General features: G+C 39.6%; 31 protein-coding genes, 1 tRNA gene and 1 pseudogene (2 of these 33 cut by a window edge). 15 read left to right on the forward strand and 18 right to left on the reverse strand.

Features of this window, described 5'->3' with window-relative positions; genetic code table 11:
• The 12 genes and pseudogenes from H6G28_RS05885 to H6G28_RS05940 all read right to left on the reverse strand — a co-directional run.
• Positions 1 to 2,381, reverse strand: the 5' portion of a protein-coding gene (locus tag H6G28_RS05885; protein WP_190669602.1) for a type I polyketide synthase. Its footprint begins 2,134 nt before the window's first position; 2,381 of the gene's 4,515 nt are visible here — the first part of the coding sequence; its start codon is at positions 2,379 to 2,381; its stop codon lies beyond the left edge, outside the window.
• 151 nt (positions 2,382 to 2,532) lie between these two features.
• The gene (locus H6G28_RS05890) at positions 2,533 to 6,009 is read right to left on the reverse strand and encodes a non-ribosomal peptide synthetase (RefSeq protein WP_190669604.1); all 3,477 of its coding nucleotides are present in this window, start codon (positions 6,007 to 6,009) and stop codon (positions 2,533 to 2,535) included.
• A pseudogene (locus tag H6G28_RS05895) lies at positions 6,009 to 8,759 on the reverse strand (non-ribosomal peptide synthetase); the annotation flags it as partial. The pseudogene H6G28_RS05895 and the gene H6G28_RS05890, both read right to left, overlap by 1 nt.
• A 37-nt stretch (positions 8,760 to 8,796) precedes the next feature.
• Positions 8,797 to 10,053: a diaminobutyrate--2-oxoglutarate transaminase gene (gene ectB / locus H6G28_RS05900; RefSeq protein WP_190669608.1), complete on the reverse strand. Its 1,257-nt coding sequence runs from the start codon at positions 10,051 to 10,053 to the stop codon at positions 8,797 to 8,799.
• Positions 10,054 to 10,129: 76 nt separating this feature from the next.
• Positions 10,130 to 15,910 carry a type I polyketide synthase gene (locus H6G28_RS05905; protein ID WP_190669610.1) on the reverse strand — a complete coding sequence of 1,927 codons (5,781 nt, stop codon included), beginning with the start codon at positions 15,908 to 15,910 and terminating at the stop codon, positions 10,130 to 10,132.
• 86 nt (positions 15,911 to 15,996) lie between these two features.
• Complete coding sequence (locus H6G28_RS05910; protein WP_190669612.1) at positions 15,997 to 17,067, reverse strand: HAD-IIIC family phosphatase; 1,071 nt, start codon at positions 17,065 to 17,067, stop codon at positions 15,997 to 15,999.
• Between the two features lie 3 nt (positions 17,068 to 17,070).
• Positions 17,071 to 18,258: an acyl-CoA dehydrogenase family protein gene (locus H6G28_RS05915; protein ID WP_242054457.1), complete on the reverse strand. Its 1,188-nt coding sequence runs from the start codon at positions 18,256 to 18,258 to the stop codon at positions 17,071 to 17,073.
• A 4-nt stretch (positions 18,259 to 18,262) separates the two neighbouring features.
• Positions 18,263 to 18,511, reverse strand: a complete 249-nt coding sequence (locus H6G28_RS05920; RefSeq protein WP_190669614.1) for an acyl carrier protein — start codon at positions 18,509 to 18,511, stop codon at positions 18,263 to 18,265.
• A gap of 18 nt (positions 18,512 to 18,529) precedes the next feature.
• Complete coding sequence (locus H6G28_RS05925) at positions 18,530 to 19,384, reverse strand: 3-hydroxyacyl-CoA dehydrogenase family protein (protein ID WP_190669616.1); 855 nt, start codon at positions 19,382 to 19,384, stop codon at positions 18,530 to 18,532.
• 47 nt (positions 19,385 to 19,431) lie between these two features.
• Positions 19,432 to 20,823: an acyltransferase domain-containing protein gene (locus H6G28_RS05930; RefSeq protein ID WP_190669618.1), complete on the reverse strand. Its 1,392-nt coding sequence runs from the start codon at positions 20,821 to 20,823 to the stop codon at positions 19,432 to 19,434.
• Positions 20,824 to 20,989: 166 nt separating this feature from the next.
• Positions 20,990 to 21,736: a class I SAM-dependent methyltransferase gene (locus H6G28_RS05935; protein WP_190669621.1), complete on the reverse strand. Its 747-nt coding sequence runs from the start codon at positions 21,734 to 21,736 to the stop codon at positions 20,990 to 20,992.
• 60 nt (positions 21,737 to 21,796) lie between these two features.
• Positions 21,797 to 27,148, reverse strand: a complete 5,352-nt coding sequence (locus tag H6G28_RS05940; protein ID WP_190669623.1) for a non-ribosomal peptide synthetase — start codon at positions 27,146 to 27,148, stop codon at positions 21,797 to 21,799.
• Between the two features lie 984 nt (positions 27,149 to 28,132).
• Here H6G28_RS05940 and H6G28_RS05945 point away from each other — a divergent pair.
• Together H6G28_RS05945 and H6G28_RS05950 are read left to right on the forward strand one after the other, a co-directional pair.
• Positions 28,133 to 30,817, forward strand: a complete 2,685-nt coding sequence (locus H6G28_RS05945) for a TonB-dependent siderophore receptor (protein WP_190669625.1) — start codon at positions 28,133 to 28,135, stop codon at positions 30,815 to 30,817.
• Positions 30,818 to 30,965: 148 nt separating this feature from the next.
• The gene (locus H6G28_RS05950; protein ID WP_190669627.1) at positions 30,966 to 31,955 is read left to right on the forward strand and encodes an iron-siderophore ABC transporter substrate-binding protein; all 990 of its coding nucleotides are present in this window, start codon (positions 30,966 to 30,968) and stop codon (positions 31,953 to 31,955) included.
• 358 nt (positions 31,956 to 32,313) lie between these two features.
• Here H6G28_RS05950 and H6G28_RS05955 read toward each other — a convergent pair whose 3' ends face one another.
• The 3 genes from H6G28_RS05955 to H6G28_RS05965 all read right to left on the reverse strand — a co-directional run bounded on the left by H6G28_RS05955 (position 32,314) and on the right by H6G28_RS05965 (position 41,945).
• Entirely contained in the window at positions 32,314 to 33,594 is a 1,281-nt protein-coding gene (locus tag H6G28_RS05955; protein ID WP_190588361.1) for a sensor histidine kinase, read from the reverse strand.
• 89 nt (positions 33,595 to 33,683) lie between these two features.
• Positions 33,684 to 36,131, reverse strand: coding sequence for a hybrid sensor histidine kinase/response regulator (locus H6G28_RS05960; protein WP_397329151.1), 2,448 nt, complete (start codon positions 36,129 to 36,131; stop codon positions 33,684 to 33,686).
• Positions 36,132 to 36,539: 408 nt separating this feature from the next.
• Complete coding sequence (locus tag H6G28_RS05965; RefSeq protein ID WP_190669751.1) at positions 36,540 to 41,945, reverse strand: trifunctional serine/threonine-protein kinase/ATP-binding protein/sensor histidine kinase; 5,406 nt, start codon at positions 41,943 to 41,945, stop codon at positions 36,540 to 36,542.
• A gap of 126 nt (positions 41,946 to 42,071) precedes the next feature.
• Between H6G28_RS05965 and H6G28_RS05970 the strand changes: the two genes are divergently transcribed.
• The gene (locus H6G28_RS05970; protein WP_190669631.1) at positions 42,072 to 42,728 is read left to right on the forward strand and encodes a DUF938 domain-containing protein; all 657 of its coding nucleotides are present in this window, start codon (positions 42,072 to 42,074) and stop codon (positions 42,726 to 42,728) included.
• Positions 42,729 to 42,763: 35 nt separating this feature from the next.
• On the opposite strand, the gene H6G28_RS05975 is transcribed toward H6G28_RS05970, so the two are convergent.
• Entirely contained in the window at positions 42,764 to 43,960 is a 1,197-nt protein-coding gene (locus H6G28_RS05975) for an anion transporter (protein WP_190669633.1), read from the reverse strand.
• Between the two features lie 572 nt (positions 43,961 to 44,532).
• On the opposite strand from H6G28_RS05975, the gene H6G28_RS36555 reads away from it, so the two are divergent.
• The 3 genes from H6G28_RS36555 to H6G28_RS05995 all read left to right on the forward strand — a co-directional run bounded on the left by H6G28_RS36555 (position 44,533) and on the right by H6G28_RS05995 (position 48,558).
• Positions 44,533 to 45,102 carry a hypothetical protein gene (locus H6G28_RS36555; protein WP_206758254.1) on the forward strand — a complete coding sequence of 190 codons (570 nt, stop codon included), beginning with the start codon at positions 44,533 to 44,535 and terminating at the stop codon, positions 45,100 to 45,102.
• An 810-nt stretch (positions 45,103 to 45,912) separates the two neighbouring features.
• Complete coding sequence (locus H6G28_RS05990) at positions 45,913 to 46,725, forward strand: carbonic anhydrase (protein WP_190588376.1); 813 nt, start codon at positions 45,913 to 45,915, stop codon at positions 46,723 to 46,725.
• 561 nt (positions 46,726 to 47,286) lie between these two features.
• Positions 47,287 to 48,558, forward strand: a complete 1,272-nt coding sequence (locus H6G28_RS05995) for a glycosyltransferase family 4 protein (protein ID WP_190588377.1) — start codon at positions 47,287 to 47,289, stop codon at positions 48,556 to 48,558.
• Between the two features lie 176 nt (positions 48,559 to 48,734).
• Here H6G28_RS05995 and tnpA read toward each other — a convergent pair whose 3' ends face one another.
• On the reverse strand, positions 48,735 to 49,136 hold the full coding sequence (tnpA, locus tag H6G28_RS06000; RefSeq protein ID WP_190669639.1) for an IS200/IS605 family transposase: 402 nt from the start codon (positions 49,134 to 49,136) through the stop codon (positions 48,735 to 48,737).
• 51 nt (positions 49,137 to 49,187) lie between these two features.
• On the opposite strand from tnpA, the gene H6G28_RS06005 reads away from it, so the two are divergent.
• The 8 genes from H6G28_RS06005 to H6G28_RS06035 all read left to right on the forward strand — a co-directional run bounded on the left by H6G28_RS06005 (position 49,188) and on the right by H6G28_RS06035 (position 54,092).
• Entirely contained in the window at positions 49,188 to 49,553 is a 366-nt protein-coding gene (locus H6G28_RS06005; protein ID WP_242054458.1) for a helix-turn-helix domain-containing protein, read from the forward strand.
• 370 nt (positions 49,554 to 49,923) lie between these two features.
• Positions 49,924 to 50,385 (forward strand): ribosome silencing factor, encoded by a 462-nt coding sequence (rsfS, locus tag H6G28_RS06010; protein WP_190588378.1) that lies wholly within the window; start codon positions 49,924 to 49,926, stop codon positions 50,383 to 50,385.
• The gene (locus H6G28_RS06015) at positions 50,382 to 50,882 is read left to right on the forward strand and encodes a CGLD27 family protein (RefSeq protein WP_190669641.1); all 501 of its coding nucleotides are present in this window, start codon (positions 50,382 to 50,384) and stop codon (positions 50,880 to 50,882) included. Before rsfS ends, H6G28_RS06015 begins: the two co-directional genes overlap by 4 nt.
• Positions 50,883 to 51,034: 152 nt before the next feature.
• Entirely contained in the window at positions 51,035 to 51,988 is a 954-nt protein-coding gene (locus H6G28_RS06020; protein WP_190588380.1) for an asparaginase, read from the forward strand.
• Between the two features lie 46 nt (positions 51,989 to 52,034).
• A tRNA-Met gene (locus tag H6G28_RS06025) sits at positions 52,035 to 52,111 on the forward strand.
• 69 nt (positions 52,112 to 52,180) lie between these two features.
• The gene (locus H6G28_RS37300) at positions 52,181 to 52,420 is read left to right on the forward strand and encodes a group I intron-associated PD-(D/E)XK endonuclease (protein ID WP_277883221.1); all 240 of its coding nucleotides are present in this window, start codon (positions 52,181 to 52,183) and stop codon (positions 52,418 to 52,420) included.
• Positions 52,421 to 52,455: 35 nt separating this feature from the next.
• Entirely contained in the window at positions 52,456 to 52,569 is a 114-nt protein-coding gene (locus H6G28_RS37305) for a hypothetical protein (protein WP_313949893.1), read from the forward strand.
• Positions 52,570 to 52,628: 59 nt separating this feature from the next.
• Complete coding sequence (locus H6G28_RS06035) at positions 52,629 to 54,092, forward strand: YcjF family protein (RefSeq protein ID WP_190669643.1); 1,464 nt, start codon at positions 52,629 to 52,631, stop codon at positions 54,090 to 54,092.
• Between the two features lie 52 nt (positions 54,093 to 54,144).
• Here H6G28_RS06035 and H6G28_RS06040 read toward each other — a convergent pair whose 3' ends face one another.
• The gene (locus H6G28_RS06040) at positions 54,145 to 54,873 is read right to left on the reverse strand and encodes a hypothetical protein (protein WP_190669644.1); all 729 of its coding nucleotides are present in this window, start codon (positions 54,871 to 54,873) and stop codon (positions 54,145 to 54,147) included.
• Between the two features lie 665 nt (positions 54,874 to 55,538).
• Here H6G28_RS06040 and H6G28_RS06045 point away from each other — a divergent pair.
• On the forward strand, positions 55,539 to 57,671 hold the 5' portion of the coding sequence (locus H6G28_RS06045; protein WP_190669646.1) for a hybrid sensor histidine kinase/response regulator. The gene runs 624 nt beyond the window's last position; only the first 2,133 of its 2,757 coding nucleotides appear in the window; it begins with the start codon at positions 55,539 to 55,541; its stop codon lies off the right edge, out of view.

Raw genomic sequence — 57,671 nt, forward strand, 5'->3', positions numbered from 1 at the left:
CAGTAGGTGGGGTCTGTGGCTTGTTCGGCAGTAATCCAAGTGCCGGTGACGTTAGAAATATAAGGAATTTTGGGGGATTTGAGGCTAAATTGATTAACTAAATTGTGAAAAGTTGCTGCGATCGCTTCCATCATCACAGAATGAAAAGCATGGGAAGTTTGTAACCGCTTACCTATTAAACCGCGATCGCTCAATTTTTGTTCTAATTCTGCAACGGCATCGGGGAAACCCGCAACCACACAGAATGATTCGCCGTTAATCGCTGACAGAGAAATCTTCTCATTCAAGCAAGGCTGGATTTCTGATTCGGAAAGCGGCACAGCCAGCATTGCCCCTGCTGGCAACTCGTCAATCATCTGCGCCCTTCTGGCGACTAAGGTTAAAGCATCTGTTAAAGAAAAAACCTCAGCCAAAGTGGCGGCGACATATTCACCAATGCTGTAACCAATCATCGCCGTCGGGCGAATTCCCCAAGATATCCACAACTGAGCCAACGCATATTCAATCACAAACATGGCTGGTTGCGTCAACACAGTTTGGTTGAGTTTTTGCGTAGCGACATCGGTTGATTGCCCTCCGCGCCCAAGCATTTTCCGCAAATCTAGACCTGTTTGGGTTTGCTGCTTACCATTTTGATGATTTCGGTTGGGATATAAAACATCTCGCAAATCTAAACCCAGCACGGGCTGAAGCAGTTCACAACATTCATCCACACAGCCGCGAAATGTTGACTCAGTTTGGTAAAGTTCCAAAGCCATATCAACGTAATGAGTTCCCAGCCCAGAAAACATAAAAGCAACTGGACGTGGTTGAGTTTTGTGAGCGACTGGCGGGGAATTTTGCAGCGCCTTGAGTGCATCGGCAATATCTCGACACACCACAGCACGCCGATAGTCAAAAGTTCTGCGTCCAAAGAGCAATGTGTAAGCCACATCTGCCAGATTTAAATCAGGATGTGCTTGCAAATAATCAGCTAAATTTGTGGTTGCTTTTTCTAGTGCCGATGCTGTTTTGGTAGATAGAAGCAACAATTGATACTTTCTCCCCTCCTCCCTGTCCCCTTCCCACACAGGCGCTTCTTCCAGAATGACATGGGCATTAGTTCCCCCCAACCCAAAAGAACTGACTCCCGCACGCCGGGGAAGATGATTGGTTTGCCATTCTGTAAGTTTGGTATTGACGTAGAAAGGACTATTGGCAAAGTCAATTTCCGGGTTAGGGGCAGAATAATGCAAGCTTGGGGGTATTTGTTTGTGCTTCAGGGCGAGGACAGTTTTGATTAACCCCGTCACACCTGCGGCTGTGTCTAAATGTCCAACGTTGGTTTTGACGGAACCAATGGCACAGAAGTTTGTTTTTTGGGTGCTACTGCGGAAAGCTTGGGTGAGGGCGGCCATTTCAATGGGGTCGCCTAAAGCGGTAGCTGTACCGTGAGTTTCAATGTAGGTGATAGTTTCTGCTTCGACTTCCGCGACGATTTGGGCAGTTTTAATCACCTTAGCTTGGGTATCGATGCGGGGTGCGGTGTAGCTGACTTTGAACGCCCCATCATTATTAATTGCTGAACCTTTGATGATGGCATGAATTGTATCGCGATCGCTCAACGCATCTTCCAATCGCTTCAACACCACAATTCCCACACCCTCACCGCCTACAGATCCCTGAGCATCAGCATCAAAAGCACGGCAATGTCCATCAGGAGATAATATCCCCCCCTCTGTATATAAATATCCAGCTTTTCTGTCAGCATGGATGGCGACACCACCAGCCAAAGCCATATCACACTCACCATTGAGTAAGCTTTGACAAGCCAAATGAACAGCTACCAATGAAGTTGAACAAGCGGTTTGAACTGCGTAACTAGGCCCTTCTAAGTTGAGTTTGTAAGAAACACGAGTAGTTAAAAAATCTTTATTCCCAGCTAACATAAGTTGCTGTGGATCAACAGCACCAATAAGATTTTGATTTAAATAAATATTTAGTAAGTAGGTGTTCATTCCAGAACCAGCATAAACACCAATCGCACCTGGATAATTTTGAGAATCATATCCGGCATTTTCTAAGGCTGACCAAGCACATTCAAGAAATACTCGGTGTTGAGGATCAGTAATTGTAGCTTCTCTAGGATTAAAGCCAAAAAACTCGGCATCAAAATATTCTGCGTCTTCCAAGATTGCTTGGGCTTTAACATAATTTGGGTCATTTAATAAAGATGAATTTATTCCGGCTGCCAAGAGTTCTTCATCAGTAAAAAATGCAATTGTTTCCTTGCCTTGCTGAAGATTTTGCCAAAACTCATCAATATCTTTGGCTCCCGGAAATCGCCCCGATAAGCCGATAATTGCTATTTCTGATCCATTTAATGATGTACTAATACTCATAATTTTAAATACTAAACAAAATTAATCACACAATAACTCTCTAAAAATCTCTTTTCCTAACTCTCTAAAACTCTCTTTCCTTCGTGTCCTTTGCGCCCTTTGCGGTTCGTTCTTTCATAATTTTGCGTAAGTAATAAATTTGTGCGACTATTTAGATATTTTGAATAGACTTAAGTTTTTGTAAACGTTTTCTTTGTTGAGCCTTGCCATCGGCAACTTTCTCAATAACAACCTCTGTAATCTCAGCAGTTATGTTTTCCGGCTCAACCTGCGTTAAATAATTAGCTAAAGAATTAATTGTGGGATATCTAAATAAATCAAGAACCGCCAATTTTTTGCTAAAGGTTTCACATAATTTGCTATGCACTTGCACCAACAGCAATGAATGACCACCAAGTTCAAAGAAATTATCATGAATACCCACATTTTCTAATTGCAAGACCGTTTGCCAAATTTGGGCAATAGTTTGTTCAACTTCAGTTTGCGGTGGTTGATAAGCATCAGCTAATTCGGGGCGGTTTGTATCAGGTGCGGGTAAAGCTCGGCGGTCAACTTTACCATTCGCAGTCAGGGGCAATGCTTCCAACAAGACAAAAGCCACGGGAATCATGTAGCTGGGTAATTTTGATTCTAAAAAACTACGTAGCTCTGAAATGCTTAATGTTTGGGCTGCTTGCGGAACTAGATAGGCAACTATTCGTTGTGCATTAACCACCACTACAGTTTCTCGCACTCCGGGATATTGAGCGATCGCCGCTTCTATTTCTCCTAGTTCAATGCGGAAACCCCGCAGTTTCACTTGATAGTCAATCCGACCAATATATTCTATTTCTCCGTTAGGAAGATAACGGGCTAAATCACCTGTTTTGTAAAGACGGCTGGCTGTGGTAGTGAAGGGATTGGGAATAAATTTCTCGGCGGTTAATTCAGGACGGTTTAAATAACCCCGACCAACACCTACACCACCAATATAAACTTCTCCTGGTACACCCACAGGCACAGGATGAAGATATTTGTCAAGGAGATAAATTTGAATATTGGCAATTGGGCGACCAATAGGTACTGTCTTTTGGTTGTTTAAATGATTTTGGCATTGCCAAAAGGTGACATCAACAGCCGCTTCTGTTGGGCCATAAAGATTATGTAATTGGGCATCAAGTCGCTGAAAAAAGCGTTGTTGCAGTTCAATTGGTAATGCTTCTCCACTGGCGATTACCCGCACCAAAGACTGACATTTTTCGACTGCTGCTGCTTCGAGAAAAACTTGCAGCATTGATGGTACAAAATGCAAAGTTGTAATTTGCTGCTGGATAATCAAGTTAACCAGATAGTTGGGATCTTTATGTCCTTCTGGTTGGGCGATGACTAACCGCGCCCCGGTAATCAACGGCCAGAAAAATTCCCAAACTGAGACATCAAAACTAAAGGGAGTTTTCTGTAAAACTCGATCTGCGGCGGTGAGTTGATAAGCATCCTGCATCCACAGTAAGCGATTACAGATGCCGCGATGGGTGTTCATTGCACCCTTTGGTTTTCCTGTGGAACCAGAAGTATAGATGACGTAGGCGAGATGATCTTCTGTAATGTGAGTGATGGGATTTGCGCTGTGGCGATCGCGAATTAATTCCCAATCACTATCCAGACAAATAACCTGCGCTGACTGATTTGGTAGCGTGGTAACTAATTTCTGTTGGCTTAATAAAACCTTTGGTTGAGCATCTTCTAGCATATAAGCCAAGCGTTCTTGGGGATAGCTAGGGTCTAGGGGTATGTATGCACCACCAGCTTTGAGGATGGCTAATAACCCAATGACCATCAATAGCGATCGCTCTACATAAATCCCTACTAATACTTCTGGTTTTACGCCAAAAGTTTGTAAGTAATTTGCTAGTTGATTAGCTTTGGTGTTGAGTTCGCGGTAAGTTAGTTGCTCATCTTCAAATACAACTGCTACTGCATCGGGTGTTTTCTCGACTTGCACTTGAAATAATTCATGAAGACATTGCTTTTGGGGATACTGAACTTGAGTATTATTCCATCCCCATACTAATTGATGCTGCTCCGGTTCTGTCAATAATGGTAACTCTGACAAACGCTGCTGTGGATTTGCCACAATTCCTGCCAACAAGGTTTGCAAATGCCCTACCATCCGACAGATAGTATCTTCTGTAAATAAGTCAATGTTGTAATCGAAACTGCCAACGATTCCCCCCTCTACTTCTGTCATGTGGAGAACCAAATCAAACATGACTTGACGATGATTGTCGGCTTCTAAGGGAGTTACAGATAAACCAGGCATTTCTAGCGCAGGTATCGGTGCATTATGAAGCACAAACATCACTTGAAATAGTGGCGTGTAGCTTAGATTGCGCTGTGGTTGTAGTTCCTGTACCAAAAACTCAAAAGGTATATCTTGATGAGCATAAGCTTCTAAAGTTATCTCACGTATCCGCCGCAATAATTCAGGGAAACTCGGATTACCACTAAAATCAGTACGTAGCACCAGGGTATTAACAAAAAAGCCAATTAAGCGTTCTAGATCATCTTGGTTGCGATTGGCGATCGGCGAACCAACTAAAATATCATCTTGGCCACTGTAACGATATAGTAAAAGATTAAACCCAGCTAACAAGGTCATGAACAAAGTCACATCATGATCCCGACTCAGGGTCTTTAAAGCTTCTGTCAAATCTTGGGACAGGAAAAATGATTTTCTTTTACCAGAAAAAGTTTGAATCGGTGGTCGGGGATAGTCTGTGGGTAATTGTAAGACAGGTAGCTTACCACTGAGTTTTTGCTTCCAATAAGTCAGGAGATTTTCTAAAACTTCTCCTTGCAAATAATGTCTTTGCCAAACAGCAAAATCTACATACTGAAAAGGTAATTCTGGCAGTGGGGTTTGTGTAGCGTCTTGCACAGAATATTGATTTTGTGAGAAGGCTGCGTAAAGTGCGACTAATTCCCGAACTATAACTCCCATCGACCAACCATCTGTAACAATGTGGTGGATAGTGAATAATAATATGTGTTCTTCTTGACTTAATTTTAAGAGAAGACAACGCAGCAATGGGCCTGTTGTTAAGTTGAAAGCGAAGGATGCTTCGTTATGAATTAGCCTTTGAATTTCAACTTCACACTCGGCGTTTGGTAGGTCTTGTAAGTCAACTATTGGCAAGGGCAATTGCCAATGAGAATGAATGATTTGAATAGGTTGTCCTTTAACTGAAGTAAAAGTTGTTCTTAATACTTCATGTCGGCGTACGATTTCATTGAGTGTCTTCTCCAGTGCAGCTAAATTCAGAGAGCCTTTTAAGGATAAAGTAGTAGGAAAGTCTAATATATGGCTAACTTTTGTCAACTGCTCCATAAACCAGAGCCGTTGTTGAGCAAAAGATAAAGGCAGATTTTCTTGTCTTGGAATGGGGCGAATTGGCTGATGATTAGAACTTAAAGCGGCATTATTTTTCTGTATAAAAGCCATAATTTCGGCTTTGCGTTCTGCTAGTTCGGCTTTAATTACTGGTGTGAGCGCACCTTTAGGGGCGTTACAACGCAGGCGATTTTCTTCAACCCACAGTTTAATATCTAAACTGCAAAGATCGGATAAAAACTCGTCAATAGTTTTCATATTTCTATCTCCTCACGATCTACTGCATCTATAGACATAAACTGTAGTTGTTGAACTGTCAGCATTTTCTCGATTCGCTCGACTAATTGCGCGACTGTAGACGCTTCAAATAAACTACGTAAAGGTAACTCTACTTTAAATGCTTCCCGTAACCGAGAAATAACTTGAGTCGCTAATAAAGAATGTCCACCCAAATCAAAGAAATTATCATGAATACCTATCTGCTCACGCTTTAATATCTGCATCCAAATATTAGCAACTATTTCTTCGGCAGGTGTACGGGGTTCAACAAAACTAACTGCTTCATTTTGAAAATTGGCTACAGGTAATGCCCGTCGGTCAATTTTTCCACTAGGAGTCAGGGGTATTGCTTCCAGAGGTAGAATTGCCGCAGGTACCATATATTCTGGTAGTCTTTCTTGGAGTAAGTTACGTAATTCTAGGATGACTTCGCTAGTGGCTTTATCATCTTGATGAAACTCAAAGTTCAGCACAACATAAGCAACTAAACGTTTATCATCGGGATTTGCCTCTTGCACCATCACTACAGTTTCTTTAACCGCAAAATGTTGGCTGATCAGAGCTTCAATTTCACCTAATTCAATGCGAAAACCTCGAATTTTCACCTGATGATCAATACGTCCAAGAAATTCAATATTTCCATCAGGTAGCCACCTACCTAAATCCCCAGTTTTATAAATTAAATCTTTATCTATTCCTGGCAGGGGTTTAGCATTGGTCGAAAATAGATTAGGCACAAAATTGGCTTTTGTCATTTCTTCATTCTGCCAATATCCCTCAGCTACCCCATATCCAGATACACAAATTTCACCCGGAAATCCAATGGGTACGAGTTGCATTTGAGGATCAAGAATATAGATATTTAAGTTGGCTAATGGTTTACCGATGGGAACAGTACGCTGATTTTCTGGCAAAGGTTGATCAACGATAAACTGAGTAATGTCATCAGCCGCTTCACTGGGGCCATAAGCATTAACTACCTTAATTTCCGGGTACATCCTCAGCCATTTGTTGACTAGTTCCACGGAAACAGATTCGCCTGTCACCATCATCCATTGCAAATAAGGTAATAATCTTGCATCTGGGGGTAGTTGAGCAATGTAATCTAATAAGCTTGATAGAATAACCGGAACTAATTCAACAATAGTAATTTTTTCTGTTTGAATAACTTGGAATAATTTTGCGGGATTACAAATAGTTTCTGTATCGATAATGACGGTTTTGCCACCAATTAAAATAGGCGCTAAAAATTGCCAAACGGAAATATCAGATGAAGCAGGAGCAGTTTGCAAAAAAGCAAAATTTTCATCTAAATTCAAAGCATCAAATTCACCATAGATATGGTTGATGGCGCTACCATGTCTAATAATTACTCCCTTGGGTAGCCCTGTGGAACCAGAGGTATAAATCATATAAGCTTGATCAGTACCTTGGTGCTTTACCTCTAAATTTTCTGGAGGTAAGTTAGCAAAATCCAGTTCATCGTAAATGTTGATAGTATGAGTTGCAGCTAATGCTTGCTTATCAGATTTAATATCTAAACAAATTAAGCATTCTAAAGACGGACAATGCTCTTGAGAAGCAACTAAAATATCTAAATAGGCAGAATCTGTTAATAAAATTCTAGCGGCGCTATTAGATATCATATATTTGATTCTATCTGGTGGATATGTACTATCTATAGGCACATAAACACCGCCAACTTTGTGGATGGCTAGTATGCCGATAAGAAAGTTAATATCCCGTTCTTTAATAATGCCAATAAAATCCCCTGTTTGAACTCCTAATTTTGCTAACAATATTGCTAATTGATTAGCTCTAGCGTTTAATTGTTGGTAAGTTAGTCGAGTATTGCCGAAAACGGCAGCAATCTTGTTTGGTGTTTTTTCTACTTGTTTGGCAAATAATTGATCTATGGTTTGATTGATGGGATATAGTTTGGTATTGTCGTTAAATGTAGTTAATAAATTAGTGCGATCGCCTGCACTTAAAATAGAAATTTCAGAAACTTGAATTAAACAATTGTTGAGAACAGCATCTAAAATATTAATGTAATATTTAGTAATAATTTGAATGTTTGCTTCTTTAAAGAATAAATCGTTATAGTAGATATCGCCAGCAATTAAATCATCATTCACTTTAAAAGCAAAAGTTAAATCATTCTTGAGTGATTTGACATCTGTTAAACAATGTATATTTTCTAATAAAGCTACTATGTCAAAGATAGGACAGCGATTCTGAGTATGAGGTAAACCTAATAATTCCATCAATTCATCAAAAGCATAGTTTTGATGCGTATAACCATTGAGAGTTATTTCTTTAACTTGGACTAGTAAATCTTTAAAAGTTATTTGATGATCAACATTAAACCGCAGAGGAATTACTTTTGTTGGTAAATTCTCAATCTTTCTGGCTGGTTGATAAACTGGCGAGCCAACTATCACATCATTAGTGTTATTATATTTCCCTAGAAAAATATTTAATCCTGCTAACAGTACTAAGTAGATAGCAAAATTAGAATTGTTGGTAAATTTAATAACTTTCTGTGATAAATCATTGGGTATAACAAAACTTACTACCTGTTTTGTGCCTTCATATATTCCAGGTCTGACATAATCGGTAATCAAAGTAGTCTCAGGTAATTCGCCAGCAAGTTGATTTAACCAGTAAATTTTCTGAGGAAATAAATTTTCAGCAGACAAGTTATTTTTAGTTTCATTGGCAATCATAATTTATTTCCTCACTCTAATTAGAGAATTTTCCAAGTTATGCGGCGACTAAATCATTAAAAGCTGATTTGATAATTGCACAGCCTTTTTGTAAGGTAGCCATATCAATTACCAATGGGGGCAAAATTTTAATTACAGTATCATTTCTCCCTGCTAATTCAACTATTAAGCCTAATTCAAAACACCGGGAGGTTATCTTTTTAGCAAAATCATTACCGCCAAAGTTCTTGACATCAATTCCCCAAATCATCCCAATACCACGAATGTCTATTTTGTCGCTCATAGCGGCAATTTCTTGAGTAAGAAAGTTTCTCAAATATAGTTCTTTAGCTTTGACATCTTTTTCCAGATTACTACTTTCTCTATACTCTAAAGCTGCCGTCGCCCCTATAAATGCTAATTGATTACCTCGAAAAGTACCATTATGTTCGCCTGGTTCCCAGATATCTAATTCTGGCTTAATTAATAATAGTGACATCGGGAATCCATAGCCACTAATCGATTTAGATAGAACCACCATATCAGGCACAATATCAGCTCTTTCAAAGGAAAAGAAAGACCCCGTTCGACCACAGCCAACTTGAATATCGTCACAAATTAACAAAATATCATGGTCGTTACATAACTTGCGGAGGCGCTGCATCCACTCAACAGGCGCGACAATTACACCACCTTCAGCTTGCACTGTTTCAAAAATAATTGCTGCTGGTTTTTCAATACCAGAATTAACATCATTTAAAACTGTTTCGATATATTCTATAGTGTCAAATGTTTCCATGAAGCCATAGGGGTAAGGCATAAAAGTTACATGACTGGCTGTACCAATTGCCCCGGCTCGAATTCCCACATTACCACTAATAGATAAACTGCCTAAAGTCATACCGTGATATGCTCCCATAAAGGAAAATATACCCGGTCTTTGCTTAACTTTTTTGGCTAATTTTAAAGCTGCTTCCACGGCATTTGTACCTGTGGGGCCGCAAAATTGCAAGCGATAGTCTAGTTTTTTAGAGCTTAAGACTACCTCATCAAATTTAGATAAAAACTTCTCTTTGGCAGAAGTGTACATATCCAAAGCATGAGCTATACCATCAGCATCTAAATATGAAATGACTTTTTGTTTGATATAGTCATGATTATGTCCATAGTTTAAAGCACCTGCGCCTGCAAAAAAGTCGATATATTCTTCGCCTGATTCAGCATAAACAATGGAATCTTTCGCGCGATGAAATATAGCGGGGAAATTACGGCAATAGCTTCTGACGTTGGATTCACATTTTTCAAATGTATTCATATATGGAAATCCGTGTAGGAGTTAAAAAACCACAGAATCACGAGAAATGTAAGTAATCAAGATTTTCCCAAATGACTTATGAGGCAGAAGACCAATCAAATGATATTTCTTGTTCTAATATTGTAGAATTTTGTTGTTGTTCTGGTGTTTCCAAGGGTAAGTTTTTAATTTGGAAATGGGGATTAGTTATTAATCCTTGGAACAGCATTTGAATATCTTGGAGAATGCCAGTAATGGTAGTGTTTGCAAATCTTCTAGAATCATAGGAAATTGCTAGTAATAGCTCTTTGTTGGGGTAGACAACCAGGTTTAGAGGATAGTTGTTGCGATAATATATCTGTGTGTGTTGGAATTCAATATTGCCTTGCCAATCTCGAATAAATTCGCTGACAGGGAAGTTTTCAACCACGACAATACTTTCAAATAAAGCTAGTTTTTGGGGAATTTCACTCCATTTATGAATCTCGGTTAATTGAGAGTATTCATAATCCCGGACTTCAACTAATTGCAGTTGAAAACGCTGTAACCATGATAAGAAAAGCTGTTCGGAATCGATGCTCACATGGATGGGTAAGGTATTCACAAACATACCCACCATTGATTCTACTCCCTGCAAATCTGCTGGTCTTCCAGTGACAGTGCAACCATACAATACATTGTGGCAACAAGTATAACGACTCAAAAGTACAGCCCAAATACCGTTAATAATTGTTGCTAGGGTTAGGCGATGTTGAGTCGCAAAAGACTGTAATTCCTGTGTAGTTTTTGCTGATAGTTGAATTATTTCTTCACTATATTTAACTTCTTGGGTAGAAGATGGCTCAATTTTGTCAAGCTTTTCGATATAAGTTAGAGGAGTTGGTGTTTTGATACCCTGTAATGCTTGCCGCCAGAAATTTTCGGCTTTAGTTCTATCTTGCTGTTGTAACCAATCAATATAGTCTCTAAAAGGACGAGTTGGTACAAAACTAGTTTCCTTACCTTGACAAAGTATTCCATAGGTTTCTACAAACTCTTGAAATACTAATGAACCACCCCAACCATCAATTATGATGTGATTAAAACTCCACACATATAAATACTTGTCACTGGTAAACTGAATTAAAGTATGACGCATTAAACATGGTTGAGAAAAGTCAAAACTTTTTTGGCGATCACTCACAATAAAAGCGTCAAGTTGTGCTTGTTGTTCTGCTGAATTTAGAGTAGTCCAATCATAGCCATTCAGGGTTACATCTACTTGTTTATAAACAATTTGTAAAGGATTTTCTACTTCTTCCCAATAAAATCTAGTCCGTAAAACGGGATGTCTATCCATGACTAATTGCCAAGCTTGTTTAAAAGCTTCGATATTCAAATCCCCCCGGATAGTAAAGAGATGCTGGAAAAAGTATAAAGATAATTCACTATCAAACAGACAGTGAAATAACATTCCTCTTTGTACAGGTGTGAGTTCGTAAATATCGGCAATATTTTCTAATAAATTGGGGTCATCACAAACTCGTTGAATTTGCAGCAATAAAGACTGTTGGGAATTATCTACATCTGTTTGATTGTTATTTGGCTGTGATTCTGCGGCTGGAATAGTGGGAGTCATCGCTAAATCTGTAGCTAATTCAGCAATTGTTTGGTAGTGGAAAAACTGTTGAGACGTTAATTGTAAACCTGCTTGATTAGCTTTAGCTGCGATTTGAATTGTGTTGATGGAATTTCCGCCTAATTCAAAAAAGTTGTCGTAGATACCTATCTTGTCAATTCCCAGAATTTCTTGCCAAATCTCAGCTAAAATTTTCTCAATTTCGGTTTCGGGAGGAATGTAATCGTTACCTAAATTGGGACGAGGATGTTTGGCTTTAGCAAGATTGACGGAAGATGATTTGGGATCTAGAAGCTGTAATTGTTCTTGTAAATATTGTGGCGAGTTATTTTGCTTGATTAACTCTGGTAAATCTTGGGTGGAAACAACAATATGAGGTAGGTTACTGGCGAGAATGCGATTAAATACCTCGATACCTTCTGAGGGTAAGATACCTTTTTTGATAATTTCTGCACGTTCTTGTTGCAGTTTATCGGGTAAGACAGTTTCCACTGCAAAACCGACTTCTTGCCAAGTATCCCAACTGATGGATACTGTGAAGCGATCGCTGCTACAATTTCGATGAGCATAAGCATCTAAAAAGGCGTTAGCTGCACAATAATCTATCTGTCCAAATTCACCCAAAATAGAAGTTTTGGAGGAACAAAGAACCAAGAAATCTAAATGGATATCTTTTAAAACTTCCTCTAAAATTAACGTCCCCTGAACTTTAGCGGCTAAAACATTATCAGCCATATCCCGCGTTTTTAGTTGGGTAACACCACCACCAGGAACCCCAGCCGCATGAATTACACCATTAATTTGACCAAATTTTCGGAATGTTTGCTCGATGACTGCTTGCATTTGTGGCAAATTAGTTACATCGGCAGTTATAACCTCAATTTCTGCATCTAATTCTTCCAGCGATCGCACTTTTTGAATTTGACGACTAATAGCATCTTGGCTATCATGATTTTCTAGCCATTGTTCCCATTCTGAGCGTTTTGGTAGTCCCTTCCTGCTCACCAAAATTAACTTAGCTTGGAATGTCTTAGCTAAATATGCTGCTAATACTAAACCAATACCTCCCAGTCCGCCAGTAATTAAGTAAACGCCACCTTTTCTTAATTTACTCTTGCTAAGAAGACTCTCTTCTAAAGGAACTGCATCGAAGGTTTGAACCCAACGGTGTGAACCACGATAGGCAACTATTTCGTTAGTTTGTGTTAGTGTTAATTCTGCTACTAATTTATCGATAATTTTGGCAGACAAAGGCGTTTGATTAGCCAATATCATTAAATCAACCAGACTACAGTTGATATTCCGATATTCCTTGGGAATTACTTTACAAGGGCCTAATACTGTAGCTTTCTGGGGAGATAAATTTTCTTCACCAGTGACATCATATAAATTACTGGTGAAAACCATCAACTTCAGGGAATCCCAAATATCTTGTTTACCAATTCCTTGGGCTAAAAACAATAGGCTATAAAAACTCAGATTTTCACATTCATTGTCCAGCGTAATATATTTTGGTGTAACACTCCAAAAATGGGCAATTGTATTTAGTTGAAAATCTCGCTGTTGCAGTGCTTTTAACAACAAATCATAATCATCTGGTTGTTGCGGATTGATGCAATATACTCGCTCATCAAGCTGACGAAATTCTTTACCCAACCGCACCGTAATGACATTTTGATGTTGCTGTATAAGTCGTTTACTAAATTCCAAACCCACTCCATAGTTATCTATAAAGACTAAGCAATTTAACTGCTGTTGGCTCAGTTCTTCTGGTGAAAATTCCAGTTGTCTTGATTGCTTCCATATTGGAAGATAAAACCATTCAGCAATATTTGGTTTTTTCTCTAAAGATTTTCGTGAATGTTTTGCTGAAGTCGATGAATCTAACTCAATAGCGTAACGCTGATTTTCGATGGCATGATGAGATACTGACTCTAATGATTCCTGATTATTTGGAGAATCAAGCCAATAACGCTGACGCTCAAAGGGATAAGTTGGTAAGGGAATACGGTAACGGCGTTCGTTAGCATAAAAACTCGACCAATCAATCTTGACTCCCAACATCCATAAGCGACCCAATTCGTTGAGTAAAAATTCTGTTTCTGAATGCTGTGGTTCTTGTAAGTTAATTTCTAGTAAAATTTGCTGTTTATCTTGCAGTAACTCAGCAATTTCTGGATGTAATGCTGCTTTTATTTCTGTCCAATATTGGGGGTTTGTTGCTTCAGTTGGACTAATCCAAGTTCCACTTACATGAGATATGAAAGGAATTTGTGGCGGATGAAGTTGGACTTTTTCTAACAACTGAGGAGCAGATTTCGCCACAATAGCTAAAGCATCTTCTAGTGAAAATACCCCTGCTAAAGTTGCCGCTACATATTCTCCCACACCTTGCCCAATCATGGCTTGTGGAGTAATACCCCAAGACATCCACAATTGCGCTAAAGCATACTCAATCACAAACAAAGCACTGTCAGCAAAGCTTGTTTGTTGGAGTTTTTCTAATGCAATTTCCTGTTCAGATGGGCTGGGATAAATTACAGAACGCAAATCTAATTCTAGATATGGTTTTAATATTAAACAGCACTTTTCTATGTGGGTGCGAAATACTGACTCTGTTTCGTAGAGTTCTTTCCCCATATCTGTATACAGTGCATCTACCCCAGGAAAGATGAAAGTTACAGATGGCGTTAACGACTCTTGAAATTGATGTTGTGAAACTGACTGATTCAGTTGTGAAATTGCGTCTTGAATATCGGCACAAACTAAGACTCGCCGATAATTAAAGTCTCTGCGTCCGACTTGCAAAGTATAAGCAACATCAGCAAGATTAATATCAGGATTGATGTGCAAATATTGGCTGAGATTTTGTGTAGCAGTTGTTAATGCAGACTCAGTTTTTGCAGAAATTAGTAACAATTGCCAAGGACGATAAGTACTAGAAATTGGAAGCGTTGGTGCTTCTTCCAAAACTAAATGAACATTTGTTCCACCCATTCCCAAAGAACTGACACCTGCACGCCGAGGAGTTGAATTTGTTTCCCATTCTGTGAGTTTGGTGTTGACATAAAAAGGACTGTTGGCAAAATCAATTTCAGGATTAGGCTGTTCAAAGTTGAGGCTTGCTGGAATCAATTGATGTTTTAAAGCCAAAGCCGTCTTGATTAATCCAGCAACACCGGCGGCTGCGTCTAGATGTCCGATATTGGTTTTCACCGAACCAATAGCGCAGAAATTCTTTTTCTCGGTACTTGCACGAAAAACTTTAGTCAGCGCCGCAATTTCAATCGGATCACCCAAAGCTGTACCGCTACCGTGGGCTTCAATATAACTGATACTTTCCGGTTCTACCTCGGCTAACATAATTGCTTCCGCGATCGCTTCGGCTTGTCCATCAACGCTGGGTGCTGTATAACCAACTTTCATCGCCCCATCGTTATTGATAGCCGCACCTTTAATCACTGCATATATGCAATCCCCATCAGCGATCGCATCTTTAACTCGCTTGAGAACAACTACCCCTACACCATTACCTACAGTTGTTCCCTGGGCTTTAGCATCAAACGCATAACAATGACCATCGGGCGATAACGGCCCTCCTGGTTCATAGAAATAACCAGCTTTTTGCGGTAAGCGAATCGAAACTCCACCCGCCAAAGCCATATCACATTGATAGTTTTGTAAACTTTGATAAGCGAGGGTAGTAGCAACTAAAGATGTCGAGCAAGCAGTTTGAACTGTCAGGCTTGGCCCGGTAAGATTTAATTTATAAGAAACACGAGTTGAGAGAAATCCTTTATCATTACCGATTAATTTTTGATATGATTCTCCCGAACCTAATTGGTCATTTTTAACATCAAAAGATAAATAATTATTTAAACTAGCACCCGCATAAACACCAATTCTGCTGTTACACTTAGTTGCATCATAACCAGCATTTTCTAAAGCCGACCAAGCACATTCTAAAAATAAGCGATGTTGCGGATCTGTGACTGCCGCTTCCTTGGGATTTAAATCAAAAAATGCTGCATCAAATAAATCAATATTATCTAATATACCGCCAACTTTTACATAATTACTATCATTTACCAACGCCGCAGGTATACCAGAAGCAATTAACTCATCATCTGTAAATAAACATAGCGACTCTACCCCGGCTTGTAAATTCTGCCAAAAACATTCTATATCGATGGCTCCAGGAAAACGCCCCGCCATTCCGATAATTGCAACCCCCTCCATTAACTCATAATTGTCACTCATATCATTAAACCTTTATTACTTTTACTCACTGCCAAATCTAACTCAATTTTCTCTTTCTCTGCGTTCTCTGTGCCTCTGTGGTTAGTTTAATCAACCACTTGAAAACTCACATACCCAGGCACATCTTGAATCCGACTTAAATCATTTTCAAAAATTACCAAATCGCTCTGCTTCTCAACTTCTCTAAACCCGGCAAACTTATAAGATATGTACATCATCCGATTGCGATCGTTTGATACAAACTCAGCCAACAAACGCACTTGATTACTCTTAGCCAAACCCATCACATGATTCAACATAATTGTCCCGACACCTCGCGACATCACCCGACAAGACATCAGCAACAGCTTAATTGTCCATGATAAAGGTTGACATTCAATTAAAACTAAACCTATCTTGCCGTAGCTACCATATTTATCTTCCAGACTAGCAATTAGCAATTTATGATTTTCAGAACAGCGAAAATGATTCAGTTCATCGTAGGAATAGGTGTAACCAGTTGTATTCAATTGATTAGTTCTGAGCGTTAATTCTTCTGCACGCTGTAAATCTGCTTCTTGAGCAGTAGAAATGGTAAAATTCATCTGGAGAGTAGCTAAAAATTCATCTGCTGTCCCGACAAATTCTTGCTCCGCATTGTGTCGTTCAATATCGCTCAAATACATCAATCTTCTCAGGCGTGAATCTTCCGTAATAAACCGGGGATTCATCACAGACATATCTAAAATACTGCCGATTTCCTCTGCATTGATACAGAGAACTTCAGGTAAGGAAAACTTGACTTCTTCTAACTCAAATAACTGGTCATCAATAAAGGCGATTGCATCTAGCCCAATATTGAGTGAACTAGCAATTTGTTTAACTGAATTAGCTTTAGAATTCCAATTAATTTGGGGATATAAAAAGTATTCTTGTAACCCAAATTCTGTTAATTTGTTGATTGCTGTATGATGTTCATTCTTACTAGCTATAGATTGTAATATACCACGTTTATCTAAAATTTCTATCAAACTTACAATATTTTCACGCAGAGAAACTTGATTATCTTCTAGCAAAATTCCGTGCCATAGGGTATTATCTAAATCCCAAACGACACATTTAATTACTTTTTTATCTTTTTGTTTACTATTTAAATTTAGCTCTTGAATACTAACCATAGATTAATTTCTCTCTGCTAATTGCTTATCTAAACCAGTAGCTACGTTTGCAAATAAATAATCTTGATAACCAGACTCAGCAATTGTAATTTCTTGAATTTGAGTACTACCTTCAATAATTTCCATAATTTTCGAGTCGCGTAAATACCTCTCCACAGGGTACTCATTACTACAACCATTCCCGCCATGAAGTTGTACAGCATCATTGGCTATTTTGGTAGCGACTGTAGATGCAAAATACTTAGCAATGGAGGTTTCGATAATTGAATTAGGGTCGTTAATATCTTTAAGATAACCAGCTTGATAACATAACAACCTCGCCGCTTTGGTGTTAGCTATCATCTGAGTAATCTTTTGGCGAATTAATTGATGTTCTTTCAGATACACACCAAACTGTTTGCGTTCATTTGTATATTTGATGCAAGCTTCTAAACAAGCTTGTGCAATACCAACACATCCTGCTGCTACGCTATATCTACCATAATCAAGAGCAGAAGCAGCAATATAAGCAAATCCAAAACCTAATCTACCAACTAAGTTTTCTCGCGGAATTTGACAGTTATTAAAATATAATTCTGCTGACATTGAAGCTCTCACACCTAAAATGCCAGACATAGCTTTGACTGTGAATCCTGGGCTATTTTTTTCCACTAAAAAAGCCGTCGGTTTACCTTCACATTGAGCAAAAACTAAATAGACATCTGCTATTTGTCCGTAGGTAATCCATTTTTTTTGCCCATTTAAAACATAAGCATCACCAACTAATGCTGCTGTGGTTTCTACACTTTTTGCATCGCTACCAACATTCGGTTCGCTTAATGCAAAAGCCGCGATAATTTCTCCAGATGCCAGTTTTGGCAGCCAATATTCTTTTTGAGACTTATTACCCCATTTACACACAGCATGAGCAACCATGTTGTGAACTGTCAACAAACTTCTAATAGAAGAACATCCCCGCCCAATTTCTTCATTGAGAATGCCATAGGTAATCATATCCATTGCCTGACCACCATATTCTTGGGGTAAGATAGCACCAAGAAAACCGCGTTGAGCAATTTTTTTAATTAATTCTGGTGGCGTAAATTCTTGTCTATCCCATTTACCAGCATCAGGAAAAATTTCTTGGTTAACAAAAGCTCTAAATTCAGCTTGAGCGTTTTTTTGTTGAGTAGATAGTTCTAGTTTCATCATAAATTCATTGTGCGAGAACAGCAGTTTTGCGTTCTACTAAATTGGCGATAGAGTTGATGGTGCGGAAATTTTCAAACTCTAAGTCTTCGTTCTCAACCGCAATCTGAAATTCCTGCTCAACAAATAAAACCAGCTGCATCGCAAACATCGAATTCACAAAACCGAGAGCGAAAATATCTTCGTCTGGTTGTAAGTCATGATTGCCGAAAAATTTTGACAAGAAGGTTTTAACTCTAGCTTGCACTTCTTTCATAAGTCTTGAAATTCCTAGTTATTGATATACGTAAAAACCTTGACCATTTTTTCTGCCATATAACCCTGCATCCACCATTTTTTTCAGTAAAGGGCATGGTCGATACTTGCTATCATTAAAGTTTTCATACAAAACTTCGATAGAAAATAAAATGGTATCTAGTCCAATTAAATCTGCGGTTTCTAAAGGCCCCATTTTGTGACCAAAACAGCTTTTAAAAATTTTATCTACATCTTCTGCTGTTGCTACTTGGTCTTGCAACAGAAACACAGCTTCGTTAATGGTTAGCATCAACACGCGGTTAGAAACAAAACCCGGTGAGTCGTTAACAATGATACATTCTTTCCCCATCTGAGTCAGCATTTGTTTTGCTGTTGCAATTGTTGACTCCGAGGTATGATATCCCCGAATCATCTCTACCATTGGCTTCATTGGTACAGGATTCATAAAGTGAATACCCAGGACTTGATCAGGGCGTTTGGTAAGTGAAGCTAGGCGAGTAATAGGGATTGCTGATGTGTTAGCCGCAAATATACAATGTGGTGGACAAATAGCATCCAATTGTGGATATATCCCTTTTTTAATATCCCATTTTTCGGTGACATTTTCAACTACAAAATCAGCATTTTCTAAAAGTTTATAGCTAGTAGAAAACTCGATTTTTTCTAGAATACTATCTGGTGTTTTTAGATTGTCGCTTTTCTGGAAAAAACTTTGTAAGCGGATATTATTTCTGATTTCGTATTTAGCTTTATCAAGAATATCTTCAGAAATATCTATCAATATTACTTCATGTCCTGTTTGAGCGAGATTTTGTGCAACCCCGATACCCATTACCCCTGCACCGATAACACCTACTGTTTGAATGTTCATAGTTTTAACTTCCAAATTTTTAATTAAGCCTCTGCGCTACTCTTTGTTTAAACAGATAAAGGAAGATAATCATGAGACTCTTGAGCATAAAATCTTGCCCAATCTATTTCCACGCCTGCTAACCACAACCTACCCAATGTTTTCAACAAGAAAGCTAAGTCTGGTTTTTTATCGTAGGAATAACGTAGAGAAGGCAAAATTAGTTGACTGACGGCGGGATTATTTTTTAGACATTGCATTGCAAAACTAGCAAGAGTCTGTCCAGGGCCTACTTCCAACAAAATTGGATATTGTTGTTTCCATAACGTTTGGATACCTGGAGCAAACAACACAGCTTGACACAGATGCTTTACCCAATAATCTGGATTTATCGCCTCTGATGCTGTTATCCATGTACCTGTAACATTGGATATATAAGGTATTTTTGGTGCTTGCAAGTTAAATGTGGTGACTAACTTACGTAAGTCAGCACTAGCACCCGCCATCATTTGAGAGTGAAAAGCATGAGAAGTTTCCAAACGACGACAAGCTAAACCTTTTTGAGTTAACTTTTGTTCTAAAACTTCTATAGCCTCGATTTCACCTGCTATGACACCCATAGATGACCCATTCACCGCCGATAGTGAAAGTTTGTTATTGAGGAGGGGAAATATTTCTGTTTGCGAAAGTGGAACTGCAAGCATCGCCCCCCTGGGCAATTTTTGAATCATTTGCGCTCTCACCGCAATTAGTCTTAAACCCTCGTCTAAAGATAAAACCTCGGCTATGGTGGCTGCAACATATTCACCAATGCTATAGCCAATCATGGCGGCTGGACGAATACCCCAGGATATCAATAGCTGTGCTAAAGCATATTCAATAACAAAAATTGCTGGTTGAGTCAGGTGGGTTTGATTGAGTAAAGAGGTTGCAGCTACTGTTTTTGTATTAGTTGGTGTCTGACTGCGACCTAACATTTTTCGCAAGTCCAACCCTTGAGGATTTTCAGAAACTAACTGCTGTTCTTGTTGTCCAAGAGGATAAATAACCTCTCGCAAATCTTGACCCAGAAGGGGTTTAAGAAATTCACAGCAGTAGTCAACACCAGCACGAAACAAAGGTTCAACTTGGTACAATTCACCAGCCATATTGACGTACTGAGTACCAAGTCCAGGAAACATAAAAGCTACAGGACGTTTTTGTGTTTCTTGGATGTTTGTCAATACTCGTCTAGGGTCAGCAAGTGCCACCATAGCATCTTCTATATCCCGACAAACAACCATTCGCCGATATTGGAACGCTTGTTGTTCGCGTTGCAACTTCTGAGCCACATCCCCAAGGTTCAAGTTACGATGTTGTCTCAAATAATCTGTAAGATTGTCGGTAGCAGTTTTTAGTTCTGATTCAGTTTGAGCAGAAATTACTAATAACTGCCAAGGACGAGGAGGAATAGAAAGCATTTTTGATAAACTCCAAAATTCTCACTGATTCTAAGTGAGAATGATTTTTTGTGTTGCCGAATAAAGGGATGAATGAAGGCTAAATATCTAAAAATTCACCTCTCGACTCAGCAACACAAATCAATGTCAACTGTATTTCTGGTCTTGATATTTACTATTGGGAAATTTATGGCTTGCGGCAAATAAAGATTACTGGGCTATCATCTCCAAAATCTTTGGAATCATATTGAGCAATTTCTCTAAAACCTGCATTAGCTAAAGCAGATTTAATTTCTGAAGCCAAATAATCTTTTACTAGCATATCACTATCTGAACGCTGCCAAACAGCATTGATCAATTCAAAGCCAGTGAATTTAACTTCCCGAATTCTTTCTTCTTGGTTATAGATGTAGTATCTTTCAAAATATACATATTTATCACTAGCATCAATTTTGTTAAATCTTTCAAAATCAGATGGTGATGTTTTATCCCAAATCTCATCTGCAACGGGAGTGGTAAAAGCAAAAATACCATTGTTATGTAGTGCTGCATATACTTTTTGGAAGACATTTGTCAATTCTTCCAGATTTAGGATATGTCCAAAAACATCAATTGAAACAACTGCATCATAAGTTGGTTGCAGTTCTAATTTGCGGATATCACCAAGGATAAATTTACTTTCAGGTGAGTTTGTTTGAGCAATACGTAATAATTCTTCAGAAATATCAATACCAGTTGTTTGATAACCTCTGCTACTCAGTTGTGAGACGGTACGTCCGTTAGCACAACCAATATCGAGAATATGCGCTCCTGGCGTGAGGTTTTGTAGGATTAAGTTTTCTAAAACAAGGATTTCTAATTCTCGTTCTTTGGCGAAGGAGCTATATACGGAAGCAATAGGATTATAATTGGCAACATTCTCAACTAAATACATAAACAATTTCTCCTGGATTATGTCTAAATAAAGGCTGGAAATTTATCCGAATTAATGACGCTACTTGCCAGTTTGATTGGCTCTGAGTTGGTTATATTTATTCCGAGCCGCCTTTTGCTTTTGAATGCGATCGCGTAGTATATCAAAAGCAGTTTCATTTTCTGTTGTTTGACTTAAATATTGTGCTAAAGAGTAAATAGTCGGATGCTGGAATAGCGTTACAACTGATATATCTTGCTGTAACATTGTCCGTAGTTGATTATTTATTTTTAGCATTAATAGTGAATGTCCACCAAGGTCAAAGAAATTATCATGAATACCTACCTGATCAAGATTTAGAACCTCTTGCCAAAGCTTGGCAATTTTTTGTTCAATTGCTGACTGGGGTGCCTGAGAGGTGGTAGTTAATTTTGGTCGCGCTATTTCTGAAACTGGTAAAGCACGACGGTCTACTTTACCATTTGGTAATAATGGTAGGGTGTCAAGGAAAATAAAAACACCAGGAACCATATATTCTGGTAAGAGTTTTTTCAGATAAATTCTCAGGTCATTAATTGTAGGTGCTGGTTCTGGTGAAGACACAATATAAACCACTAATTGCTTATCGCCTTGTTTATCTTCTCGTGCCGCAACTACAACTTCTTCGATTGCTGGATGTTTGAGTAGCGCATTCTCTATTTCACCTAACTCAATCCGAAATCCTCTAATTTTAACCTGATGATCAATTCGTCCTAAATACTCTAAATTTCCATCCGGTAAATAACGAGCTAAATCTCCAGTTTTATATAGCCGTGATTCTAGTTTATTACTAAATGGGTTAGATATAAATTTTTCTTGGGTTAAATTTGGTCGATTTAAATAGCCTCTGGCTAACCCTGCACCACCAAGATAAATTTCTCCTGGAACACCAATTGGAACTGGTTTTAAATTACTATCCAAGAGATAAACTTGGGTATTGGCGATGGGACGACCAATAGTTACTTTATCGTCTTGATTTACCTGAGTAAATGTGGAATAGGTAGTATCTTCAGAAGGCCCATAAAGATTGAAAACTTTCTGAATATGATGCTTTTGATAAATCTGCTGTACAAGGTAATTTTGCAGTGGTTCACCAGCTAGATTAACTATCCTGACACAAGAGGGTATACCATCTATTTGTACTAATTCGGTAATGATGCTGGGGACTGTATTCACCAAGCTAACTTCAGTTGTCAAAGAAGGTAAATGCAAAGCATTTTCTACTAGAATGACTTTCCCTCCCCAACTGAGGGGAACAAACAGTTCAAATACTGATAAATCAAAGCAAATCGAAGTTGATGCTAAAACTCCAGCCAAGTCTTTATCTGTAAAGACTTCTCTTGACCATGTTAATAAAGCAACACAACTTTGATGTTCTATCGCCACACCTTTTGGTACACCAGTAGAACCAGAAGTATAGATGACATAAGCTAGGTGATGTGGTTTTACCTCACTCAACAGATTATCTTTACTTTGTTGACGAAGTAAGTCTAAATCTCTATCGATACAAACAATATCCAAATTGGATGTAGCAAATAATTCTCCTAACTGACTTTGAGTGAGTAGCACCTTGGATTGGCTGTCTTTGAGCATGAAAGCTAAACGCTCTTGGGGATAAGCTGGGTCTAGAGGTACATAAGCTCCACCTGCTTTGAAAATAGCCAACAGTGCAATCAACATTTCTGGACTACGCTTAATACAGACACCAACAATGTCGTCTGGTTTTACGCTAAGTTTTTGTAAGTAATGTGCTAACTGATTTGCTCGATGATTCACCTCTTGGTAGGTTAATTGTTGGTTGTCAAATACGACTGCAACAGCATTGGGTGTTGTCTCTACCTGTGCTTCAAATAATTGATGAATACACTTATCTTCGGGGTAGTTTGTCTGAGTATTATTCCAATCAACTAATAATTGTTGTATTTCTGGTGGCGTGAGTAATTTTAAATCTGCTATGGGTTGCTGGGGATTGCTAACTACGCTTTCCAACAAATTCTGAAAATGTCCCAACATGCGGGTAATGGTATCTGGATTAAATAAATCTGTATTATATTCGCAAATTGCAATTAACCCTGAATCAGAGTCCTCCATAAACAATGTCAAATCAAACTTGGATGCACTGTTATGGCCTTCTTCATACCGAATTGATACATCAGATAAGTTTAAATTTGGTTTAGGTAGGTTCTGGAGAACAAACATCACCTGAAACAGAGGATTGTAGCTGAGGTCTCTGTTGGGTTGTAGTGCTTCTACTAACTTTTCAAAAGGTAAGTCTTGATGAACATAAGCTTCTAAAGCTGTGGCTTTTACCCGCGTTAGTAATTCCTGAAAACTCAAATCGCCAGATAAGTCTGTACGCAGCACTAAAACATTGACAAACAGCCCAATCAATGAGTTAATTTCGGCTTTGTGACGATGAGCAATGGGTGAACCAACGACAATATCAGTCTGACCTGTGTAACGATACAGCAAGATTTTGAAAGCTGTAAGCAAGGTCATAAATAGAGTTACTTCTTGCTGACGGCTCAAGTGCTTTAGTGCTTCTGTGAGTGTGCGAGAAAAAACTAATTTGGCTTGAGCGCCTTTGAAGGTTTGCACTGGAGGACGAGGACGGTCTGTGGGTAAATTTAGTACAGGTAGCTCACCCTGCAATTTTTGTTGCCAATAAGCTAATGATGATTGAATACGATCGCAATTAATCGATTTTTGTTGCCAATAGACTACATCTTGATACTGGATGGGTAATTCCGCCAGTGGAGAAAGCTTGTTGTGGGAAAATGCTTCATAGAGTGCGGCTAGTTCTTGAATCAAAATCCCAATCGACCAACCATCGGCAATTATATGATGTAGAGTTATTAATAATTGATAATCTTTATCATTTAACTGCACTAATTTCACACACAACAATGATGGTGCAGAAAAATCAAATGGCTGCTGTGCAAACTCTGTGGCTAAACTTTGTGCAGCTGTATGGCGTTGGCTTTCTGGTAATGAGAGTAAATCTTCAATCGTCAAAGTTGCAAATACAGTTTGATTGATGACTTGAGATGGTTGTCCATCAATTTCTGTAAAACTTGTGCGTAAGACTTCGTGTCGTTGAATAATGGCGTTGAGACTTTCCTTTAAGGCTGTTAAGTTCACACAACCTTGGAGGTGAATCACTAGCGGAATATTATATGTCGGAGAGTCGAGATTGAGTTGATGGATGAACCACAATCCTTGTTGAGCAAAGGATAGAGGATGAACAGAGGTATTTTTTGGCTGTCGTGTCAGAGTTATTGATGGTAGTTCAGCCGTCGTGATTTGGGTGAGGATTTTAGTCGCCAGCGATCGCGGACTCATCCCTGCAAACAAGTCTGCAATGGATATTTCTACTTCTAAGTCAACCTCAACCCGATTTTTCAACTCAAATACTTTTAAAGAATCTAGTCCGAGGGTGCTTAATGGTGCTTGGAGAGGAATATTATCAGGTGCGATCGCTAAAACATTGGCTATCTGTACAATTAAATATTGTTCTAAAACTGTCTGACGTTCTGGTGTAGCCAGTGTCAACAGTTGAGAACGCTGTAATTGAATTGACTCTTGGACAATATCACTAGCTTTTAAAATATTGCTGGCAACTATACTCAGTTCACCATTCTCAAACTGTGCGCGAGTTGCGCGGCGTTGAATCTTACCACTGGAAGTTTTGCAAATTGTCCCTGGTTTAATTAAAACAACTGCATAAACTTGTACTTCATGCTCTTCCGTCACCGCTTGACGAATTGTATTAATGACTGTCTCTAAATTTGGCTTGGCGCGAAACTCTAATTCTTGGACAACTACTAGCTTTTCTTCGTTGTTAACTACAACTGTAAATGCGGCATTCGCACCAGGACGCAAGGATGAATGACTGCGTTCAGCCGTTAATTCTATATCTTGGGGGTACAGGTTGCGACCACGAATAATAATTAAATCTTTCGCTCTCCCTGTAATAAATAATTCTCCATCTTGCAAAAAGCCTAAATCTCCTGTCCGCAGGAATGGCCCTTCGCCGGTATCTGCTAAATAAGCTCCGAATGTTTCTGCGGTTTCTGCTGGACGATGCCAATATCCTTGACCAACACTCAATCCAGCTACCCAAATTTCCCCAATTTCATCAGGTTGGCAACTCTTGAGTGTGTCTGGATTAGTAATTACTACTTTCTGGTCAGGAATAATTTGACCACAACTAACAAAGTAAGATGTATCATCTCCCCCAACCACCGATGACTCGACAACTTGATGAGATGCTAATGCAGATTTCTGCAATGCTTTGATTTTTGGTGGCGCAGCCTTCTGTACACCAGCCACCATCAAAGTTGTTTCCGCCATCCCATAACAAGGATAAAACGCTTCTTTGCGGAAGCCACACTCTGCAAAAGCTTCTGCAAATCGCTCTAATGTATCATAACGAATCGGTTCCGCACCATTAAAGGCTACACTCCAACTACTCAAATCAAGAGTTGCTTTTTGTTCAGGTGTGATTTTCTGCACACATAAATCATAAGCAAAATTCGGGCCGCCACTGGTTGTCCCGCGATAGTGAGAAATCGCCTGTAACCAACGATAAGGACGTTGGAGAAAAGCCGCAGGCGGCATAATAATGCAAGGGAAACCGCCATACAAAGGTTGCAATATCCCACCAATTAGACCCATATCATGGTACATCGGTAGCCAAGTCACAAACTTACTAGCTGACGAATGCTCCATAAATTGGCGAGTTGTTTGAGCATTGTGCAGTAAGTTTCCATGACTAATCATCACACCCTTGGGTGTTCCCGTTGAGCCAGAGGTATATTGCAGAAACGCTAAACTATCTTGATCAATATGAGGTTGTTGCCAGTTGTCTTCTATTCCTGGGGTAATATTATCTGTTGTCAGCCATTGCAACGATCCCAAATCAGTCCTTTGGCTGATTAAAGACTGCACTGTTGGGAGTATATCTGTTGTTGTCAGCGCGATCGCGGCTTGTGCATCTTGAGCGATCGCCTGGATTCTCGGTGTGTTACGCTGATTTCTCGGAGGATAAGCAGTAACAGCCACAACTCCCGCATATAAACAACCGAAAAAAGCAATTAAAAAATCTAGTCCCGCCGGATAAAGCAGTAAAGCACGTTCTCCCACTAAACCCATTGCTTGCAATTGTGCAGCCGTTCGTCTAGCAAGTCTATCCAACTCTTGATAAGTTAGCCGCGCTTGTTCTGTTTCCCCATCTAGTAAAAAAGTGAAAATATCTTGATTTCCTTGGGTAGAACTTCTCCAACCCAACACTTCAACAACTGTTCTACAGTTACTGAGGCTAAACTCATCGTTAGTGTAGCTTGTCGCAGAAAAGACATCGCTTGGTTGAAAGCTAGAAGAATATTGATTCATTTTTAGATGACTAGATGCACTTTAACGCACTACTTACTTTTATCTAGGCTTTATAAATCTGCTCAGATAAAAATAAGCAATTGAGAACCAGCAGTAAAACTAGATTTACTGCTCAAAATCCTAGACCGAATATCAGAGCGGCAATTTTACAACAACACAATCAATCACGGCGATATCCAACTCTGAGCAAACTACAAGCTTTAGCCAGGGTTAGCTCATTTTCTGGAATACTCGACTCAAGTTAACCCCACCTGGGAATCGTCCCATCTAGCACCCCCTAAGAACAGCGACTAACAACGGTTTTCGTGCAGAACATACTCCAAGCCTGAAACTCTGCAATTAACCCCATGAATTTAACAGAGTTAGAGGAAAACATTCACCATGTTAGTTACAACTCTCAAGGGTTAAGTTGTTGCTTGAGTCAACCACTAACAGCACTCAAAGTATGATTCGCTAAGACTTCTTCTAAAAATAAGTCTCAATATTATTGAGATTTACTTTCACTTAACATCTATCAACTTAACGACAATTAATTGCTTTAGCAATAGGGTTATTATATTAATTAATTATCAATAACCACGACAAACATCATTTTTACCTATTTTAGACATTCCTGTGAGTAGCAGATTGAAAGCTTGACGATTCAGCAATTAGATGCTTAGTCAAATTCCTTGGCTAGTCCACCATATATATTTATCCCAATATTTTTGGTGGTTTGACAACCAATTAATACTCTCTAAAGAAAGTAACTGTAGCAATTGGCATGATTTAAATCTGTGTATCAAGCAAGCATACTACATCAGCATAAGTTCTGATTTGTAACCAGATAATAGACTGCTAATTGAAATAAATTCGCTACTATCTTGTGTTTTGTATTACTTCATACTATGATTAAACTCACTTAAGTTAGTTGACAATAACTATCACTAGTTGCTGTTCGTCTTCGGTAACGAGCAGGTGATTTTATTAGGTATGGGGACATCAATGAAAATAGACCAATTATTTCGCAGCCTTTTGCTGACAAGTGCGATTGTTTGTTTGATTGGCACTGCCGTTAAAGCCGAGGACGTAGAAGAAGATGGAATAGTCCAACCCTTAGCTCTCAAGGGAGAACAGTTGAGAGATGAAAAATTAACGAACAATATTCCCCAACTGAGCGAAATTAAACTACCTGGGACTAACGCCTGGATGTTGGTACAAACACCAACCACCCCTACAAATCCAGAACCCAGCACTCAGGCTCAAGTTGTACCAATTACAGGAGTCAAAGCAACTCCCACAGATAAAGGTGTGGAGATCATTTTAGAGACTACTGCTGGAGAACAACTGCAAGTTGTCAATCGTAGTAGCGGGAATAATTTTATTGCAGATATTCCTAATGCTCAGTTGCGTTTACCATCGGGAGATGCTTACACATTTCGCTCCGATAAACCTCTAGCAGAAATTACGGAAATAACAGTTACAAATATTGATGCCAACACTGTGCGCGTGACTGTGGTAGGAGAGACAGTAGCCCCGACAGTTGAGTTGTTTGATGATAATACAGGTTTGATTTTTGCTGTAGCATCGACAACAACAGCAATGCAACCCAGCGAAACACAGCCAGCCCCAGAACAGCCAGCCAGTGAAACACCATCAGAAACTCCTTCAGAAACACCATCAGCACCACCAGATGAACCTATTGAGTTGGTAGTCACGGGAGAACAAGATAGATATCGTGTACCGGAAGCGAGTACGGTGACGCGGACAGATACACCACTGCGAGATATTCCCCAATCGATTCAGATTATTCCGCAAGAAGTATTGCGGGATCAACGGGCTGATACTTCTACTGCGCTTTTGAATGCTCCAAGTGTGCGTAACTCCGCACCTTCTAACTTTGACTCGTTAAGATTGCGAGTCCGAGGATTCTTGAGCCAACCTAATCTTGATGGCATTAGAGAAGGTTCAACAAATGGTGTAGGCGCTAACATTGGGCCTGATCTGACAGGAATTGAAAGAATCGAAGTTTTGCAAGGGCCAAACTCGGTTTTATTCGGGACAACATCTCCAGGGGGAACAGTCAACTTTGTTTCAAAACAGCCTTTACCAGATCCTTACTATTTTGTTGAAGCAACTGTAGGTAGTTTTGACTTTTATCGTGGTGAGATTGATTTGTCTGGGCCATTGGACGAAGATAAGAAGGCTCTATATCGGTTGAACGCATCTTATCGCAATCAAGGGTTTTTCACTGACCGTAGCCAAACAAGAAACTTAGTAATTGCACCTGTTTTGAGTTTGGCACTGGGTGAGAATACAAATCTGAGTATCTTAGCAACTTACAAGTATCTAGAGCAAGAAGACTATAATTTAGGCTTACCTGCGCGGGGAACAATCTTGGCAAATCCTAATGGTGAGATATCCCGGAGCCTGATTACAAATGAAGGCGAACTGGATGTGACAAATGCCAGGATTGGATATCGCTTAGAGCATAAGTTTAATGAGAATTGGTCGATTAATAATACTTTCCGATATGGGTATGTTAACTATGATGCTTCTGGGGTCAATATCGGGACTCAACTTTTAGCTGATAATCGGACACTCCTGAGAACATCCAACGATTTTAATGATCGGTATCGTGACTATAGGTTGACGACGAATGTAATTGGTAAGTTTGAGACGGGTTCCATCAAGCATCAATTACTATTTGGTGTCGATTTAGGCAGGCTAAACAATACCTTAAAATTTACAGGCAGATCAGGCGCACCCATTGATATCTTTAATCCTGTTTACGGTCAAGCGCGTGGAGATGCTCCCCGTGAGATAGATACCAAGAGGGTAACTGACGAGCTTGGGATTGTCCTACAAGATCAAGTAGCGATCGCAGACAATTTAAAGCTACTCGTAAGCGGCCGATTTGATGTCTTCACCCAAACTGACCAAAATTTTCTTGAGAATACAGAAACCAGTCAAACTGTCAGTGCGTGGAGTCCCCGTGTGGGCATTGTCTATCAGCCAATCCAGCCGATTTCTCTATATGCCAACTATAGTCGCTCCTTTGAACCAGCGATTGGTAGAGCCTTTGACGGTAGGGAATTTGAGCCTACAAGGGGTACACAGTACGAGGTTGGGGTAAAAGCAGATTTGAATAGTCGGCTTTCAACTACCCTAGCTTTTTATGACATTACCCAATCGAATGTGTTAACTGACGATCCCGATAATGTCGACTTCTCGATTCAAACTGGAGAACAGCGTAGCCAAGGTCTAGAATTCAGCATTGCTGGGGAAATTTTACCGGGATGGAATGTCTTTGCTAGTTATGCCTACAACGATGCCCGTGTGACAGCAGATAATAGCATTCCTGTTGGTAATCGTGTACTTCAGACCACTCCTCATGCTGCTAGTTTATGGACAACCTACGAAATTCAACGAGGCAATTTGCAGGGTTTAGGCTTTGGCTTAGGATTGTTTTATGTGGGCGAGCGTGCGGGTGATACTGGGAATACATTTGAAGTCCCCAGCTATGTAACAACTAATGCTGCTGTCTTTTACAAACAAGACGGATTCCGTGCGGCAATCAATATTAGAAACCTCTTTGACGTAAACTATTTTGAAAATTCTTTCAATAGTTTACGAGTCTCCTATGGTGAGCCATTGACAGTTCAAGGAACTATTTCTTGGACTTTTTGATAATTGAATTTGTCAAAACTCAGGAGTCAGTATGTTGGGAAATTGAGTCAAATTCTGCTCAATGCTGATTGTAATTCTGAATTCTGACTCCTGAATTTTAATTACTTCTGAAGATGTTTACTCATCTTGTGGTATTCAGCGAAAATTTATGAAATTGATTTCACGTCACTTTATTGCTCTATTTTTATGCGGGATTTTGATATGTACACTGGTTTGGGCTGTTAGTCAAAGTGTCATTCCAAAAGTTAGCAACTCCAACTCTTTGCAAAAAAGTGTCCCATGTCGAGTAGTTCAGCATGTCAAGGGAGAAAGTTGTATTCCCCTCAACCCAAAACGAATTGTTACCTTAGATTTTAATAGTTTTGCTGCTGTTCTAGCTTTAGATGTCAAGCCGATCGCAACTTGGATCACCAATGAAATCGAGAGTGACTTTGATTACTTTCAAGGAAAAGCAGATGGAGTAGAAATCATTCGCAGTTCCAGTGGTCAAATTAATTTAGAAAAACTGCTCTTGCTACGTCCTGACTTAATTATAGTTGTGTCTCAACCATTCTTTAATAGAATTTATCAATATACTTCCAAAATTGCACCTACAGTAGTTTTACCTTGGATAGAAACTAAAGGAAATTGGCAACAACATATCCAAGATATGGCAAATTTTCTGCAAAGAACGCAGACAGCTACAGAATTGATGGGTGAATATAATCAACGGATTAATAACTTAAAGCAGATAATTAATCATGAGCAGCAAGAACTTCGGATATCATTTGCTTATGTGGCGGCTGGGCAATTAGTAATTACTCGGAAACAATCTTTTGCTGGCAAAATTTTGGCTGATATTGGCATATTAAATCCAATTTTTGCAGAATCAGGTGACTTGGATTTAGCCATCTCCGAGGAACTTTTACCTAAGATTGACAGTGATATTTTATTTATTGCGCCTCTACGCAAAGATGATAACTCTGTAATTCAGAAACTACAACAAAAACCTATATGGTCGAAACTCAAAGCTGTGCAGCAAAATCAAGTATATTTAGTAGATTTTTCTGTCTGGCGCGGATTAAATATTCTGGCTGCTTATGAGGTACTTGATGAGCTTTATCAATATATCTTAAAAATGAGTAAATTTGCTTTATAAGATTTATTCTGTTATACCAATCCTATGTGATTTGTAAAAATTGAGAGGCTCAGATCCCCGACTTCTTTGAGAAGTCGGGGATCTCGTTGTTCACAAATGATTTAGGACTGCTATAGTGAATGTAAAAATTCAAGAGTCAGAATATTGAATGATTAGTTGGATTTTTATCAATCAATAAATTAACCCTACTGGATTACTTTTAAATTCTGAGTAATAATTCAGGATTCAGAAGGTTAAAGAATTAGGATAAGATTGGGTCAATGAATATCCTAGTTACATAACAGTCCTGATAAATTCTGAATTCTGACTCCTGGGTGCTGAATTCTTACAATTCTGATTCTGGATTTTTACAAACATATTAAACAGGTATTTCAATAATAAACTCAGTACCTTGACCAAGGATAGAATGACAACTTAATTGTCCTTTGTGAGTTTGTTCAACAATTTGTTTTGCTATAGCCAAACCTAAACCTGTACCTTTACCTACTGGTTTAGTAGTATATAAATGGTCAAATATTTTTTGTTTAACCGCTTCACTCATCCCTTTAGCATTATCAGCAATGGAGATTTTTACATAGTGATTATTGATTGATGTAGTAATTTTAATACTGTTGGGATTAGCTTGAATTTCTGCAAAACTTCGTCCTTGACTGGATTCATCTAAAGCATCAATGGCATTAGCCAATATATTCATAAATACCTGATTCAGTTGACCCGGAAAACATTCAACTTCAGGCAAATTATCATAGTTATTAATTACGATAATTGCCGGACGTTGTTCGTTTGCTTTGAGGCGATGTTGGAGAATTAAAATAGTGCTATCAATGCCTTGGTGGATATTAAAAGATTGTTTGGTGTCGCTATCCGCACGCGAAAAAATTCGCAGACTTTGACTGATAGATGTAATGCGATCGCCTCCATCTTTCATCGCCCGAATGAGTTTGGGTAAATCTTCTCGGAGGTAATCTAAATCGACTGCTGTCAGTTCATCTTCAATTTCTGCACCAGGTTGGGGGAATGTCTGTGCATAGAGATCGATAATACCTAATAAGTCATTCAGATAATCTTGCACTGCATCGACATTGCCCACAATTGCGCTGATCGGATTATTAATTTCATGGGCTACCCCAGCGATGAGATTACCGAGGGCAGACATTTTTTCATTTTGAATCAGTTGCAGTTGAGATGCTTCTAGTTCTGCTGCTTTTTGGGTGACTTGGGCTGCAAGGTTTTTGGTGAGTTGAGATAGTTGCAAATGGGTACTAACTCTTGCCAAAACTTCTTTTTCATAGAAGGGCTTGACTATATAATCTACGGCTCCTAGTTCTAATGCCTTAACTTTGCTTTCACCGTCGGAAAGAGCAGTCATAAAAATGATTGGGATATGGCGGGTGCGCTCATTGGCTTTCAACCGTTGGCAAGTCTCAAAGCCATCGATTCCCGGCATCATCACATCTAGTAAGATCAAGTCAGGAAGACGGCGTTCGATTTGTTGGAGGGCGCGATCGCCACTGGTTGCTATAGCTATATCAAAGCCTGCATCCCCCAGAGTCTCGGAAACTACCTCTAGATTGGAGGGGGTATCATCAACAATTAAAACTAAACCAGTGATGGTAGATATTGGCGGTGTGTACATCATTTTGGAAGTTTGGACGTAAATATAGTCAGCCTTTAGTCACTACTGAAGTTGGGAAATTGTTGATAGCTCAAAGTCTGATAATTCTGCTTTTAAGCAAGATACTGCTGAATGAATTGTTCCAGTTGTTCGCTTTGGAACTGTTTTGCCAGTTGAATAATTTTCTGGGTGAAGGGTTTGTATTGATGATTTTGTTGTTCCAGTTGTTCGGCTGCTGTGATCAGCTTTTTCAATCGCCCTTCCTGCACAAGTTCTAACCAAGCCTGGAGACTCTCTGGAGGGGGTGGAATTAGTTCTGTTGCTTGCGGTTCATCTGCTGATTGATCGGGAGTATCTTCAGTTTTCCAAGTGAGTTGCAGATGTTTTTCCAGTAGTCTAAATAAATCATTGACTTGCACTGGTTTGGCAAGGAAATCATCGCCACCAGCATCAATACTCATTTGTTGATCGATTTGAGCAACGGAGGCGGAAGAGACAAGCACTTTGAGCAAACGCAATTGTTCCTGTTCCCGAATCCGGCGCAGCAGTTCAAAACCATCCATTACAGGCATCACTAAGTCAGTAATAACAATATCAGGGAGATGTTGCTGGAGTTTGTCTAAAGCAGCTTGTCCGTGTTCGGCTTCGGTGATGATGAATCCTAGTGGCGTTAGCAGATTCATTAAAACGGCGCGATTTTCCCAGCGATCGTCTACCACTAAAATATGCTGCTGTCGGCCTTCGTAGCCAATAATTTTACCTAGCGATGCTGTCTGCTGTTGACTCCAATCACTGGCTAAAGGCAGAACAATCTCAAAAGAAAATTCGCTACCCGCATCAAGCTGACTCTTGACTTTAATTTGTCCACCCATTAACTGTACAAGCTGTTGGCTAATGGCTAATCCCAGCCCTGTACCTTCGACTTTCCGCTTTTGATCTCCTACTTGTTCAAAGGTTTGGAAGAGTTTATTGATATCTGCGGTGGCAATCCCCACTCCAGTATCGACAATGCTAAAGCGCAGTTTAGTGCTATTGTCGGAATCTTGCCCAATGCGGTGAACTTGTAGTGTGACACTACCGCGATCGGTAAACTTAATGCCATTACCTAGTAAGTTAATCAAGACTTGGCGCAGGCGTTTTTCATCAGCACTAATACCCAAGGGTAAATCAGCATCCGGTTCGTAGTGAAACTCAATGCCTTTCTGCTGCGCCCGAATTTGGCAAATTTCCACCACACCTTGCAAAAAAGACGGTAAGTGAAAAGCTTGGGGCGCAAGTTCCAGTTTTCGTGCTTCGATTTTGGAAAGATCCAAAATATCGTTAATCAGTGTCAGCAAATGAGTCCCGCACTGGTGGATAATGTTGACTCCCTGACGTTCCTTTTCTGGTAAGGCTTTGGAACGTCCGAGAATTTGGGCATAGCCGAGAATCCCATTCAACGGCGTGCGGAGTTCATGACTCATGTTGGCAAGAAATTCACTTTTGGCATTGTTGGCACTGTCAGCAATTTCTTTGGCTGCATCGGCTAAGGCTTTTGATTGTTTGAGTTGGGCTTGTTCTGTAGATTGGACATAAACCAACACCCCAATTAATGCACCTGCCAAGGCTAAGACGGCAAAAGCGATGATATCGAGGAGTTTTAGCTGAGATTCAATATTTTCGCGGGGAATTACCAGTGCTACCGACCAGTTAGCTTCTTTGAAGGGGAGAAACGCTACATATTTAACAGTTTTGTCGATGTTGACTAATTCTATACCTTGTTGGCGATTGACCATCTTTTTGGCGATCGCAGCTAAACCCGGATCTGTCGCATCAATCAATTTGATCCCTGGTTTTTCAATCGTAGTCATGAAGTCAGGGTTAGGATGGATGATGGCTTGTCCGGCGGAGTTGAGGGTAAAAGCATAGCTATTGTTGCCGTATTTGAGTTTTTCTGTGACATCCTTGATGCGATCGACAGCAACACTACCATGTACTACGCCGATGGGGGGACTCGATGGATTGCCATCTTTGCGGATAGGAACGGAGATAGGAACTGATGACACACCATTCGCTCTCGCAATCATGGGATCGCCGACATGAACATAGCCAGCGATCGACCTTTGAAACCAGCGTCTATCTGTAACACTTGCCCGCTTACTATTGGGGACTGTACTCTCTCGCCATCCATCTGGTGTGGTTAAACCAAACAGGGAAAAATCCTCAAGTCGCTCGTCTTCTGCCTTTAAATATTTACTAGCGATCGACCAATCCACGGAGCGCACTAAATCCGTGTTCGCCAACATATCAACTCTCACCTTGAGAATTGCCAGCCAGTGATCAATCTCATCTCCACTCTGTTTCACCTCTGACAGCACTTGATTCTTGAGATTGCCGAGCATAACACTTCGCAGGGTTTGATAGCTAAAATAAGCACCAACAACTACAAATAAAGTAGTACCACCCACAATGACCTTAGCTAACAAGCTGCGCGAAGCTTTACCAGATTTGGCGCTGAGGGGCGAATCTCCGACAGGTTTTTTCCCTGATGAGGAAGATTGCCAGAACGATAAGACGGACATAGGCATCTGTAACAGATTCAAGATAGATAATTTATGATGCCCATTTGTGAAGCAAGATAACCAAGACCCTGCGGGGAGGAAAGTATGATGAGTTATGAGTAAGGAGTTATGAGTGGATTATTTTTGATTTTTCTTTCAATTTGTTGATTGAGGTTTTTAATATCTTAATAATTCTTTCATTCTCTTATATCAGATTTTTACATTTTGATTTTGACACCAACTCATACCATTTTGGATTTTAGATTTTGCGAAAAGTTGCGTGGGCGGGTTCCCCGACTTGAGCAAACTTTTCAAGACAGATTTTGGATTGAGACAGGCTTTACTGGTAAGCTTTTGGGCAATTTATTTGTCGCAATCATTCTTCAATTTGGTATCAGATTTTATCCAATAAATGGTTTCATTTAAATTTTAAAAATATTCCAATACAGGAATTTCAATGATAAACTCTGCCCCCTCTCCTGGTGCGGAAATACAACTTAATTGACCGCCATGTTTTTCTACCACAATCGAATAACTAGTTGATAGCCCTAAACCTGTACCACGACCTACACATTTTGTCGTGAAGAATGGGTTAAATATTTGAGACTGTACAGACTTACTAATTCCTATCCCGTTGTCTTTAATCTTGATCACTGCCTTTTTGTCATTGATCAACTCAGTTTGGATGATAATTTGAGGATTGGGATTCATCTCTAGCGCATCAATGGCGTTATTAATGATATTCATTAACACTTGATTAAGAGCAGAAGCATAACAATTAACTAAAGGTAATTTCCCATATTTTTTAATTACTTGAATCTCTGGATGTTGGCTATTCATCTGAAATCTATGCTGTAAAATCAACAGCGTACTATCAATACCAGTGTGGATATCTACTGGTTTTATTTCTGCTTCATCCAAACGGGCAAAGTTTCGCAGTGACTGTACAATTTCACTAATACGGCTTGCTCCTATTTTCATGGATGACAGAAGATTCTGTAAATCTGGAATGAGAAACTCTAGTTCAACATCGGCGATTTTATTAGCAATCTCTGGCAATGGTTGGGGATAAAGTTGCTGATATAAGTTATTTAATTCAATTAAGGATTCTACATATTCACTGGCTGGTTGTAAGTTACCATAAATAAAGTTAACTGGATTATTAATTTCATGGGCAATTCCAGCAACTAATTGTCCTAAGCTAGACATTTTTTCAGCTTGAATGAGTTGGGATTGAGTTGAGTAAAGTTGATTGAGTGTTAATTCTAGCTGAGTAGCTTTGGCTGTTAATTCTTGGGTGCGTTCTGCTACTTTTTGTTCGAGATTGTGGGAATAATCTGCTAATTGACGATATAGGTTGGCGTTTTCTAGAGAAATTGCGGCTTGAGTGCAGAGTAAGTTGAGAATTTCAATGCGTTCGCTGGTAAATGCGCCCATTGTTAAGTTATTTTCTAAGTATAAAATGCCAATCAATTTGCCTTGTTTGAGGATTGGCGCACAGAAAATACTCTTGGGTGCATGGTGCAGAATATAAGGATCGGCAAGCAAAGTTGGCTCGACTATGGCATTGGCAATTACAGTGACAGCCAGCGTATTTTTCACCCGATTAATTAAAGTAACTGGGACTATTTTCTCAAAGGGTAAAGAGCGTAAAACAATGGCAGGTTTTTGAAATTGAGATAATGCTTCAATTACCCAAGAATCATCTTTTGGCATCAGTAATGCACATTTATCGGCTCCGGCATTTTCGAGGATTACTTGAAGTAAAGTTGAGAGTAATTTATCTAACTCAATTTCACTCGATAAAGATTGAAATGCTTTGAGAATAGTTGCTAAATCGAGGGCTTGTGAAAGGCTAGTATTGCTCAGAGAGGAACTTTGGATGGTGTGAGAGGAGATAGAAATGATTGTTTCTGTTGGTTTGAAAGTCGGTTGTTGTTTGTGCAGAATTGCTAGAAGTAGTTGGGGATAACGGGTTTCTAAATCGATAACTTTGGCTTTTGCACCCCACCGCGCATAACAGTAATAAGCCTCCATCATGTAGGTTTGGGCGATTTTTTCTTTGCCCCAATCAAGATAAAATTTGGCAGCTAATTCGTTGGCTAAGGCTTCTTCGTTGAGAAATTTGTGAGTTTTCGCCAGGGTAATGGCTTGTTCGTAATGTTCTATCGCCGCTAATTTATCACCAGTAACTCGTAATTTTTCCGCCTCTACTAAATGCCATTTATGTAAATGATTCATGGGAGCATCTTGCGCCCACTGGTGCAGAATATTTTGATGGGTTTCTACCTCGGTGAGCATTTCTTCTGGTGCTGCGGTAATAACTGCGAGGTGGGTGAGGGCTGCATAGAAATGGAACAGGGGAACTAAAACCATTCCTGATACTGCCATTAAATAGAACTTAAATTGGGTGATATATTCGAGGGCAGCGTGATAATTGCCAAAAGAGTAGGCAAGTAGCAGTTTGTAGTTGTACGTAAAAGCGAACGCCGTGAGATCCCTATCCTGTTCATGTTTCGGGAACATCACCGTTTCATCATAGAAAGTGCCAATTAAGCAATCGGGTTGGCTCACTTTTTCTCTAAATTGCGCCACTGTTTGCTGTATCATATCCAGATAAACTCGCGCCGAATCTTGCTTAAATTGAGCTAGAGCAGCACTGTAAGCAGTTAATTCAGCCGCCAAAGCGTTCAGTTCAGAACCTGTGAACAACCCTCCAAAGGCATACCCTTGTATGCTATAGCCAGCGTACAGGAAATCGCCCGTTTCCATCCCCGCCCGATAGCTTTCTTTCTGGATGATTAGCGTTTTCAACAGTGCTTGTCGGCGATGGTGGATGAAAGCCCCAAACAGATTAAGAGTGATGCACTTCATACCTTGAGCATTCAACTTCTCTAGTAAGGAGAGGGATAATTTACCAAATTCATAACCGATTTCGACTTCGCTAAAAAAGGCACACATCACCATCCCATGAATTGCATAGCCAGGGATGGAGGCGGGAGTATTGCCAAACTCTAGGGATAAGCGTACCATTGTTGCGCCGAGAATCGGCATTAAACCAGGCATTCCCAGTAACACTGGTGGAAACAACATACTTAATATCTGGATTGCAGCTTGAGCTTGAGGTTCACTCATCAGAGGTAAGTCAATCAGGGCAGCAATTTCTCGTCCTTGGAGTTGCTGGTTAACTGCTGCTAAAGCTTTGCCAATCTCAGTTTCGTCTACTTGGCTGGGTAATTCAACTCCCAATTGGGCTAGAGCTTCTCTGCCGACTGCGATCGCTGCTAATATTTGACTACTTGCTGTTAATGCCGCAATTTGAATTTCGTAGATTTTAACTTTGTCAACAATGCTCTGTGCCTGCTGCAATACTAAGGCTGCAAGTTGTTCCATACCATCAAAATCACCATTCAAATAACTGGCTTCCGTTGCAGCTATATATAAATTCAAAGCTAATTTATACTGACTTTGCCAACAATTAACCTCTAATAAGTCAATACCAGTCTGAAAGTATTCTCTAGCGGCGGTGTAAGCGGTTGAATGTCGGGCTTTATTCCCAGCTTGCAAGTTAAGTTCTGCTAAAGCTTCTCGTTCCTGTGGTTGATTAATTAATGCTTGTCCTTGGTTTAAATGTCCCACAATATCAAACAGTTTTTCTTCTCGTTCTATGGCGGCAGAATTTTGCAGCAGTAACTGTCCAATCTTGAGATGTGTGACTTGCTTTTGATTATCAGGAATCAGGGAATAAGCTGCTTGTTGAACTCGGTCATGTAAAAAGCGATAAACTGGATTAGCTGCTGCATAACTACCAGAAATATATTCATATTGAACAAAGAATTTATAAATCTCTGTATTGGGAATGATTAATCCTGCTTGCAAAGCTTTCCATAAATCTGCCGCCGTTGTTTCTGGTGTTTGTTCCGAAATAATTGCCAATGTCTGCAAATCAAACTGCGCCCCAATACAAGCTGCTAACTTGAGAATATTTTGAGTTTGCTGGGGAAACTTCTGCAATTGCAGTGACATAAATTCTACTACATCATCAGTAATTGCTAAAGCTTTCACTTGAGCAATATCACACTGCCAATGACGATATTCCAAGTCAAATGTAATCAAGTTTTCGTTATTTAAGGCTTTGAGAAACTGGGTAGCAAAAAAAGGATTACCTTTGGTTTTTTGATAGATTAATGTTGTCAAAGGTTGGGCAAGTGATGATTCACAATTGAGTGTATCTGCAACTAAATGATTGAGATTAGTTTCGCTTAAGGCTTGGAGGATAATTTTATTGATGACTGCGCCAGATTTTTTTAGCTCATCTACAGTCAAGATAAATGGGTGAGTTGGTGATACTTCATTATCTCGATATGCTCCCAAGAGCAATAAATGTTTTGTATCTTGCATCAACAATTGTAGCGATTTCAGTGATGCGGAGTCTGCCCATTGCAAATCATCTAAAAATATCACTAAGGGATGTTCTGGATGAGTGAAAACTTTCACAAACTTTTGCAATAGCAAATTAAATCTATTTTCCGCAGCAGTTCCTGATAGTTCTGTAGCAGGTGCTTGTGCGCCAATAATGCGTTCTAATTCAGGAATGACATCAATTAAAACTTGTCCGTTTTCGCCGACAACTTCTAAAATTTTGATTTTCCAAGTTTGCAATTGTGCATTTGATTCTGAGAGTAATTGCCCCATTAAATCACGGAATGCTTGCACAAAGGCACTGAAGGGAATATTCCGTTGAAATTGGTCATATTTACCTTTGATAAAATAGCCACGTTGGCGAACAATTGGTTTATGGACTTCGTTGATTACTGCTGTTTTACCAATTCCAGAGAAACCAGCGACAAGCATCATTTCGGTTGTACCAAGGCTTACTCTATCAAATGCTTGGAGTAGAGTTTTTACTTCTGTTTCTCTGCCATAAAGTTGATCAGGAATCATGAAGCGATCGCACACATCCCGACTAGCAATTTCAAAGCTTTGAATCTCACCAGTTTCTTTTAGTTGGTGTAAACATTTTTCTAAATCAAATTTTAGCCCCAATGCGCTTTGATACCTATCTTCGGCGTTTTTCGCCATCAATTTCATCACAATCTTGGAAATAACTTGGGGAATATCTTTTCTGGTTCCTAATCCCGTCGGTGTTTTGGCAATGTGACAATGTAATAATTCCATTGCATCATCAGATACAAATGGCAATTCACCTGTGAGTAATTCATAAAAAGTTACACCCAAGGAATAAAAATCTGCGCGATAATCAACCCCGCGATTCATTCTCCCAGTTTGTTCTGGAGAAATGTAAGCAAGTGTTCCTTCTAATACGTTGGGATTAACTAGGGTTTGAGTTTCTCGTGGTAATAAAGATGCAATACTAAAGTCAATTAACTTAACTTGTTTAGTTGTGGAGTTAATTAAGATATTTCTGGGTTTAATATCTTTATGAATAATCCGATTTTTGTAAAGTGTATCTAAGATATTACAGAGGGCGATCGCTATTTGCAAAAATTCCTCAAAAAATTCACCGCTTATTCCCTTTCGCCATTCGGTTAAGGAAATTCCCCCAAAATCTTCCATCACCAAAACATAGCTATTTTGAAACTGTTCCAGACTATAAGTTTGAATAATTCCAGGATGATTGAGATTTTTAGCTATTGTATACTGGTTGCGAAATTGGACAATTTCACTAAAACTGGGGTAAGGATTTCTCAGGAGTTTCAGGACTACAGGTAAATTGTCAGTTTTTCTGAACGCTCGGTAAACTAAAGTTCTGAACCCATCATAGATTTGCTCACTAACTACATATCCGGGAATACTAAATTGAGTTGCAGCCATACTACTTTTAGTCGAGAAAACTTCTAAACGTAGTATTCCCATGTATAGAAGTTAATTGATACTAGGAGCAAAATTTACCTTGAACTTGCCACAATAACCGTAAAATCAACCACTAAAACCATAAGCATGACAACACAAGATGCAAGACAATCAGCCCCAGCTACCGAGCGCAATCGCCAACCAATTCTCGAAGTACTGTTAAAAGTATTACCTAAAAGTGGAACAGTCTTGGAAATTGCCAGTGGTACAGGTGAACACGCAGTTTATTTTGCATCGCAACTCAGAAATGTGATGTGGCTACCAACAGATGTCAGTCCCCAAGCCAGAGCAAGTATAGTTGCTTGGACTGAACACTATGGATGTCAAAATGTTTATCCACCATTGGAACTGGATGCTAAAGAAACTGTGTGGGTGCTAGAGCAAGAAACAACAACCCAATTGCTAAATAATTCGCCCATTGTCGCCATCGTCAATATTAATATGATTCACATTTCACCTTGGTCAGCTTGTTTAGGACTGATGGCAGGGGCGAATCGTATTTTACCTGTGGGTGGTATTTTATATTTATACGGCCCTTTTAAACAAGGTGGAGAACATACAGCCCCAAGTAATGCTGCCTTTGATGAATATTTACGTTCCCAAAACTCAGAATGGGGTGTGCGTAACTTGGATGATGTTATAGCCGTCGCTCAAACCGAGCATCTTGTCTTGAAACAGATTTACGAAATGCCAGCCAATAATCTCTCCGTAGTTTTTGAACGGACTGAGATAGCAAAGTGCTGAGTAATGGGTAAAAAACCTAACAAATGCTTTGACTGCTATTGTATGAAAAAAATCCAAAAATAGGTAAGCGCCAGAGTTACAACAGTTAGCGGTAGCCCAAATCGCAAATGTTCGCCAAATGTCAGCCGATATCCTTTTTTAGCAACTGCCTCCGCTACAATCAAATTGGCAACAGAACCCAACAGCGTTAAATTTCCTGCCAGTGTGGAAGCCGCCGCTAGTAGTAGCCAAGTTTGCTTGTCAGGATGGGGAATGAGGTGATGTAGTAGCAGTACCGCCGGGACATTAGAAACAAGATTCGATAACAACACCGTGACTCCCAAAATACTCCAGGGAGTATGAACGAAAGGAGAAAACCATTCCAGCGCCCCCAATTTTTGGACACCTTCAGTTAGGATAAACAACCCACAAAACATCAATAGCAAGTCCCAGTCAACTTTTTGCAAAATTCGCGCTGGTTTGATCCGGCGTGTGACGAGTAATAATCCAGCCGCTATCAGGGTAGCTTCCGCCGTGGGAATTCCCAGCAAAAAAGCTATCAACAATCCAGTAGTAATTAATAAACTCTTGACTAACAATGGTTTGAAGGTGCGGTAGCGTGGTAATTCAACTTTTAGATAAGGATGTAGCGATCGCACCTCTGGATATAACCACCATAACCAACCTACCTGAATTACCAAACCGATTAAAGCTAGTGGTGTCAAAGCCTTGGCAAAGTCTAGATAACTAATCCCCGAAAACGAACCAATTAAAATATTCTGTGGATTACCACTCAGGGTAGCAACAGAACCCAGATTAGTTGCACCAGCCAACGCCAACAAATAAGGAATAGGGTTGAGACTGAGTAACTGAGTGATGCCAACTACCAAAGGCGTGAGGATAAGAGCGATCGTATCATTGAGGAATAGTGCTGAGAGAAAGCCACTGCCAAAAGTTAAGACTATTAATAAACCTAATGGACTGTGGACATAACGGATAGTGTAATCAACAGCCAACTGGAAAAAACCAGAAGCCGCCAGATTAGCACTAATAATCATCATCCCAAACAAAAAGACAAGGGTTTTGTAGTCAATAGCACTCCACGCCGCAGATAAATCCAGTAATCCCAATGCCATTAAAAAAGCCGCACCCACAAGGGCGATCGTGGCACGATTCATCCGCAGCCCAGGTAAATAGCCCAGTCCTAGACCAATATAAGTCAGTAAAATTACTAAGTATCTGAGAACTATCATTGCCTACTTTCCCACCCTAGTTAACAGGGATGTAGATTGAAGTTCTAGCATCCAGAACCAGGATAAAGCTAAACCAGAAGAGGCGATCGCAGTCATACTTACAAAAGCCAGATGATCTCATTAGAGATTTAACTGTCTACCCAATACGGTTCGGATAAGAAACTTACTTGTGTAGGCAAGCAAGGGTGCAGGGGTGAAAGGGGGAACGAAGGTACGCTCTCCCCTGCACCTGAAGCTCCTCCGCCCCCCTGCTCACCTCAACAGATACATTTGTATTAACTGTCTACCAATCAAATTAAAACTGCCCTGGAGGATCACCAGAGCAGCAATGAGAGAAGGAAAGATAGATTTAAGGAAGGAATAGTTTTTAGCTTACATATAGTAAATTTGCTATGTAATGAGATACATCTTCAGTTCTCGGCTTTCCGGGAAGACAGCCAAAAATTTTGGCTTTGTTGTCATTACCAGCTACTTGCTTGATTAAGCCTGAACACAGGGTATGTTGTCAATCTTCACGTCTCTAGCAAGTTACTGCTTGCTTGAATGGGTTATGATGGCGGAAAAATCCAGCTATGACGCGCCGAAATCCACTGCTAATATTTATATTGATAGCTCCATTTTTAGCGATCGCTCTCATCAACTTACCTTTTATTCCCAGTTGGCAATCTGCCCAAGGGTTAATTTTTTTCGGAATTTGGTTACTCGCTGTAGGATTAGGCATTTTATTTTTAACCCAGCCTCAGCCTTTACCTATATTTAAAACCAAAATTTTCCTAATGCTTTACTTATTATTATCAATTGGAATACTTTTACTAATACTATATATTTGGGCAGTTTCGGACATTGTAGATTTTAAGTTCAAGCAAATCATTCAATACCCAGGCTACTCTAAAACCTTTTATCTTTATGAACAGACTTGTTTTCCCCCTGATACTGTAACAGAATGTGGTGATTATCATGGTAAGGTAAATACAAAAATTGGTTTTCTGCCAATTATGACCACCAAGTTTCAATGTCGCTGTTTATTTGGCGAACCAGAGCATATTGATAATAAAGTAGTCATTCCTTTAGAAGCAAATTTAGATAAAGCAAAATCATCTCTAGTGATCAATCTGAATACTGGAGAAATCATTCAAAAATAACTATCGCATCAACAACCATTCATAATTACTCTCTGAAAGTCAGTTTTTTAGATATAGCAGTCCTAAATCATTTGTAAAATTTCTATATCTTTTTCTTCTTTCTTACCTTTGCGTCCTTCTCTACGAGACGCTACGCGAAGGCGTTCTTGGTGAAGCAGTCCGGTCTTGGGGGTTTCCCCCATGAGGAACTGCTGAACCCGGAGGGCGGTTCGTTTCCATATCTATGTTTTTCACGATTCATTTAGGATTGCTATAGTTGCATTCATAGCGATCGCCACACACATTGATCAGTTAATCTTGACCACTCTTAGCTATCATCCAGCCTTAATCCCAATTCACGAAATTACTGATACAAATTACTTCCTCTGCAACTCTACTTCCGGTCGCCGAGCGGAGTCGAGGCGCTGCTTCCATATATGTATCATGTTTAAAGTGGAATGGTATAACCTCTGTGAATGAGGCTCAATTTCCAAGCACACTTGAGATATTACTGTCAGATATCTCAAAGCTCTGGTCTGCAACTTATCTTAATTACAATTCTCTACTTATAATTACAGCACCAAATTACCCTATGATATAGAAGTCCTTTGTCACTGATTCTGACTTCTCAAAGCTCAAAAATCATGTCTGCTCACAAGCTGCTACTGTTTTACAAAAGTAACACTAACTCAACAACAAGGCTGAAGCTCCTAATGTTGGCAAAAACCTACTAATTATCACGCTCATCAGTCTGCATTTGAGATTATCTCACCCTCAATGAATATTGTTTTGATTCAGTAACTTACCTACAAATATTTCTGGAACTTGGTAATGAAGAAATTAATTAAAGGTCTGCGTGAATTTAAATCTAGCTATTTTTCAACGCACCAAGAATTGTTTGAGCAACTCTCGCATGGTCAAAAACCCAGAGTACTGTTTATCACTTGTTCCGATTCACGTCTTGACCCAAATCTCATTACACAAGCACAGGTTGGTGAATTATTCGTTATCCGCAATGCAGGTAATATTATTCCTCCTTACGGCGCAACTAATGGTGGTGAAGGTGCAACTATTGAATATGCAGTTCAAGCTTTAGGAATTCAGCAAATTATTATCTGTGGTCACTCTCATTGCGGTGCGATGAAAGGACTCCTGAAATTACAGAGTCTGCGAGAGGATTTACCACTGGTTTATGATTGGCTGAAATATGCAGAAGCGACTCGTAGGCTAGTTTTAGACCACTACGGTCATTACCAGTTTGAAGAATTGTTAGAAATAATGATTGCGGAAAACGTTCTCACGCAAATTGAGAATTTACGGACATATCCCGTCATTCACTCCAAACTGTACCAAGGTCAACTGAAAATTTATGCGTGGATTTATCACATTGAGTCAGGAGAAGTTTTAGCGTACGACCCGCATAAACACGCCTATGTATTACCTCAAACTCAACTTGCGGAGTCAGAAACAGAAGATACCATCCTCAATCCATTTCTCAATTGTGATGTCGGAATTCGTTCTCAAGCAGATGAAGTGACACAAACTCAGGACTTTACAATAGGAGCATCTGAACGATTCCCAATACCACATCTTTCTCCAGAGCAAAGAGAGCGAATTTATCGAGGTTCAAACCACTCAAATTAATCTTTACTCATTCGCTCACAAGGTGCTGTCTTCTACAAATCTCAGCATCAGCCTTGTGAGCTTGCTGACGATACCCTGCCACTTTTAAAACATCTCCTGAGTAATTAAATTACTGTTTTCCCAATAAAGTAATTACACGTATCTCAATAAATTACCCATACTAGGAATTATATTTAACTTGTACTAAAAATTATATACTGCTAATTTGAGTGTTTACGACTATATTATGAGGTCACTGAGAGTTGGAATCAAACTGCCCAACTTAAATAGATTTCAGACATGAAGTAGGGCTACTAAATTCATTAATTTTTGATATTTTAACTATCTGCTAATTGCAAAAACAGTCAGAGTTTTATCAGTGCATACTTACTTGTTACTGTAAATAGTCCCGTCATAAATTTATTAAGTATTCTCTCCGCAATTCCCAATAAATTTTACTCAATCTTCAACGACAAACCACTGACATTAAAAGAGACTAAGGAGACAATTGAAGTCAGGTGCAACAAAATGCAGCACAACATCATTGTTATCCAAAAAGCCAGGGACTCTGACTGATTTCTTATGCGGATATTAATTTACTCCTACAACTACTATCCAGAACCAATTGGTATTGCCCCGTTGATGACGGAATTAGCAGAAGGACTGGCCAAGCGAGGGCATGAAGTGCGCGTCGTCACCGCTATGCCAAATTATCCTGAACGCCAAATTTACGAGGGTTATCGGGGCAAATTCTACCTAAATGAGTACAAAAATGGCGTTCAAATCCAACGCAGTTATGTTTGGATTCGGCCACAACCGAATCTGTTGGATCGGATAATGCTTGATGCTAGTTTTGTTGTTACAAGTTTTTTACCTGCTTTATTCGGATGGCGACCAGATGTGATTTTATCAACGTCACCATCTCTACCTGTCTGTGTACCTGCGGCTTTACTCGGATGGTTACGCGCTTGCCCAGTGGTGCTGAATCTTCAAGATATCCTCCCAGAAGCAGCAGTTCATGTTGGGCTACTGAAAAATAAATTGCTGATCAAAGTATTTGCTGCGTTAGAAAAATTTGCTTACCATTCAGCTACAAAAATTAGCGTCATTGCTGATGGGTTTGTCGAAAATTTACTATCTAAGGGTGTAGAAGCAGATAAAATCGAGCAGATTCCTAACTGGGTGGATGTCAACTTCATTCGTCCTTTACCTAAAGAAAATAATCCCTTCCGTAATACACACAATCTCAACGGTAAGTTTGTCGTTCAATATTCTGGTAATATTGCGCTCACTCAAGGTTTAGAAACAGTAATTCAAGCGGCAGCAAAATTACGAGATATTACAGATATTGCTTTTGTGATTGTGGGTGAGGCTAAAGGTTTACAAAGATTACAACAGTATTGTTTAGAATGCGGTGCAGATAATGTGTTGTTACTGCCATTTCAACCGCGTGCAGAACTACCACAAATGTTGGCGGCGGCTGATGTTGGTTTAGTTGTGCAGAAGAAGAATGTGATTTCTTTCAATATGCCTTCCAAAATCCAAGTTTTGCTGGCCAGTGGTCGTGCGATAGTAGCCTCAGTTCCCGAAAATGGCACCGCAGCCAGAGCCATCAGGCAAAGTGGTGGTGGGGTTATTGTTCCACCAGAAGATGCCCAAGCTTTGGCAGCATCCATTTTAGAACTTTACAAACACCCTGAAAAGGTAAAAACCTTGGGCTATAACAGTCGTCAGTATGCGATGGAGCAGTATGCTTTTGACCAAGCCTTAAGTCACTATGAGGCTTTGTTTGAATCAGTAACTTCTGATAGTCAGGTAATTGAAGCTAAAGTAGTTTCCAAACAAGAGGTGTAACTCATACAGGCTGACTATTGACTGACCCAAAAAAATTGGTGTGGAATTAATGTTACTACACCTTCAATCTGCACATTGTCTGATTGAGACTGTCATTAGTCATTTGTCCCTTGTCCTTTTTAGTTCTTCTACTGACAAATGACCAATGACCAAAAGAATAGGATACAAGCCCCGTCCTAGAAGGACGGCTTTTCTTGATTCCTAATGTACTCGTTCAAAACTTCTAATGGGGCACCTCCAACGGATACAGCAAAATAACTAGGACTCCATAAAGACTCTTTGTGGGGTTTTTTGTATCCAGCTTGTCCGTAACGACGACTAGAAACACCTTTTAGGGCATTAACTATTTGAGAGATAGACAACTTAGGTGGATATTCAATAAGTGCATGAACATGATTATCCTCACCGTTAAACTCAATCACTTCAAAATCCATCTTTTTTGCTACTTCTTTAAACGTTTTATCAATCAATTCAATGCTCTGCTTTGTGAATACAGATTTACGATATTTGGTAACGCATACCAAGTGAATTTTTAAGTCTGTAACACTATGTCTTTCTCTGCGAAACTGGCTTGTCATTTTCTGTAGACCAATGTATAGTTTTAATGGCAGACCAATTATACATCGTCGATGAAAGCCAGATATAAATTCCGTTTCTACCCAACAGACCAACAGCGACAGCTTTTAGATCAGTTGTTTGGTTGCGTGCGTGTAGTTTGGAATGATGCTTTGGCAATCTGCAAGCAGTCCGATAAGTTGCCAAGTAACAACAACTTGCAAAAGTTAGTGATTACGCAAGCCAAAAAGACTAATGAGCGTTCATGGTTGTCTGATGTTTCTAACATCCCTTTGCAGCAGTCTGTAGCTGATTTAGGAGTTGCCTACAATAACTTTTTTGATTCACTCAAAGGTAAACGAAAAGGTACGGCAGTCGCTACAACGGGGGGAACCCCCGCAACGCGCTGCCTCAAAAAAGTAGGTACACCGTTGCTGTGAACCGTCAAGAATCACCGACCCTTTAGGGCGGTTAGTATGTCAAAAAGCACCAAATCTAGATGAGGCTGTCGCCGATCAAAAATGTGACAGAATCATGACCGACTCATCCTTGAAATAGAATATTGAATATCATAAGATTTTAATGGAGCAATAATTCGCTACAATTATTGGTAAAAATTTACGGCTTGATTTAGTGATCAGACTTGAGCTTTGAGCTATTTAGTCTGATTTTTAGTTGCAACCCAAACAGCTAATTTGGAACTAACTGCATTAACAGGTGTTTTTTTGTTAGTATTCAAAAAAACAGTTGTTGTTCAATTGTTGTTGGTGAGTAATTATAAAATAAAAGGGATCAAGCACCTGAGGTTTAATGTCTGATTATATCCAAGGAAATCTCCCATTACAGTCTGTGTCGGAGAAAAACAGTCCACTCAAAAGCCTAGATGGAGGGATAAAAGATTTGAGTGGGCAATTAGCTATAACTGTTGCTGACGCAGCGTCAGATCGCAAAGCAGGGGATATTTTGGTACTGAGAGTAGCCGATGTATCTTACCTAGCAGATTATTTTGTGATGTTGACTGGTTACTCTAGGGTGCAAGTCAGGGCGATCGCACAAGCAATAGAAGATAAAGTTGAAACTGAATGGCAACGTCGCCCTTTACGCACAGAAGGCAAAGCGGAAGGCAGTTGGGTGTTGCAAGATTACGGTGATGTAATTGTTCATATCATGATGCCCAAGGAACGAGAGTTTTATAATTTAGAAGCGTTCTGGGTCAATGCAGAACGTATTGCCGTTCCAAACGCCGATGAGGGTGGGGGTAAGCCAATATGATGAGGTCTTCGGTTTCCAATTGTCCGGTTCCTATAGACCAACAACCACTGAATGAGTACGAAGAATTAAGAACTTCCTGGCTGTTTCGTGATTGCACTTTAAATTGGCGCGAATATCTCACAAACATTGCTTGGATTTGGGGTTTTTCTTGGCTGGTTTCTGGGCCAGTGGCCGCAGCCAGCTTTCCACCACAAAAATATGCTGCCCATTTTGTCTTGTGTGGAGCCGCAGGCGCAAGTCTGGGAGTAATTTTTGTCTTGTTACGTATGTATTTAGGATGGCGTTATGTGCGCGATCGCCTCTACAGCACGACTGTCTTTTATGAAGAGTCGGGCTGGTATGATGGTCAAACCTGGATCAAACCTCAAGAGATTTTGGCTCGCGATCGCTTAATTGTCACCTACGAAATTAAGCCAATTCTGCAACGGTTACAATTTACCTTTGCTGGCTTGGCGGGAATGTACCTAATTGGTACTATAGTTTGGCATTTGTTTTAAATAGTCCACAGTCAAGAGGAGCTAGTGCGTTGGGTGGCGATGCCCACTTGCTCACTGGCGTTCAAAAGTCCATAGTCATAAAGTCTCAAATTAGCCTTTTGACTATTGATGATTGACCATTGACAAATATAAAAAGAGATAAATTTTAACCCATGACAATGGGAAAACGAACTCAAGCCACAGTACTGGAAGTCCGGTTACTCAGAGAAGGCATCATAGAATCACGCCATGTAGTCCAAGCTGCTGTATGTGATGACAGAGGCCGGGTTTTATCCGTTGCGGGTAATGCAGAAACGGCAACATTTGTCCGTTCGGCACTCAAACCCTTTCAAGCACTAGCTGTCACCACAACCGGTACCCTAGAACGCTACGATCTGAGCGATCGCGATTTAGCAATTATTGCCAGTTCCCATAAAGGCACAATAGAGCAAGTCAGACAAGTATTTAACATCCTTTGGCGTGCTGATGTTGATCCAACTGCTCTTCAATGCCCAATTCCAGAAGGTAAACGCAGTCCCCTGGAATACAATTGCTCTGGTAAGCACGCTGGGATGTTAGCTGTTTGCCAGCAACGCCATTGGCCTGCAAATAACTATTTAGACCGCAAGCACCCCATACAGCAATTAATTTTGACTAAGATCGCCGAGTTACTGCGAATGCCTGCGGAGGAATTTATCAGCGCCCATGATGACTGCGGTGTACCAACATATCTTATGCAACTAGGACAAATGGCATCTTTATATGCCCTACTAGCCGCAAGTAGTAACTTAGATATGGAGCGCATTGTCCGGGCAATGATTCATCACCCTAGCTTAGTTGCTGGCGATGGCGAGTTTGATACAGAACTGATGCGTTTAGCACCAGGAGAAGTAGTCAGTAAAGCTGGTGCAGAAGGCGTACAGTGTATTGGCAGACTTGGCGAAGGTATGGGACTCGCAATTAAAGTGATGGATGGGGCAAAACGCGCCAAACATGCTGTCGCTATTCACTTATTGCAACAAATGGGTTGGATTAGCCCTAGCGCCGCAGAAACCCTCGCAGAAAGGTTTATGACCTTTGGCAAATACAGGCGATTAGAAGTTGTGGGAGAATTATCGCTGTTATAGTTGTCAAACTCTGGACTTTGCGTTATACTAGAAAAGTCAAGAGCGACGCGGGATAGAGCAGCCTGGTAGCTCGTCGGGCTCATAACCCGAAGGTCAGTGGTTCAAATCCACTTCCCGCCACCAAATTAAAAATAAAATAAAACTCTGTGGTTTGAAAGCTACAGAGTTTTATTTTATTTCGGGTGTTTGTTGATGGACACAAAGCTCAAAGGTGACATAGCAGAGCAAGCAGTTGTGATTCATGCTCTCAAGCGTGGTTGGGGAGTGTTAAGACCAGTTGGCGATCGCTTACCTTACGATTTAGTATTTGATGTAGGGGGAAACTTAAGTAAGTCGAAAGTGCAGAATTTAAGCCTCAAAGCTAGGTATGGAGATTTGACATTATTATTTATTCTGAATACTGAATTCTGCTGTATTATGTCTTCCCGGTAGATGTGTTCATAGGATATGGTAGCGAAATCCACCTTGTGGAAGCTGAAAAAAGACAACGTAAGCCCCGTTCTGCACCATATCGTAATGCTTGGGATTTAATTTTACCAGCAACCGTAAGTAAAGAAAATTGTGTACCTTCGCTTGTCTGATTCGCAAAGCAAGGTTTTGATCTATTCTGAAGAAAACCTTCCAAAAAGCTCGGAGAATCATGGTTGTGAAGTTAGAACGACCTATTTTAGTGGGAGGATTAGGACTTTCCTTTTCCCTGTGGATACTACAAAGCTGGGATGATTCCATCGTACAGCTAGGTGAATTTGGTTTATTGAGTACCCTGGCAGTTGGTGGTGGCTTGTGGTTATGGCAGCAAAATCGCCCAAAAGCAAGTTTAGAACCACTAGATTGTACACCTGTAGATCGGGCAACAGCCGAAAGTGCGATCGCCAAAGCGGAAGCAGTCATTAACCAACTCGCACAAGAAGCAGAAAACCACACCTCTCTAAATACACTACGAGAACAATTAACTTACCTGTCGTTGGAGTTAGACAGACAAGAAATTCAAGTGGCTGTAACTGGCGGTAAAGCCGTAGGTAAAAGCAGTTTAATTCAACTGCTCAATTCTAGTGCTTGGCAAGAAAAACAGCCAAAATTCAACTTGCAAGAAACAGCACCTTTGTTTCAGGAAACAACTGACAAGTCAGACGCAGCAGTTTTCGCAGAAGTCGCCAAATCTGACGTTGTGTTGTTTATCATCAACGGTGACTTAACTGAAACAGAACACCAAGCCTTACAAAAATTAAAAGCAGCAAATCAGTCTACAATTCTGGTGTTTAACAAACAAGACCAGTATTTAGCTGATGAACGTGCTAGTTTGTTGCTGTCATTACAACAAAGAATTCCCGGTAATGTGGTAGCCACTGCGGTATCTCCAGTTCCTATCAAGGTGCGGAAACATGAAACTGATGGTTCTGTACAAGAATGGCTGGAACAGCCAGCACCGGATATTAGCCAACTCACACAGCAATTAAACGCAGTTGTGGCACAGCAAGGCCAAAAGCTAGTCTGGACAACGACGATGAGAAAAGCTGTGGTACTGAAGGCTGTGGCGAAAAATTGCTTGAATCAAATTAGGTGCGATCGCGCTACTCCCATTATTGAACAATATCAATGGATAGCTGCGGCTACAGCCTTTGCTAACCCAGTACCCGCCTTAGATATACTGGCAACTGCCGCCATAAATGCCCAAATGGTTGTTGATTTAGGTAATATCTATCAGCAGAAATTATCTCTAGAACAGGCACAAACTGTAGCTGGAACGATGGGAAGTTTGATGCTGAAGTTAGGTTTAGTGGAAATTTCGACAAAAGCTGTGAGTACCGTCTTGAAGAGTAACGCCATCACCTTTGTTGCTGGTGGTTTAGTGCAAGGTGTCAGTGCTGCTTATCTCACCAGAGTTGCAGGGTTGAGTCTCGTAGAGTATTTTGAGCAGCAAGAAATCGCATTAAACTCAGGAAATGCTTTAAATCTCGACACATTGCGCCAAACCTTACAAAAGGTATTTCAGCAAAATCAGCAGATGGCTTTTCTCCAAGGTTTTGTTCACCAAGGTGTGAAGCGTTTATTGCCACAAACACAGAAGCTTGTACTCAATGGTGTTGAGCAAGTTATTGGTTAATTGGAACATTAATCAAAAAAGAGATAGTTACATCATAACTATCTCTTTTTTATTAGTTAACTGAGTCTACTAGAATTTTAGTTTGCTGTATTGACATTTGTTGTTTAGCAAACTCCAAAAAAGAGTTCATAGCTTCTGTATAAGCTGCAAAGATAGACTCTACTGCAAGTATGGCTTGCTGTCTTTGCTGATCATTCAGTTCTATTTGTTGAAAGAAACTCACAATATTGGGAGTATTGATATGGTGATGTTCTTCTTCGTGCAGATGACACATCCCAAAATAACGATATTCCTTACCTGTGATTGCTTTTAGTTCTAAAGCTACTGGCTGTGAGACATTAAAAAACACATTTGCTGTAGCTTCAGCAACTTGCATAGCTGCAAATTTCACAACCGGATCTGCTTGGAAACTATGATGATGTAGTTGATAACAGACATTGCGTGATTTCAAAGTAGCATCACCAAAGCTAAATAACATTGCATCAGTTAATTTAGAACAATGATGCAAATCAAGCTTTTCTAAATCTTCCAACAACCATTGCCAATGAAAATGCTCTTCGTAGGTGTGTCTATTTAGTAAGGCTTGAACCTTGTCAGTTGTTGGTTCTTCGCGGAAAACATAGTTACATAATTCGCCAAAACCCATAGCCAGAGGCACAATTAGTGGCGCAAAACAAAGCCTATCTTTGGGGTGTATACTTTGATTTTGCATAAAAGAGAATAAGGGCAATTGAGCAAACTCTTGCTTTTTGGTTTCGATTAATGCCAAAACTTTTTGCATACTTTTGGTTACTGGTTCTGATGATGAAACGGCAATTTAACTGAATTCCAGTGAACATAGAGTCAAAAAATAGGGCAAGCCAGCATGAACTTTTGTACATATATATTGCATACAAATAAGCATATATATGACTAACAAAAGTTACTTTGCTAAAGTTAAACGAACTATTATGCTATTTTCATTACTCGAAAGATTGGGAACATTGGCAATAATTGGTCTTTTATGATGTTGATATTAGCTTTTTATCAACATCTACAAGCTTGAACTCAACAACTAGTTTTCCGAAGTGAGTTGACGAGGAAAAATAAATATATATTTATTCTTCCTATATCGATTACATTGAGATTGCTTTAGTTGGTTGGTATCGGTATTCTAAACTTTTTAAAAGAAAAAAGATACACTATTTGACTCAATTAAACTAAAATCATTCTCCAGGCATAGATCCGATTTAGACAAAATTGGTTTCATTATAATTACGGTTGTCAAAGCTTGTATTTTAAGATAAGTAAACATAGAAAGATTATTTATTAGTAAATTCATCAGTGTCTTGAGAAAATTCATTGAGTATTAGCCAGTAGATAGTGATAGTTGATGATACTGAGACTGGGAGAATGGGCAACCTAATTATAGGTATGTAGTTGAGAATTCTCACTATTCAGAAAATTATGAAGCATTTTGGTATTCAGCATTCATCAAAGTTGCCTTTACGACTGATTTTAGTTGTACCCTTTGTACTGCAAATTTTTGCCGCAGTTAGTTTAGTAGGTTATTTATCATTTAGAAACGGTCAAAAAGCAGTTAATAACCTTGCAGATCAATTGACTACCAAAGTGAATGGACTGGTAGAACAGCATCTAAATACATATCTAGCGACTCCGCATCAGGTGAATCAAATTAATTTAGCAGCCGTCAACTTAGGAATATTAAACCTCCAAGACTATCAGTTAGCAAGTCGCTATTTCTGGAAACAAATGCGAGTGTTTAAAATTGGCTATATTAGCTTTGCTAATCCTAAAGGTGAATTTATTGGGGTTGAACGTTTAGATAATGGTGGACTGTTAATTAATGAAGTTTCTGAGAAAAATGGTCTAGGTAAACTTTACGTTTATACCACAGATAATCAAGGCAATCGTGATCAATTAACAGCAATCAAAGATTATGATCCGCGTGTAGAAGCTTGGTATGCTGATGCAGTCAAAATGGGTAGACCAGTGTGGAGTCAGATTTATCAATGGGAAGATAAACCAGAAATTTTTTCTATATCTTCTAGTTATCCGCTATATGATGACTCTAAGAAGATTGTGGGTGTATTGAGTGTAGATTTATTGCTAAGGCAAATTAGCGATTTTTTAAAAGATTTAAAATTTGGTAAACAAGGAAAAGTATTTCTTTTAGAAAGGTCTGGACTAATGGTGGCTTCTTCGACAAATGAAGCACCATATAATGTAATTGATGGTAAGGCACATAGACTATCAGTATTTAATAGTAAAAATCTTTTAATCAAAGGTATAGCAGATTATTTACAGCAAGAGTTTGGTAGTTTTCAACAAATTCAGAATCCACAACAATTTACATTAAAACTTCACGGTGAACGACAATTTGTGAAGGTCACACCTTGGCAAGATAAATTAGGATTAGATTGGCTAGTAATTGTGATTGTACCTGAAACTGACTTCATGGCAGAGATAGATGCTAACAATAAGACGACTATTTTGCTTTGTGTAGGTGCGTTGCTTGTCGCTACAGTTTTGGGGATATATACAGCCCGTTGGATTACCCAACCTATTTTAGATTTAACACAAGCGAGTAGTGCGATCGCCTCTGGGAATCTTGACCAAACAGTTGAAATATCCGGTGTCAAAGAAATCAGTATTTTGGCTCAATCATTTAATAAAATGGCAGGACAATTAAATGATTTTTTTATGGCTTTAGAAAATACTAATCAAGAACTAGAAGAACGTGTTGAATCAAGAACCAAAGAATTAAAAACTGCCAAAGAAGCTGCTGACACTGCCAACCAAGCAAAAAGCGAATTTATTGCCAACATCAGTCATGAACTTCGCACACCATTGAATGGCATTCTTGGTTATGCACAAATTCTTCAACGAGATAGCACAGCCAGCCCTACACAACAAAATGCTATTCAAACTATTTATCACTGCGGTTCTCATTTATTAATGTTAATTAATGATATTTTAGATATTGCCAAAATTGAATCAAAAAAATTAGAGTTATATCCTCATACATTTAAGTTTCATGATTTTATTTTGGGTGTATACGATATCTGCCGTATTAAAGCCGAGCAGAAAAATCTTCGTTTTAGCTATCACATTAGTGATTTAATCCCCAGTGTGATTAATGCTGATGAAAAACGTTTACGCCAAGTCTTACTAAACTTATTAGGAAATGCCATCAAGTTTACAGATAATGGTGCAGTGAAGTTTAGTGTAGAAGTAATTGAAACTGATGTACTGACCACAGATTATCCATGTAGCACAATCAGATTTCAAGTTGAAGATACGGGAGTTGGCATATCCTTAGAAGAATTACAGAAAATTTTCCTACCTTTTGAACAGGTAGGAGATAGTTATCAAAAGTCGGAAGGAACAGGCTTGGGTTTAGCTATTAGCTGTCAAATTGTAGAAATGATGGGGAGCCAAATTCAAGTAGCAAGCCACTATGGTCAAGGTAGCAAATTTTGGTTTGATCTAGATTTACCAAAAGTTAAAGATTGTGTATCATCTGCGGTTCCCCATCTTGACAAAGGTAGCAATCACATCATTAGATACAAAGGAAAT

This window comes from Nostoc sp. FACHB-190 (assembly GCF_014696905.1).
Classification (GTDB): Bacteria; Cyanobacteriota; Cyanobacteriia; order Cyanobacteriales; family Nostocaceae; genus Nostoc_B.

Coding starts and splice junctions, on each gene's coding strand:
- ectB (WP_190669608.1), bottom strand. CDS start 10,053: ATGAATACATTTGAAAAATGTGAATCCAACGTCAGAAGCTATTGCCGT.
- H6G28_RS05915 (WP_242054457.1), bottom strand. CDS start 18,258: ATGATGAAACTAGAACTATCTACTCAACAAAAAAACGCTCAAGCTGAA.
- H6G28_RS05955 (WP_190588361.1), bottom strand. CDS start 33,594: ATGATGTACACACCGCCAATATCTACCATCACTGGTTTAGTTTTAATT.
- H6G28_RS36555 (WP_206758254.1), top strand. CDS start 44,533: ATGACGCGCCGAAATCCACTGCTAATATTTATATTGATAGCTCCATTT.
- H6G28_RS05930 (WP_190669618.1), bottom strand. CDS start 20,823: ATGCTTTCTATTCCTCCTCGTCCTTGGCAGTTATTAGTAATTTCTGCT.
- H6G28_RS06005 (WP_242054458.1), top strand. CDS start 49,188: ATGAAAGCCAGATATAAATTCCGTTTCTACCCAACAGACCAACAGCGA.
- H6G28_RS05945 (WP_190669625.1), top strand. CDS start 28,133: ATGAAAATAGACCAATTATTTCGCAGCCTTTTGCTGACAAGTGCGATT.
- H6G28_RS06015 (WP_190669641.1), top strand. CDS start 50,382: ATGATGAGGTCTTCGGTTTCCAATTGTCCGGTTCCTATAGACCAACAA.
- H6G28_RS05940 (WP_190669623.1), bottom strand. CDS start 27,148: ATGAATCAATATTCTTCTAGCTTTCAACCAAGCGATGTCTTTTCTGCG.
- tnpA (WP_190669639.1), bottom strand. CDS start 49,136: ATGACAAGCCAGTTTCGCAGAGAAAGACATAGTGTTACAGACTTAAAA.
- H6G28_RS05975 (WP_190669633.1), bottom strand. CDS start 43,960: ATGATAGTTCTCAGATACTTAGTAATTTTACTGACTTATATTGGTCTA.
- H6G28_RS05935 (WP_190669621.1), bottom strand. CDS start 21,736: ATGTATTTAGTTGAGAATGTTGCCAATTATAATCCTATTGCTTCCGTA.
- H6G28_RS05970 (WP_190669631.1), top strand. CDS start 42,072: ATGACAACACAAGATGCAAGACAATCAGCCCCAGCTACCGAGCGCAAT.
- H6G28_RS05950 (WP_190669627.1), top strand. CDS start 30,966: ATGAAATTGATTTCACGTCACTTTATTGCTCTATTTTTATGCGGGATT.
- H6G28_RS05925 (WP_190669616.1), bottom strand. CDS start 19,384: ATGAACATTCAAACAGTAGGTGTTATCGGTGCAGGGGTAATGGGTATC.
- rsfS (WP_190588378.1), top strand. CDS start 49,924: ATGTCTGATTATATCCAAGGAAATCTCCCATTACAGTCTGTGTCGGAG.
- H6G28_RS05960 (WP_397329151.1), bottom strand. CDS start 36,131: ATGTCCGTCTTATCGTTCTGGCAATCTTCCTCATCAGGGAAAAAACCT.
- H6G28_RS06035 (WP_190669643.1), top strand. CDS start 52,629: ATGGTTGTGAAGTTAGAACGACCTATTTTAGTGGGAGGATTAGGACTT.
- H6G28_RS05910 (WP_190669612.1), bottom strand. CDS start 17,067: ATGGTTAGTATTCAAGAGCTAAATTTAAATAGTAAACAAAAAGATAAA.
- H6G28_RS05995 (WP_190588377.1), top strand. CDS start 47,287: ATGCGGATATTAATTTACTCCTACAACTACTATCCAGAACCAATTGGT.
- H6G28_RS37300 (WP_277883221.1), top strand. CDS start 52,181: ATGGACACAAAGCTCAAAGGTGACATAGCAGAGCAAGCAGTTGTGATT.
- H6G28_RS05920 (WP_190669614.1), bottom strand. CDS start 18,511: ATGAAAGAAGTGCAAGCTAGAGTTAAAACCTTCTTGTCAAAATTTTTC.
- H6G28_RS06020 (WP_190588380.1), top strand. CDS start 51,035: ATGACAATGGGAAAACGAACTCAAGCCACAGTACTGGAAGTCCGGTTA.
- H6G28_RS05890 (WP_190669604.1), bottom strand. CDS start 6,009: ATGAAAACTATTGACGAGTTTTTATCCGATCTTTGCAGTTTAGATATT.
- H6G28_RS05965 (WP_190669751.1), bottom strand. CDS start 41,945: ATGGCTGCAACTCAATTTAGTATTCCCGGATATGTAGTTAGTGAGCAA.
- H6G28_RS05990 (WP_190588376.1), top strand. CDS start 45,913: ATGAAGAAATTAATTAAAGGTCTGCGTGAATTTAAATCTAGCTATTTT.
- H6G28_RS05905 (WP_190669610.1), bottom strand. CDS start 15,910: ATGAGTGACAATTATGAGTTAATGGAGGGGGTTGCAATTATCGGAATG.
- H6G28_RS06040 (WP_190669644.1), bottom strand. CDS start 54,873: ATGCAAAAAGTTTTGGCATTAATCGAAACCAAAAAGCAAGAGTTTGCT.